Annotated in this window: 46 protein-coding genes, 1 tRNA gene and 1 riboswitch (1 of these 48 running past the window's edge); of the genes, 22 read left to right on the top strand and 25 right to left on the bottom strand. The window is 55.3% G+C overall.

Features of this window, described 5'->3' with window-relative positions; genetic code table 11:
- Window positions 1–156 precede the first annotated feature (156 nt).
- Window positions 157–270, top strand: a riboswitch (SAM riboswitch).
- Between the two features lie 416 nt (window positions 271–686).
- Both VF639_RS22255 and VF639_RS22250 read left to right on the top strand, forming a co-directional pair.
- Window positions 687–1,688, top strand: a complete 1,002-nt coding sequence (locus VF639_RS22255) for an ATP-grasp domain-containing protein (protein WP_331148151.1) — start codon at window positions 687–689, stop codon at window positions 1,686–1,688.
- Window positions 1,685–2,710, top strand: a complete 1,026-nt coding sequence (locus VF639_RS22250) for an LLM class flavin-dependent oxidoreductase (RefSeq protein WP_331148150.1) — start codon at window positions 1,685–1,687, stop codon at window positions 2,708–2,710. The genes VF639_RS22255 and VF639_RS22250 overlap by 4 nt, the downstream gene beginning before the upstream one ends.
- Before the next feature lie 262 nt (window positions 2,711–2,972).
- Here VF639_RS22250 and VF639_RS22245 read toward each other — a convergent pair whose 3' ends face one another.
- The 8 genes from VF639_RS22245 to VF639_RS22210 all read right to left on the bottom strand — a co-directional run bounded on the left by VF639_RS22245 (window position 2,973) and on the right by VF639_RS22210 (window position 16,975).
- Window positions 2,973–4,058, bottom strand: coding sequence for a PAS domain-containing sensor histidine kinase (locus VF639_RS22245; protein ID WP_331148149.1), 1,086 nt, complete (start codon window positions 4,056–4,058; stop codon window positions 2,973–2,975).
- Window positions 4,059–4,242: 184 nt separating this feature from the next.
- Window positions 4,243–4,315: transfer RNA gene (locus VF639_RS22240), tRNA-Thr, on the bottom strand.
- A 123-nt stretch (window positions 4,316–4,438) separates the two neighbouring features.
- A complete protein-coding gene (locus VF639_RS22235) occupies window positions 4,439–5,500 on the bottom strand; it encodes a LacI family DNA-binding transcriptional regulator (RefSeq protein ID WP_331148148.1) in 1,062 nt (353 codons plus the stop codon).
- 129 nt (window positions 5,501–5,629) lie between these two features.
- Window positions 5,630–6,910, bottom strand: a complete 1,281-nt coding sequence (locus tag VF639_RS22230; protein ID WP_331148147.1) for a sugar MFS transporter — start codon at window positions 6,908–6,910, stop codon at window positions 5,630–5,632.
- A gap of 113 nt (window positions 6,911–7,023) precedes the next feature.
- Window positions 7,024–8,658 (bottom strand): RagB/SusD family nutrient uptake outer membrane protein, encoded by a 1,635-nt coding sequence (locus VF639_RS22225; protein WP_331148146.1) that lies wholly within the window; start codon window positions 8,656–8,658, stop codon window positions 7,024–7,026.
- 25 nt (window positions 8,659–8,683) lie between these two features.
- The gene (locus VF639_RS22220; RefSeq protein WP_331148145.1) at window positions 8,684–11,833 is read right to left on the bottom strand and encodes a SusC/RagA family TonB-linked outer membrane protein; all 3,150 of its coding nucleotides are present in this window, start codon (window positions 11,831–11,833) and stop codon (window positions 8,684–8,686) included.
- Window positions 11,834–11,977: 144 nt separating this feature from the next.
- Entirely contained in the window at window positions 11,978–14,458 is a 2,481-nt protein-coding gene (locus VF639_RS22215) for a beta-glucosidase (RefSeq protein ID WP_331148144.1), read from the bottom strand.
- 513 nt (window positions 14,459–14,971) lie between these two features.
- A complete protein-coding gene (locus VF639_RS22210; protein ID WP_331148143.1) occupies window positions 14,972–16,975 on the bottom strand; it encodes a glycoside hydrolase family 97 protein in 2,004 nt (667 codons plus the stop codon).
- A 472-nt stretch (window positions 16,976–17,447) separates the two neighbouring features.
- Here VF639_RS22210 and VF639_RS22205 point away from each other — a divergent pair, with 472 nt between their 5' ends.
- The 5 genes from VF639_RS22205 (at window position 17,448) to VF639_RS22185 (ending at window position 22,119) form a co-directional block, all read left to right on the top strand.
- Complete coding sequence (locus VF639_RS22205) at window positions 17,448–18,926, top strand: sialate O-acetylesterase (protein WP_331148142.1); 1,479 nt, start codon at window positions 17,448–17,450, stop codon at window positions 18,924–18,926.
- A 294-nt stretch (window positions 18,927–19,220) separates the two neighbouring features.
- Complete coding sequence (locus tag VF639_RS22200; RefSeq protein WP_331148141.1) at window positions 19,221–20,255, top strand: LacI family DNA-binding transcriptional regulator; 1,035 nt, start codon at window positions 19,221–19,223, stop codon at window positions 20,253–20,255.
- Window positions 20,256–20,430: 175 nt separating this feature from the next.
- Window positions 20,431–20,904, top strand: a complete 474-nt coding sequence (locus VF639_RS22195; RefSeq protein ID WP_331148140.1) for a hypothetical protein — start codon at window positions 20,431–20,433, stop codon at window positions 20,902–20,904.
- Between the two features lie 157 nt (window positions 20,905–21,061).
- Window positions 21,062–21,835, top strand: coding sequence for an FkbM family methyltransferase (locus VF639_RS22190; RefSeq protein WP_331148139.1), 774 nt, complete (start codon window positions 21,062–21,064; stop codon window positions 21,833–21,835).
- Window positions 21,835–22,119, top strand: coding sequence for a DUF4834 family protein (locus tag VF639_RS22185; RefSeq protein WP_331148138.1), 285 nt, complete (start codon window positions 21,835–21,837; stop codon window positions 22,117–22,119). The genes VF639_RS22190 and VF639_RS22185 overlap by 1 nt, the downstream gene beginning before the upstream one ends.
- Window positions 22,120–22,305: 186 nt before the next feature.
- Here VF639_RS22185 and VF639_RS22180 read toward each other — a convergent pair whose 3' ends face one another.
- Window positions 22,306–24,939 (bottom strand): DUF5686 and carboxypeptidase regulatory-like domain-containing protein, encoded by a 2,634-nt coding sequence (locus tag VF639_RS22180; protein WP_331148137.1) that lies wholly within the window; start codon window positions 24,937–24,939, stop codon window positions 22,306–22,308.
- Between the two features lie 244 nt (window positions 24,940–25,183).
- Between VF639_RS22180 and VF639_RS22175 the strand changes: the two genes are divergently transcribed.
- Window positions 25,184–25,693: a regulatory protein RecX gene (locus VF639_RS22175; RefSeq protein WP_331148136.1), complete on the top strand. Its 510-nt coding sequence runs from the start codon at window positions 25,184–25,186 to the stop codon at window positions 25,691–25,693.
- A 41-nt stretch (window positions 25,694–25,734) separates the two neighbouring features.
- Here the strand turns inward: VF639_RS22175 and VF639_RS22170 are convergent, their stop codons facing one another.
- Window positions 25,735–26,139, bottom strand: coding sequence for a hypothetical protein (locus VF639_RS22170; RefSeq protein ID WP_331148135.1), 405 nt, complete (start codon window positions 26,137–26,139; stop codon window positions 25,735–25,737).
- Between the two features lie 12 nt (window positions 26,140–26,151).
- The gene (locus VF639_RS22165) at window positions 26,152–26,787 is read right to left on the bottom strand and encodes a DUF4230 domain-containing protein (RefSeq protein ID WP_331148134.1); all 636 of its coding nucleotides are present in this window, start codon (window positions 26,785–26,787) and stop codon (window positions 26,152–26,154) included.
- A 178-nt stretch (window positions 26,788–26,965) separates the two neighbouring features.
- On the opposite strand from VF639_RS22165, the gene VF639_RS22160 reads away from it, so the two are divergent.
- Window positions 26,966–28,180, top strand: coding sequence for a hypothetical protein (locus VF639_RS22160; protein ID WP_331148133.1), 1,215 nt, complete (start codon window positions 26,966–26,968; stop codon window positions 28,178–28,180).
- Here VF639_RS22160 and VF639_RS22155 read toward each other — a convergent pair.
- From VF639_RS22155 to VF639_RS22140, 4 genes are all read right to left on the bottom strand, one after another.
- Window positions 28,167–29,087, bottom strand: coding sequence for a 1-aminocyclopropane-1-carboxylate deaminase/D-cysteine desulfhydrase (locus VF639_RS22155; RefSeq protein WP_331148132.1), 921 nt, complete (start codon window positions 29,085–29,087; stop codon window positions 28,167–28,169). The genes VF639_RS22160 and VF639_RS22155 overlap by 14 nt on opposite strands.
- 74 nt (window positions 29,088–29,161) lie before the next feature.
- Window positions 29,162–31,765: a YfhO family protein gene (locus tag VF639_RS22150; protein WP_331148131.1), complete on the bottom strand. Its 2,604-nt coding sequence runs from the start codon at window positions 31,763–31,765 to the stop codon at window positions 29,162–29,164.
- A 94-nt stretch (window positions 31,766–31,859) separates the two neighbouring features.
- A complete protein-coding gene (locus VF639_RS22145; protein ID WP_331148130.1) occupies window positions 31,860–32,810 on the bottom strand; it encodes an EamA family transporter in 951 nt (316 codons plus the stop codon).
- A gap of 76 nt (window positions 32,811–32,886) precedes the next feature.
- Window positions 32,887–33,336 carry a hypothetical protein gene (locus VF639_RS22140; RefSeq protein ID WP_331148129.1) on the bottom strand — a complete coding sequence of 150 codons (450 nt, stop codon included), beginning with the start codon at window positions 33,334–33,336 and terminating at the stop codon, window positions 32,887–32,889.
- Window positions 33,337–33,546: 210 nt separating this feature from the next.
- Between VF639_RS22140 and VF639_RS22135 the strand changes: the two genes are divergently transcribed.
- From VF639_RS22135 to VF639_RS22125, 3 genes are all read left to right on the top strand, one after another.
- Window positions 33,547–36,042, top strand: coding sequence for a bifunctional UDP-N-acetylmuramoyl-tripeptide:D-alanyl-D-alanine ligase/alanine racemase (locus VF639_RS22135; RefSeq protein WP_331148128.1), 2,496 nt, complete (start codon window positions 33,547–33,549; stop codon window positions 36,040–36,042).
- Window positions 36,043–36,208: 166 nt separating this feature from the next.
- Window positions 36,209–37,603, top strand: coding sequence for an alpha/beta hydrolase family protein (locus tag VF639_RS22130; RefSeq protein ID WP_331148127.1), 1,395 nt, complete (start codon window positions 36,209–36,211; stop codon window positions 37,601–37,603).
- A 164-nt stretch (window positions 37,604–37,767) separates the two neighbouring features.
- The gene (locus VF639_RS22125; RefSeq protein WP_331148126.1) at window positions 37,768–38,400 is read left to right on the top strand and encodes an OmpA family protein; all 633 of its coding nucleotides are present in this window, start codon (window positions 37,768–37,770) and stop codon (window positions 38,398–38,400) included.
- A 180-nt stretch (window positions 38,401–38,580) separates the two neighbouring features.
- Here VF639_RS22125 and VF639_RS22120 read toward each other — a convergent pair whose 3' ends face one another.
- Window positions 38,581–39,483, bottom strand: a complete 903-nt coding sequence (locus VF639_RS22120; RefSeq protein ID WP_331148125.1) for a carboxypeptidase-like regulatory domain-containing protein — start codon at window positions 39,481–39,483, stop codon at window positions 38,581–38,583.
- A 205-nt stretch (window positions 39,484–39,688) separates the two neighbouring features.
- Here VF639_RS22120 and VF639_RS22115 point away from each other — a divergent pair, with 205 nt between their 5' ends.
- Window positions 39,689–39,958, top strand: a complete 270-nt coding sequence (locus tag VF639_RS22115; RefSeq protein WP_331148124.1) for a FeoA family protein — start codon at window positions 39,689–39,691, stop codon at window positions 39,956–39,958.
- A 6-nt stretch (window positions 39,959–39,964) separates the two neighbouring features.
- On the top strand, window positions 39,965–42,151 hold the full coding sequence (gene feoB / locus VF639_RS22110; RefSeq protein ID WP_331148123.1) for a ferrous iron transport protein B: 2,187 nt from the start codon (window positions 39,965–39,967) through the stop codon (window positions 42,149–42,151).
- A 102-nt stretch (window positions 42,152–42,253) separates the two neighbouring features.
- Here the strand turns inward: feoB and VF639_RS22105 are convergent, their stop codons facing one another.
- From VF639_RS22105 to VF639_RS22065, 9 genes are all read right to left on the bottom strand, one after another.
- Window positions 42,254–42,964 (bottom strand): SAM-dependent methyltransferase, encoded by a 711-nt coding sequence (locus VF639_RS22105; protein WP_331148122.1) that lies wholly within the window; start codon window positions 42,962–42,964, stop codon window positions 42,254–42,256.
- A 108-nt stretch (window positions 42,965–43,072) separates the two neighbouring features.
- Entirely contained in the window at window positions 43,073–43,849 is a 777-nt protein-coding gene (locus VF639_RS22100; protein WP_331148121.1) for an alpha/beta fold hydrolase, read from the bottom strand.
- 62 nt (window positions 43,850–43,911) lie between these two features.
- Entirely contained in the window at window positions 43,912–45,738 is a 1,827-nt protein-coding gene (locus tag VF639_RS22095; protein ID WP_331148120.1) for an ATP-binding protein, read from the bottom strand.
- A 286-nt stretch (window positions 45,739–46,024) separates the two neighbouring features.
- Window positions 46,025–46,624 (bottom strand): PH domain-containing protein, encoded by a 600-nt coding sequence (locus VF639_RS22090; RefSeq protein ID WP_331148119.1) that lies wholly within the window; start codon window positions 46,622–46,624, stop codon window positions 46,025–46,027.
- Between the two features lie 3 nt (window positions 46,625–46,627).
- Window positions 46,628–47,695 carry a selenide, water dikinase SelD gene (gene selD, locus VF639_RS22085; protein ID WP_331148118.1) on the bottom strand — a complete coding sequence of 356 codons (1,068 nt, stop codon included), beginning with the start codon at window positions 47,693–47,695 and terminating at the stop codon, window positions 46,628–46,630.
- Between the two features lie 55 nt (window positions 47,696–47,750).
- Window positions 47,751–48,254, bottom strand: coding sequence for a hypothetical protein (locus VF639_RS22080; RefSeq protein WP_331148117.1), 504 nt, complete (start codon window positions 48,252–48,254; stop codon window positions 47,751–47,753).
- A 37-nt stretch (window positions 48,255–48,291) separates the two neighbouring features.
- Window positions 48,292–48,681: a VOC family protein gene (locus VF639_RS22075; RefSeq protein ID WP_331148116.1), complete on the bottom strand. Its 390-nt coding sequence runs from the start codon at window positions 48,679–48,681 to the stop codon at window positions 48,292–48,294.
- Window positions 48,681–49,727, bottom strand: a complete 1,047-nt coding sequence (gene mnmH / locus VF639_RS22070; protein WP_331148115.1) for a tRNA 2-selenouridine(34) synthase MnmH — start codon at window positions 49,725–49,727, stop codon at window positions 48,681–48,683. The genes VF639_RS22075 and mnmH overlap by 1 nt, the downstream gene beginning before the upstream one ends.
- Window positions 49,728–49,890: 163 nt before the next feature.
- Window positions 49,891–50,613, bottom strand: a complete 723-nt coding sequence (locus VF639_RS22065; protein ID WP_331148114.1) for a pyridoxine 5'-phosphate synthase — start codon at window positions 50,611–50,613, stop codon at window positions 49,891–49,893.
- 89 nt (window positions 50,614–50,702) lie between these two features.
- Here VF639_RS22065 and VF639_RS22060 point away from each other — a divergent pair, with 89 nt between their 5' ends.
- The 8 genes from VF639_RS22060 to VF639_RS22025 all read left to right on the top strand — a co-directional run.
- On the top strand, window positions 50,703–51,749 hold the full coding sequence (locus tag VF639_RS22060; RefSeq protein WP_331148113.1) for a hypothetical protein: 1,047 nt from the start codon (window positions 50,703–50,705) through the stop codon (window positions 51,747–51,749).
- 26 nt (window positions 51,750–51,775) lie between these two features.
- Window positions 51,776–52,240 (top strand): GatB/YqeY domain-containing protein, encoded by a 465-nt coding sequence (locus VF639_RS22055; RefSeq protein WP_331148112.1) that lies wholly within the window; start codon window positions 51,776–51,778, stop codon window positions 52,238–52,240.
- An 81-nt stretch (window positions 52,241–52,321) separates the two neighbouring features.
- Window positions 52,322–52,846: a CvpA family protein gene (locus VF639_RS22050; RefSeq protein WP_331148111.1), complete on the top strand. Its 525-nt coding sequence runs from the start codon at window positions 52,322–52,324 to the stop codon at window positions 52,844–52,846.
- 93 nt (window positions 52,847–52,939) lie between these two features.
- Entirely contained in the window at window positions 52,940–53,557 is a 618-nt protein-coding gene (locus tag VF639_RS22045) for an anthranilate synthase component II (protein ID WP_331148110.1), read from the top strand.
- Window positions 53,558–53,561: 4 nt separating this feature from the next.
- Window positions 53,562–54,344, top strand: a complete 783-nt coding sequence (locus VF639_RS22040) for an alpha/beta fold hydrolase (protein WP_331148109.1) — start codon at window positions 53,562–53,564, stop codon at window positions 54,342–54,344.
- Between the two features lie 277 nt (window positions 54,345–54,621).
- Complete coding sequence (locus VF639_RS22035; protein WP_331148108.1) at window positions 54,622–55,299, top strand: CBS domain-containing protein; 678 nt, start codon at window positions 54,622–54,624, stop codon at window positions 55,297–55,299.
- A gap of 62 nt (window positions 55,300–55,361) precedes the next feature.
- Window positions 55,362–56,750, top strand: a complete 1,389-nt coding sequence (locus VF639_RS22030; protein WP_331148107.1) for a POTRA domain-containing protein — start codon at window positions 55,362–55,364, stop codon at window positions 56,748–56,750.
- Window positions 56,751–56,785: 35 nt separating this feature from the next.
- Window positions 56,786–57,066, top strand: the 5' end (the start) of a protein-coding gene (locus VF639_RS22025; protein ID WP_331148106.1) for an NAD kinase. The gene runs 613 nt beyond the window's last position; the window shows 281 of its 894 coding nt (coding positions 1–281); the start codon lies at window positions 56,786–56,788; the stop codon falls past the right edge of the window.

Below are 57,066 nucleotides of genomic sequence, written 5' to 3'. Positions count from 1 at the left end.
AATAGCCATAATAAGGTAGGGCAGGCCAGGTTGCAGGAGCCGCCTTGGTCGACGGTAAGCGCCGCGGGTAACCGCACCCTGAGGCATAGCTTAGTTTGCATTTTCAGTGAGTGCCGCTGTACCTTTGCGGCACCAATTCTTGACCCCAAAGGATTGTTTTTATACAGAGGCGTGGAGAGACAGGCTCGACGAAACGCCGGCAACCTCTAGCAAGTAGCTGGAACGGTGCCAACCGAAGGTCAGCGCAGCTAAGTCCTGACCATATAAAAACAAGTTGCCGTGAAACGCTTCACTACTGCCGCCTCTTCCGCCACCTTCTCTGCTCTACAGCATGGGTGTTGTTGCGGCAGTTGTTGTTGAGCTACCGCTGAGTTGGTAGCTGGCTAGCGTAAGCCGCTAGAAGTTGCGTGGCTTCTTTCCTGCAGCCAGCCCCTAACCGTCCCATTTCGAAGTAGTGAGTCTTGCCCTCCGACGGCTCTGATGCCGTACAGTGGCTCCTCTCTTCACTCACCGCAAACGTACCTGCTATTTCGACCTGCAATGCAGTTGCATGAGGTGTTTGGCATCAGCCGATAGCACGAGGCCCTTCCTGGTGCAACCCTCCACTTAGTAGTGCTGTTGTTGGCGAAGCTTTATCGCCTCACGCTATTTCTCTCGACTTTCATTTCTCAACCCCTCTCTTTCTCATGTCTGCCTCAACCAAGCCCATAGGCATCTATTATGAACACCCCGAATGGTTTAAGCCGCTGTTTGCAGAGCTGGACCGCCGGGGCCTGCCCTACGAAAAAATTGACGCCGCGCATCACCTCTTCAACCCCTCCGAAACCGAAAGCCGCTACGCCCTGGTAGTAAACCGCATGAGTTCCTCGGCCTACCTGCGCGGGCACGGTCAGGGTATTTTCCACACGGCTGGCTTTGCTACGCACTTAGAGCGCCTCGGCGTCCGCATTATCAACGGTACGGTGGCCACCAGCATCGAAACCAACAAAGCCCGCCAACTTTCGCTGTTTGCTTCGTTGGGCTTGAAATACCCCAAGTCGTTTGTGGTGAACCACACCTCGCGCATTGCGGATGCTGCACAGCAGCTGCAGTTTCCGATTGTGGTGAAAGTGAACATTGGCGGCAGCGGAGCAGGCATCATCCGCTTTGATACACTGGAAGGTGTGCAGGCGGCCGTAGAAGCCGGCCAAATCGACCTCGGCATCGACCAGACGGCGCTAGTGCAGGAGTACGTGACGCCCCGCGGCGGCAACATTCATCGGGTGGAAACGCTGAACGGTAAGTTCCTGTACGCGATGAAAGTGTACACCACCGGCGAAAGCTTCAACCTCTGCCCCGCCGAAATCTGTCAGATTCCGGAAGAACAGTCGGCCGAGTTCTGCCTGACCGAAGCGCCCAAGAAAGGCATTCAAGTAGAAGCCTTTACGCCCCCGGCCGCCGTAATTGAAGCCGTAGAGCGCATAGTAGCCGCTGCGAAAATCGACGTGGGCGGCATCGAGTATTTGATTGATGACCGCAACGGCGACGTGCTGTTTTATGATATCAACGCCTTGTCGAACTTCGTGGCCGATGCCATAAACGTAGTGGGCTTCGACCCTTATGCTCGCTTTGTAGACTATTTGGAAACGCAACTGCCCGCTGGTTCGGCTGCCACTTCCGTTCACGCTGAAACTGCCGCTGCCGTATGAGATATGGATATTGGATGCCCGTCTTTGGCGGGTGGTTGCGCAATGTAGAAGACGAAAACATGCGCGCCGATTGGGACTACGTGAAAACGCTGGCCCAACGCAGCGAAGACCTCGGCTACGACCTTTCGCTTATTGCCGAACTCAACCTCAACGACATCAAAGGTGAGGAAGCGCCTTCGCTGGATGCTTGGAGCACGGCGGCAGCCCTGGCAGCCGTCACTAAAAAGATCGAGTTGATGGTCGCCGTGCGGCCCACGTTTCACTCGCCGGCACTGCTGGCCAAGCAAGCTGCCAACATCGACCACATCAGCGGCGGCCGGCTGTCGTTGAATGTGGTGTCGTCGTGGTGGCAGGACGAGGCCAAGAAGTACGGGGTGCACTTCGAGTTGCACGACGACCGGTACGCCCGCACCGCCGAATGGCTGCACGTGGTCGACAACCTCTGGAAGCAAGACCATTTCACCTTCGAAGGCAAGTTCTACCAGGTGACCGATTCAATATTACAGCCCAAGCCCGTGTCGCGCCCACGGCCGTTTATTTATGCCGGGGGCGAGTCGGAAGCGGCTAAAAACCTGATTGCTGCTCAGTGCGACGGCTACGTGATGCACGGCGACGAGCCGGAAGCCATCGGCCGCCGCATCCAGGACCTGAGTGAGCGGCGCGAAAAGCTAGGTTTGCCGCGCATGAAGTTCGGCGTAGCGGCTTACTCCATCGTGCGCAACACCGAGCAGGAAGTGAAAAAGGAGCTGGACCGCATCACCAATGTGCAAGGTTCAGCTGCGGGCTACAAAAACTACCAGCAGTGGCTGGCCGGGACGCAGCTCGAAAACCAGGTTTCCCTCCAGGATTATTCGGTATCAAACCGCGGTCTGCGTTCCGGCCTCACCGGCACCCCCGACCAGGTAGCCGAGCGCATCGCGGCCTTCGAAGCCGTGGGCGTGGATCTGTTCCTGCTGCAATGCAGCCCGCAACTCGAAGAGATGGAGCGTTTTTCGGAAGCTGTAATTCAGGTGCTGGCCTAAGCGCAGCCTGCGGGAGTTATTGAAGCAGAAGAAGAACGTAGCCGTTCGTTTTTGATTTCTTGATGATTAGTTCAGCAGCCCCCGGAGCCTCTTTTATAAGGAAGGTTTCGGGGGTTAGTTGTGAGAAGCCTAGTAGGCTGTAATAAGTACAACGCTGCGTTGAAAAGGCCTTTTTGGCTTGTTTTCCTAGATGACCATCATGTTGAGCTTGCCGAAGCATGGCGGTCTAGAGGCACAGCCTAGTGCTCGTAGTACTGCCCACTTACGTCAGCGCGGGTATCTCTATTGTGAAGGTAGTACCCTGGCCCTCGGTGCTTGTAAAACCGATTGTTCCTTGGTGCAGCTCCACTATAGTTTGCATAACGGACATGCCCAAGCCGGTGGTTTTCTCGCCGCGTAGGCCGGGGCGGCGAGCCTTCGTGAACTTGTCGAACAGCACGGGCTGTAGGTGCTCGGGTATGCCTACGCCTGTGTCTGTCACCTGCATCACTGCCCGATCCTGTTGTTGCGCTACTTTCACTGTTATGTGTCCGCCGTCGGGCGTAAATTTCATGGCATTGGAAATCAGATTATTGATAACCTGTTCGAACTTGTTCACATCCAAGGTCACGTAAACCGGCTGTTGCAGCGCCACAAAATCAAAGCGCAGGGTCATATGCTGTTCCGAGCGTTGGTACTCTTCCAGAATAGTGGCCACCCACCCCACCAAGTCGGTGCGCTCGAGCTTGAGCTGTATACTGGATGACTCCAGAAACTCCTGGTTCACAAAGTCCCGAATCAGGTTCAGCCCGTCCGTGCAGACGCGCTCTATCAGCTTGATCAGGTGCTGGTTTGCCTCGTCCGTCTTCGTGAATTGCGACTTCAGGTGCTGCGTTATTTGTTGCGTCAGCACGAGAGGAGAAGCCAGATCGTGCGAGAGTATTTCCAGCGTTGCGTTCTTTTTGGCATTGAACTTCTGCGCGTTCAAGCTGTCTGCTTTCGAGCGGCTTATGTCCACTATGGTCCCGCTCAGGTAAAGTGCCCCGTCGGGAAGTTGCTCCCGGCATGCCGACAAACTCAGCCACTGTGTGGTCTGCCCGTTGGGCTCCAAAACCCGCACCTCCACATCCTGTACCAGCTCATTGTCGAGAACCAGCGCCAGTTGTCGGCGCAACATCAGAAGGTCGTCGGGGTGCAAGCGTTCCAGCAAAGCTGGTAAGTCTTCGTTTACTTGTGCAGCGGCCCTCCCCATTATTTGCGCGTACGCTTCACTCACGTAAACGACCCGGCGAGCGGCTAGATCGTAGGCGAAGTACAGCGTTTTGCTACGGTCGAGCCAGGAACGAAACAAAAGCGGGTAGTCTGGCATACGACTATAAAGTATTGGAAAGTATGCTTATGCGAGAGTTGCGGGAGGAACAGACGAGCTAGCTCGTTGGCACCTTACCAGGTGGAGGTGCCACTGACTAGCCGCTAACTTGAAGGCAGTAAACGTAAAAACCCGGAAAACTTCTTCTATTAGCGAAGCGGCTTTCCGGGTTTCTATATTCTTGAGCCTCTTATTGGACTCGAACCAACGACCTGCTCATTACGAATGAGCTGCTCTACCAACTGAGCTAAAGAGGCATTTCCCCGCGGGTCTTTCCGTTAGGGGAAGCAAAGATAGGCAGGATTTGAAAAACGGCTATATCCAGCAAGCAAAAATTTGGAGGGAGTTTAGCCGATCGTCCTATCTACTTTGCAAAGAGGCTACGCAACCTTCGATACAAACACCTCCCGCGGTAAGTGCAGTGAGGAGCTGCGAATCTGTAGTTCTGGCTTCAACACAATGTGCGGCGGAGTGTACTCCGGACCCCGTTCAATCAACTGCAAGAGCAGCCGAACCGCCGTTTCGCCCATGTGCTCGGCCCGCTGATCTACGGCCGTTAGGTGGGGGTGCGTCATGGTGGTGAAGGGCTCGTTGCTGAAGCAAGCCAGGGCCAAGTCCTGCGGCACGCGGATACCCCGTTCCTGCAGCACTTCCAGCGCCCCGGCGGCTGGAAAGGCATAAGAAGCAAACACCGCATCGGGGGCAGTACCTAAGTTTAGCAGATACTGCATACCAACGCGCCCGGCTTCTAAGCTGGAGGCGGGCAAGGCATACACCCACCGCTCGTCGGTGGGCAAGCCGTGGGAACGAAGCGCCTGCAGATACCCTAAATAGCGGTTGCGGCTGGTGTTGAGGTGTTGCGGCCCGGCTAAGTGGGCAATACGCGTGCAGCCTTGTTCGATCAGATGCGTAACGGCTTGGTAGGCACCTTGAAAATCGTCGAGCACTACGGCCGTACTTTGAGCCATTTCTGGCACCCGGTCGAAAAATACCAGCGGCGTACCCTGCCGCCGGACCTGCTCTAAGTGCTGCTCTTCTGTGTGGGTACTGGCCGATACGGAAAGCAAGATGCCTTCCACCTGCGCCGCCAGCAGCGTATCAATGTTCTGCTGCTCACGGCGCAGGTCCTCATTCGACTGGCACATCATCACGTTGAAACCGGCTTCACTGGCCACTTTCTCGATGCCGTTCATCACGGCTGGAAAGAAGTAGCCATTGATGTGCGGTACAATCACGCCGAGGATATTGCTACGCCCCTTGCGCAACGACGCGGCCAAGTGGTTGGGCATGTAGTGAAGCTCCTGCGCTAGCTGCCGCACCCGCGCCTTGGTCGCCTCACTAATACCTGCCTGATCGGCTAAGGCGCGCGACACCGTGGAAGTAGCCAAACCCAGCTGCTGGGCGATGTCGATGATGGAAGTTTTTTTGAGCGGAGTAGCCATAGGTCAACTTCGATTTGGCTAGGAGGGAATAGGTGGCTTACTGCCGAGTAGCCCCCTTTAGCTAGTTATATTTCATAGTTGCTTGGTTGGAGCCTTTTGGTTTCTCCTGCGGAGAGTATAGAGACCAATCTAAGCCGTAGCCGAGCGGCTGCTGCCACGCAAGCCGTACCACATCACGTACAGGTAGCATACGATAGGAAGCAGCAAAGCAATGCGCAAGCCACTGTTATCGGCAATAAAGCCAAACAGCATCGGCACCAGCGCCCCACCTACAATGGCGGTGCACAGCAAGCCAGAAGCTTGTTCCGTATGGCGGCCCAGGCCGGCCACGGCCAGCGTGAAGATGGTAGGGTACATAAGCGAGTTCATTAGGCCCACCGCCAATAAGCTCCACATAGCCACAGCGCCCGAGGTGTTGATGGAAATCAGCACCAGTATTACTGCACCAATAGCATTGAAGGCAAGCAGCTTGGTTGGCGCAAACTTGTTGAGCAGATAAGCGCCTGCAAACCGCCCAACCATTGCCGCGCCCCAGTAATAAGTTACTTGATCACCAGCCGTTTTAGGATCGAGCCCTAGTACGTCGGGTAGTGCCACATAACTCACAATGTGCGAGCCAATAGCTACCTCGGCCCCTACGTAGGCGAAAATGCCTACTACGCCTAGCATCAAGTGACGGTACTGCCAGGCACTGCTGTGTTGCTCCTCGGTCGCTTCCGCCTCATTTGCTGCGTACTCAATCACGGGAAGGTTGATCCGGCTCAGAATGAGACTGATAAAGAGCAGTGAAGCCCCAATAATCAGATACGGTATCTGCACGGCGCTGATGTCGATACCGGCAGCAGTGGTTGCGTTGTCGAGGGCCGGCAGCCGGCTCAGGATCAGGGCGCTTCCTAGCAGAGGCGCAAGAGTAGTACCAAGAGAGTTGAAAGCCTGGGTGAGCGTGAGGCGTGAAGAAGCCGACTCTGGCGGCCCCAGAATAGCCACGTACGGATTGGCCGCTACCTGCAAAATGGTTATACCTGAAGCCAGTACGAACAAAGCCCCCAGAAATAGCCCGTATACCCGCTGCGCCGCTGCCGGATAAAACAGGAACGCCCCAATGGCAGCCACTACAAAGCCGATTAACATGCCCTTTTTATAACCCACCCGCGAAACCAACTTGCCGGCCGGAATACTCATCAGGAAGTACGCCCCGAAAAAGCACAGATTAATCAGGTTGGCCTGCGCAAACGAGAGCTGGAAAATGGCCTTCAGATACGGAATCAGAATGTCGTTGAGGCAGGTGATAAAGCCCCACAAGAAGAACAGGGTAGTGACGGCACTCAGCGCGGACGTGTAGCGCTGCGAGGTGCCAGAGGAGGTGCCAGCGGCTGGCCGGTTGCTAAGAGTTGGGGTTGGAGCTGCCATGAACAGGAAAGGAGGTGGAAAGAGGATTGAACTTACTCCCGCAGAGAAAAGAAAAGCCGCGTCCAGCGGGTGGTACACGGCTTTTCTTTTTCTTCAAGGAGCGGAATATACAATTAGTTGTAGCCCGGATTCTGGGGTACTTTCCATACCTGCGCGTCGTTTATTGGTATTGGCAACAGCGGAATAGGATTCACTACGCCCGTCGTGATGCTGTGGCGCAAGGCATTTGCACGCACGTCAACCGGATTAGATGGGGTAAGTGGAGCAGTTGGCAATACATTGAAGTAACGACCAGTGCGAACCAAGTCCCAGAAGCGCAATGACTCCCCGCCAAACTCTACGCGGCGCTCGTGCCAGATGGCAGTGAGCAGCGCCGGACCCGACAAGGCAGCTATGTCGGGCAGGGTACCAGCCGGCGTGTTAGCCGGCGCATAAGTAGCCGCTGCGCCCACCGTAGTGCCCGGAGGCCGGGTTGACATACGAGCGCGCTGACGTACTTGGTTCACTAAAGTCACCGCTTCACCGCTCCGGTTAAGTTGAGCAGCGGCTTCGGCCTTCATGAGCAGAATATCAGCATAGCGCAGCTTGCGGAGGTTCTGGCCAGCCGACTGTGGAGCAGCAGGCGGCGCAATAGCCACTTTGCGGTTGAGGTAGCCCGTCGCGCTGAAAGCGGGATCTACGGGGTTTACCACACCCAGCACCACGTCGTTGTTCCTGATGAAAGTTACTTCCCGGCGCGGGTCATTTGGCTCAAACTCGTTGTACAGGCTCTGGGTTGGGTTATTGAAGCCGTAACCGAAGGTTGCCCGGTTGTTTTGAAATACGTTGCTGGTAGTACCCGTCGAGATGGGGCCGTAGCTGTCGTTGGAGGCAGCGAACTGAATCTCGAACAACGACTCGCTGCTGTTTTCGCCAATAACTTGGTGAATAGCGGCGTAGTTGGGTTGCAGGCTGTACTGGTTCGACGTGATAACCGTGTTCGTCAGGTCGTATACTTCCTGCCAGGTGTGGTTATTGGTGTTGTCAGTACCGAGCTGGTACATGATAACGCGAGCCAGGTAACCATTGGCAGCTCCCTTGGTAGCGCGGCCGGCATCGGTCGCGGCATAAGTTCCTTTTTCTGGCAGCGCTGCGGCAGCGGCTTTCAGATCTTTCTCGATGAAAGCATAGGTTTCGGCGATGGTGCTACGCGTTACATTGGCTGCATCAGTAGGCAGCACGGCCTTCTCAAACAGCGGCACACCACCAAAGATCTTCACGAGATTGAAATAAAAATACGCCCGCAAAAACAGCGCCTCCCCTTTCAGGCGCTCTTTCAACGCGGCATCGATGGTGCCCGCGTCGATGTTGTTAATCACGATATTGGCCCGTGCGATACCCGTGAAGTTGTTGACCCACCAGCTAGAAACAATTGCGTTAGTGGGTGGCGTCGACCAGGTTTTAAGTTCGGTTATTGCGCCGAAGTCACTGTCGCTGCTGCCCTTTTCTGCGTCGTCGCTCAGGACGTCGCCAAACATCCAATCGAAGCTGACCGACACGTTTTCTGCTACGCCGAACTTAGGGCCTTGGTCCCAGCCGGCCACGTCGTAAACGGCATTCACGGCCTGCGTCGCATTGGTAGCGTCGTTGAAGAGGTTAAGTTGGGTAACAGTGCCTAGAGGATCTTTATCTAGAAAACTATCGCAGCCGGCGGCCAGGCCCAGTAGGGCCGCGAAGGCCAGCATACGGGCGGTAGAAAAGGTTTTCATTTGTTATGAATGAGTGGGATTAGCGTTAAAACTGTACGTTGAAGCCCAAACGGTAGGTCCGGGGCTGGGGATAGTTGCCATAGTCTACCCCGTAGGCCAGCGGATCACCAAAGGAGCCAGTGGTCGAAATCTCAGGGTCCAGGCCGCGGTACTTGGTAACGGTAAATACGTTGTCGACCGAAGCAAACACCCGGAGGCCGTTGATCCGGAAGCGGCTCAGCGCAGCCTGCGGCAGCGAGTAGCCCAGTTCCATGTTGCGCGCCCGCAAGTAGCTGGCGTTTTCCACATGGCGGCTGCTAAAAAGGTCGTTATCAGTGCGGACTGACGTCATGCGGGGCTGGTCGCTGTTGGTGTTGTCAGGAGTCCAGCGGTTCATGCGGTCAGCATAAAAGTTGGTCCAGATGTTTGCAATGGCACTCGACTTATCCAGGTTTATAGAGGCGGCATTAACAGCTTCCGCTCCCTGTACTCCGTAAAGCAGAATCTTGAAATCAAAGTTGCCGTACCCTAGATTTAGCGAAGCGCCGTAGGTGAAGTTCGGCGTAGCGCTGCCTATGTACGTATTGTCGGTATTGTCAATTTTGCCGTCGCCGTTTGTATCCTGGTATTTCACGTCGCCGGCTTTGGCGTTGGGCTGAATGGGGGTTCCAGCGGAGTTTACATACCCACTGGCTTCGTCCTGTGTATTGAAAATGTCTAACGCCTTCAAGCCGTAGAAGTAAGCTAGTTCGTAGCCTACGTCAGTACGGGTTGTAAAGCCTACCTGCGTATTAGCCCGGGAGATAGGGTTAGCACCACCCAGGCTGGTGATAACGTTATTGATTTTAGTGAAGTTCACTCCTGCGTCGTATCGGAGCTTACCTATTTCATTGCGGTAGTTCAGGGCTAGCTCCAGGCCGCGGTTGCGAAGCGTACCCACGTTGGCGCTAGCGGGCGCCTGGCCTAAGTAGTCAGGTACGGGTAGCAAGGCAATCATGTCCTCGGTAGTCCGCTGAAAGTAATCGCCGGTAAAGGTCAGCTTGTTGTCGAGGAAGGAGGCGTCGATACCAATATCGCCCGTTACAGCTGTTTCCCACTTCAGAGCCGGGTTACTAAGCGTGGCAACGGCTAGGCCTGGTGCCCGCGACTGGTCCGTACCGAACACGTAGTTCTGGTTGTTGATGGCGGTGGAGGCATAGCCGTAGTTGGGCGCGGCGTTCTGGTTGCCCACCGAGCCGTAGCTGGCGCGCAGCTTCACCTGCGACACGGCGGTTACATCCTTGAGGAAATTCTCGTTGGAGATGTTCCAGGCGGCGCCTACCGACGGGAATATGCCCGTACGATTTGAGCCCAGGAAGCGCGATGTCTGGTCGAAGCGCAGCGTACCCGTCACGAGGTAACGGTCGCGGAAGTTGTAGTTGGCACGGCCGAAATACGAGAGCAGCGAGCCATCATATTGCGAGCTGCGGATGGCATTGTTAGCGGCGCGGGCGGCCGAGATGTACTGTAGGGTTGCATCGGCAGGCACGTCGTAGCCGGTTACCGAAATACCGCTGCCATAGCCGCGCTGCGCTTCCTGGCCCAAGGTAAAGGAGAGGTTGCTATTGTCAGCAAAGGTCTTGTTGTAGTTGAAGTAGTTCGACCACACCCAGCTTATATTCTCGAGGCGCGACTGAATCAGGGCGCTTTGTGCGCGCTGGTCGTTGGGCCCTATGAAGTACTGCGGCAGGTACGCCTTGGGGCGCACGTTGTTGTAGTTGATGCCGAAGGTGGAGCGGAAGCTCAAGTTCTTCATCAGCGCCACGTCGGCATAGGCGCTGGTAAAGAGCGTGCTGTTGGACGTGTTGTTGAACGCCTGCTCGGTGAGGAAGCGCGCCAGGTTGGGCGTGAAGCTCGTAATATTATTATACGCGTAGCTACCGTCGGCATTGAAGGGCGAGGTGATGGGGTTAGCCAGAATAGCGTTCTGTAGCACTGTACTGTAGGTGGCATTACCTGTGCCATCTCCTCCTCCGGTCTGCTTCGAGTTGGTGAAGGTGGCCGACACGCCCGCTTTCAGAAACTTGGCCAGCGTGATGTCGTCGTTTAGGCGCACCACATACTTCTTCAGGCCTGACTGCTGCACAATGCCATCCTGCTGGAAGTAGTTGCCGCTGATGAGGTAGCGGTTTTGCTCGGTGCCCCCCGAGGCCGACAGGCTGTAGTTGGTAATCAGGCCTTTCTGCAGCACTAGTTTCTGGTAGTCGGTGCCCGTGGCCCCATCTTGCAGGGCACTGTTCAGTATGGCCGTATAGTCAGTGGGAATGGGAGCATTCTCGTTTCTGTAGGCCTCCGTCACGAGCGTAGCGTACTCCTGGGCATTAGTCAGGGGTAGGGTACGCCGAATCTCCTGGAAGCCGGTGTAGCCAAACAGGTTGAACTGCGTTTTGCCGGCCTTGCCGTGCTTGGTGGTGATAAGCACTACCCCGTTGGCCCCGCGCGAGCCGTAGATGGCGGTAGCCGAAGCGTCTTTCAGTATTTCCGTTGACTCGATGTCAGTGGGCAACAGGAAGCTGATGTCACCGGTCTGCACGCCGTCAACCACGAACAGGGGGTTACTATTGTTGATGGTACCAACCCCGCGCACCCGAATGCGAGTGCCTGCGCCTGGCTGACCGCTGTTAGCCGTTATGTCTACGCCGGCCGCGCGGCCTTGCAGGGCCTGCACAGGGTCGGAAGTAGCTACTTGCTGAAGCTGAGTGCCTGATACGGAAGTCACTGCACCAGTAAGGTCGCTGCGGCGCTGAGTGCCATAGCCCACTACCACCACCTCATTAAGATTCTGAGTGTCTTCGGCCATCGTAACCGTGAGGCCGGTTGTGGTGCCAGTGAGTGGCAACTCCACCCGCTTAAAGCCAATGTTGCTGAATACCAGCGTGCTTCCTTCTGGCGCAGTCAGCGAAAAATTGCCATTGACGTCAGTGCTGGCGCCAACGGTGGTACCTTTTACTACCACCGTCACACCGGGTAAACCTTCGCCGTTGGCCTGCGTTACGCGACCCGAGACGGGTACATCGGCAGTAAGAAGATCAGCTGTCGGCATTGTCAGCGGCAAGCTGGCTCCCGCGGCAGGTAGCGTCGCCACGGCTGGAAGCCCGCAAGCTGCCAGTAGCACTGCCCGTCGAGAGAGCGAATGCAGAGAAGAATTCTGGTTCATGGAAAAGCAATTAGTAAGTGTGAGAATAGAAGGGTGCTTTGCCACGCAATCGGCCGTGGAAGGAAGCAGTAAATGCCCGAAGCCGTGGGGCAGACAGCCTGTAGTAGTCAGCAACTTGTACTACCAGCGGGCTACAGAGGAGCGTTATTTGGCGTTTGAAGAGCCGCCAGTAGTCGATTGGGTGGAAGCACCCGAGGCGGTGGCCCCGGCATAGCGGAAGCGCTTCATTTGGTCGCCCACGCGCAGGGTGAAGTAGCCGTCTTCCAGCACGCGGTGGCCTTTGTCATCAGGGTAGCTCAGGTCGCGGTTGGGCTGAATTTCGAACGTCAGCTCGCGGCCTTCACCAGCCTTGAACTCCTGCTTCTCGAAGTGCTTGAGCAAACGGACGGGCCGGGTGATGCGCCCTACCTCGTCGGTCAAAAACCAAAGCACTGCTTCTTTGCCGACCTTGGTTCCCGCATTGGTCACGCGCACCGTAGCCCGAATGGAGCCGGCTCCGGTAAGCACCGTGTCGCTGAGCTGCAAGTTGGCGTAGCGGAAAGTGGTGTAGCTGAGGCCCTGGCCATACTCGGTGAGCATAGTGCTCTTGTACTTTGGGCCGCGATTCTCGAAGCCCGCCCCAAAGTCACTTAGCTCCAAGCTGTTCTCGTTGTTGTCGTGGTGGTAGTTAGAGATGTGGCCAGCAAACTGCGGATACGTGAACGACAATCGGCCGCTCGGATTCACCCTACCGCTGATGATTTCGGCAATGGCCTGACCGCCCCCAAAACCGGGGAGCCCGCCCCAGATAACTGCCTGCGAGCGGTCGACCACCGTCCGGATGATGTTGGGGCGGCCCCCAATCATTACCAATATCGTGGGCTTGCCTGCGCTCTGGGTGGTACGCACCAACTGTTGCTGGTCTTCAGGCAAAGTCAGGTCGCTGGTGTTGCCGAGGCCCTCGGCGTAGGGCCGCTCACCTAGCGCCAGTACTACGGCATCGGCTTTGCGAGCAGCTGCCAGTACGGCGTTAAGCTGCGGCTGGCCCTTGGCATCCTGATACGGCACGGTTTCCACCTGCGCATTTGGGTATTCGCGTTTCAGAGCAGTATAGATGGTCAACACTTCTTTAGGATACTGCGCTTCCTGGCGGCCCTGCCAGGCCAGCGTCCAGCCTCCCGAAAGATTGGCACGCGAGTCGGCCGAAGGACCAATTACCAACAGCCGGCGCACCTTGTTGGCGGCTAAGGGCAGCGTATTCTGCTCGTTCTTGAGCAATACAATCGACTCACGGGCGGCTTCCAGGGCCTGCTGCTTCAGTGTAGGGTCACCGATGCGGTTGAGCCGGTCGGCACGAGGCATGGGGTTCTCGAACATGCCTAGCTCGTCCTTCATTTGCAGCACCCGGCCCGCCGATAAATTGATGCGCTCCTCGGTCAGGCGGCCTTCCTGCACCAGCTCCTTCACGTAGCGGCAGAAGTCGGTGGTGTAGGGTGTCATGGCCATATCTACACCGGCATCAATACAGCGGAAAGTTGCTTCTTTTTCGTTGGGTGCGGTTTTTTGTACCGTTACCAGTCGGATAATATCTTGCCAGTCGGTCACGGCCACGCCTTTGAAGCCCATTTCCGTGCGCAGCAAATCCGTAAGGATCGCCTTCGAGGAGTGTACTGGCTCGCCGTTGATTTCCCCGCTGTTAATCATCACCGACTTGATTCCGGCATCAATAGCAGCCTGGAAGGAAGGGCGGAAAAATTCCTGAAGCCGCTGATCAGGAATCAGCGCGTTCGTCCGGTCCCAGCCGTTACGCGGGTCTGAATAACCGAGGAAGTGCTTGGCGCAAGCCGCCACTTTGTAGGGCAGAATATCCTTGTTGTTCTGTAGCTCCTTCACGTAGGCCGCGCCGAGCGTAGCGGCTACTAACGGGTCTTCGCCGTAGGTTTCGTACAGGCGCGGCCAGTACACGTTCACACCCAGGTCCAGCACCGGCGCAAATACCCAGGCATGTCCTAGGTCTGCCGACTCCATCACCGTAGCGCGAGCCTCTTGCCGTGCAAATTCTGGATTGAAGGTGGCGCCCAGGTTGAGGTTGTGCGGAAAAATAGCGGCCCCCGAGACATAACTAGCCCCGTGCATATGGTCGATGCCGTAGATAACCGGGATGTGCAGCCGCGATTCACGCATCGCAATCCTTTGCAAAGCCGACAAATATTTTATCCACTGCGTTGGTGGAACTGCTTCCCCGTTCAGAAACGAGCCTACCCCATACATTTTGATAAACGGGACCAGCTTCGCCGAGTCAAGGGTGATATCCTTTTGCTCGCCGGTGTGGTTGATGGCCGCATTGGCAATCTGGGTCATCTGTCCGATTTTCTCTTCCAGCGTCATCTGCTTGAGCAGTGCCGCCACCCGTGGGCTCCACTGTGGAGCAGCAGGTAGGGTAGAACTCTTCGTGGCGGGGGCAGTAGCCTGAGCGGCCGCCGCGGTAGAAGTTGCAGCCGGAGCAGTTGTAACACCAGTGCGCTGACAACCCCCTGCCAACAGCACGGCCGCACCTAACACAAGCGGCGCAGCTTTGCTACTGAAAGGATTTAGCTTTGCAGCTAAACCGTAGGGAGCAGCGAGAGTAGATGATTTTTCAGGCATAGCCAATGAAGTCGAAAAAAGTAACAGCAATTAAAAAGCGTCCGTGAGCACCACCGAGTGCTGCTTTGCATCTTCCAGGGTATGCTTACTATGCGCCTTCTGCGGCAACAGAGATGCTAAAGGCCCGATGAGCAAATAAAAAGGACAATAAGAGTGGTGCACGGGTGGGGGTGACTAGAGAGGCCTTGGTACTGCTAATGAATTAAGCTAAAAGGTTTTAGCAAAATCTAAAGGAACAAATGAGCAAGGTGTAAGCCTTTAAATTTTGGTGACTGTCAAGCTAAAAAGAGGCTAGTAAGTTATTCGGCCTAGGCGTCCTAAATGGGGGGTACAAGCCAGGCAACTATCGATCGGGGCGCTAAAATAGCAAACGTTTGCGTAATTCAAACAGGGTATCAAACTTAAAGCAAAAATTTGTACTAGCCGAATAGATAGTTCATATAGTACTATTTGCTCTAAGCTTGATACCGACTTAGCTGTTGTTTGTCAAGTTGTTTGTTACTCGCTGCTTTTCTACCGCGTCGGATAAATGCGGGCAGCCCAGCCACCGCCGTTGCTCAAGTTAATCTTGATCTTGTCCTGTGCGGTTACTTTCCGTACTTCCCGCTTGTAGTCTGTAGCATCACGGTCGGCGTTGAGGCCATCTTGGAAAATAACGGCTTCATAGGAACCAGTGCCTAGGAAGGAAAGGTCCAGCGTCATTTCACGAGGATCCCAATTACTCATGGCGCCTACGTACCAGGTATCGCCTTTCTGACGAGCTAGCGCTACGTACTCCCCTACTTTGCCATCCAGCGCTACTGTTTGGTCGAAAGTGGTGGGTACTTTGGCAATGAAATCGGTGCTTTCCGGCTCCTTCAGATAAGCCGTTGGGTTATCGGCCATCATTTGCAGCGGCGCTTCAAACACTACGTACATGGCCAGCTGATGACAACGAGTGCCTTGGCTCATGGGCTTGGAATTGTTGGGGCGAAACTCGGATTTAATGGCATTGCGCATGGCTCCCGGCGTATAATCCATAGGGCCAGCCATCATCCGGATGAAAGGCAACGTTACGTCGTAGCGCGGCACGTCGTCGTTGGGCGTCCACTTGTTGTTCTCTAGGCCTTTCACGCCTTCGTAGTTCAGCACGTTGGGGTAAGTGCGCGACAGGCCGTCGGGCTTGTGCATGCCGTGGAAATCAACGAGGAGCTTGTAGTCAGCGGCTTTTTGGGCCAGCGTGTACGAGGAAACCACCATTTTCTGGTCGTCGCGGTCCAGGAAGTCTATTTTGAAGCCTTTCACGCCCAATTTGGCGTATTGCGCGTAGGCCGCATCCATCTTCTCGTTGATGGAGCGCCAGTTGGCCCACAGAATGATGCCCACGTTTTTTTGCTTGCCATAGGCAAGCAATTCCGCCAGATCAACGTTGGGGGAAATCTTGAGAATGTCGGTTTCCTCCGACCAGCCTTCGTCCAGAATTATATATTCAATCTTATTGGCCGCCGCGAAGTCGATATAGTATTTGTAAGTAGGCGTGTTGATGCCCGCTTTAAAGTCGACGTGAGAAATGTTCCAGTCGTTCCACCAGTCCCAGGCCACTTTGCCCGGCTTAATCCACGACACGTCTTTTATGCGCGAAGGGGCTGCCAGCTTGAAAACCATATCGTTGTTGGCCAAATCTTTATCGTTGGCACCAACCACTACAATGCGCCATGGGAAAGAGCGGGTACCGCTGGTTTTGGCGATGTAGCTTTCACGCTTGGGTACCACGAGTTGCATGTTGTGGAAGCCGCCCGCTTTTTCCTCGGCCGGATACCGGGCAAATTCGCTGTGCAAGCTTGGAGTGGCTTGCGTGGCGCCCTTCAGCATCATGCCTGGGTAGTCTTCAACATCTGCTTCCAGAAATACCGCCTTCTTGTTGTCGCCTATGGTTACCAAAGCCGGCAAGAAGGCGAGCGTATCCTTCTTCACCTTGTTTACTTCCGAGAGTTTCAAAGGAGTGTACAAGCTTTCGAATGAAGAGATGTACATGTCGGTTGGCACCCGGAGGTCACGCACGAAAGGAATAAGCGCAGCGTGGTCGGCAGTGAAGTTAAAGGCAACGTCTTCGTTCACGACAGTAATTTGACCTTTCCTTTTAGTGAAAAAGCGGTAAGCCGCACCCTCGTTGTAGGCCCGCACTATCAGGCCGTATTTGCCTTTCAAGTCAAGCGTCAGCTGATTATAATTGTCGGTGACTTTGCTTTTCTTGTAAATCGGTGCTGCAATGGTGGTGTTGACACTGGCCGTTTTCGAATTTTCGACCACTGCATTTTTGCCAAGTACTTCCCCTCCTGACAAAGTCAGTGAAATAGGGGAGGGAGCCAGCACGGGCGTCGCCTCGTGCTGAACAGACCAACTCAGGACGGCACCAGTTTGCACTGTTAAGTCAAGCTTTCCGTCCGGAGATTTTACGTGATAAACCGAACTGGACTGCGCCCAAGTGAGCGAACTAGTTGAAAAAAGGCAGAATAGAAGGAAGAGCTTCTGTTTCATTACACTAAATGGCTATTCGATGAGGTAAATTGATAGCAATCCTTGGCAAGATGCAACTGATCAGTAGTACTGGTATCGGCTTGTAGTGGTGGTATTTGCAGCGCCCTTGCGAAAGCCAGAAGCAAAAAGGTTGTTGCGGTGGTCACAGGTAAAGTAGTTTTATCAATCATAAACCACATATTTACCAGCTAATACGTTTTAGCAAAAAAGACAAGAAGTGAGTGCAACTGAACGTAGCTGAAACCAGGCATTCGGTAGTAGAACGGTAACGGAGTGAGGCAGTAGATACCTGCTAGAAGTAAGCAAAAGCCTATACTGACGGTAAAAGCTGGCCTACCAGGCAACAAGATAGTAGGTCTGCATCAGTTGCGCAATCGTTTTCCGTAGCCCGATAGCAAGTTAAAGCAAAATCAATCTTCGTATAGTGCATGTTATCTGTAGCTTACTTTCCAATGTACGCTCCCCCTTTTGTATGAAATTTAAAGTCTTCACCTTTTCCTTGCTGATGCTACAAAGCAACCTTGCTGTGCAGGCTGGCATTCGATTACCTGCTTTGGTAGGCGACCACATGGTATTGCAGCGCGACGTAAAAGTGCCCATCTGGGGCTGGGCAGACCCTGGCGAGAAGGTTGCGCTGACCTTCCAAGGAAAAACCTACGCAGCTACCCCAGCTACCACGGGCAAATGGCAGATTATGCTGCCTGCTATACCCGCCGGAGGCCCCTACACCATGACGATTAAGGGCCAGAACACGCTCACTATTCAGGATATTCTGGTGGGAGATGTATGGCTGGCTTCTGGCCAATCGAACATGGAACTGCCATTGCGCGATCCAAACGCTCCCTCGCCCAATTCTTATCCTTTGATTGTGAATGCCGAGCAGGAGGTAGCTGCAGCTAATTTCCCTCGGATTCGGCAGTTCACAGTCAAGAAAGTAACTGCCTATCAGCCGCAAACAGAAAACCAAGGCTATAACTGGAAAGTGTGTAGCCCAAGCACCGCCGGGCAGTTTTCGGCCGTGGCTTACTTTTTCGCCCGCGACTTATATAAGCGCTATAACGTGCCCATTGGCATAATAAGCAGCCCTTGGGGCGGCACGCCAGCCGAGGCGTGGGTAAGTGGCGCGGCCTTGAAAACACTACCCGATTTTCAGGCTCCGGTGACTGAGCTAGAACAACTGGCCGCCACAGTTCCTGCTACAGATAACAATGCTCAGAACAAACCCACCACGCTCTACAATGGCATGATTGCCCCTCTAATTCCTTACGCATTGAAGGGCGTCATCTGGTATCAGGGCGAAAGCAATGCCAACCGCGGCGAGCAGTATCGCACGTTGTTTCCGGCCCTGATCAAGGATTGGCGCGGCCGTTGGGGCTACGAGATGCCGTTCCTGTTCGTGCAACTGGCCAACTTCAACGAGTCGCCGACCGAACCAACCGAATCGGATTGGGCCGAACTGCGCGAAGCGCAGGCGCAGGCGCTGGTGCTCCCCCGGACTGGTATGGCCGTTGCGCTTGATATTGGAGATGCCAAAGACATTCATCCGGCCAACAAGCAGGATGTAGGGCACCGGTTAGCTTTAGTAGCCCGCAAAGTAGCCTACGGCGATAAGCAGGTGGTAGCAAGTGGTCCTACTTTTCAATCGATGAGCGTGAGCGGGAACACAGCGAAACTGCGCTTCACCGGGGTAGGCTCTGGTTTGGTAGTGAAAGGTGGCAACGGCGCTTTGAAAGGATTTGCCGTGGCAGGAGCCGACAAGAAGTTTTATTGGGCAACGGCCACCGTGCAAGGCCAGGACGTGGTGTTGTCGAGCAGCGCGGTACCTACGCCGGTAGCTGTGCGCTATGCCTGGGCCAACAACCCCGAGGCCAATCTGTATAACCGGGAAGGGTTGCCGGCTGCTCCTTTCCGCACCGACCAATGGGAGGGAATTACCCACGGGAAAAAATAAACGAGAGCAGCTTTACACCAAGCAATCCACCTTGTTTCTGCCTCTTGGGGGTGCTCTTAGATGGTTTTACTTACGTGAAAAGCAAAGAAGTGCTTTCAAATATCGACCTTGCGTTTTGTTGATAATAACCACTCTCAACTTAAGGTTAAACTATTTTTAAGAATTTCTAATTCTCACTTAGTTGCGGCCAGTTACTTATCAGCAGCGTAATACAGTGATTATGATGGTATAGCTTTGTAGTAACAGTTAGGGATATATTCAATATTATTTTCAGGAAAAAGTAAAGCCGCCAAGTTGAAAAAACGAACCTTAATTCATGATGTTGCAAAGCACTTGAATGTTTCTATTGCCACTGTATCATTGGTGTTGAACGGCAAGGCAAAAGAGCAGCGCATTAGTGACGCGCTAACGGAAAGGGTATTACAGTACGTTGAGGAAATTGGATATAAACCCAATCAACTGGCTAAAAGCCTGCGCACCGGGAAAACGCACGTTATTGGGTTGATAATAGAAAATATATCAAACCCATTTTTTGCTACGGTTGCCTGGATGATAGAAAAGAATGCCTTTGCGCGAGGCTACCGGATTATTTATTGCAGCACCGAAAATGATACCCTGAAAACCAAGGATTTGATTGCCATGTTTCAGGAGCGGCATATTGACGGATATATAATTGCGCCCCCGGAAGGAATAGAGAAGGAAGTGAATTCCTTGCTTAAAAGTGGTATTCCTACTGTAATGTTTGACCGTTATTTGCCGGAGTTAACGACGGATTATATAGTAGTTGATGGCGCCGCTGGTATTTATGAAGCTACGCGCCATTTGCTGGAGCAAGGCTTCTCGAACATTGCCTTTATCACGAGTGATTCCAAGCAGACGCAAATGGAAGCCCGATTAGATGGCTATAGGAGAGCTTTAGCGGAGCGAGACTTACCGGAAAAAGTAAAAAGCGTTGTGCTTAATTTCGGTAAGGACATAGAAGATATGATTGTAGACATATACAACTTTATAGGGCAGAGCCGAGAATTTGATGCGGTGATATTCGCTAATAACTCACTTTGTATTTATGGTTTGGAAGCTATTTCGCGTCTTGGAATTAAAATTCCCAACGAATTGGCTATAGTCTCCTTCGATGACCATGATTTATTCAGGTTGCATTCCCCAACAATAACTGCAATTGCACAGCCCGTTGAAAAAATAGCGGAAAGCTCGATAAACGTGTTGCTAACTAAATTACAAGCAAGTACTACCAAAGAAGAGGAATTGAAGGCAATAGTCTTACCTCCTTCCCTAATAGTTCGGGAGTCGTCTATGCGAGTAGCCAAGTAGCAACTCTCTTTCCTCTTTGACGGAACCAAGCCCTCCGAACTTTCCCTCTGCCAGAGTCTGGAAAGTGAAGGCAATAGATGTTGTAACTCTTCGTGAGTATGCTAATCCTATAGCATAACCATTAGGCCGGCGTCAACGAATAGTAGACAAACCTTTGTCACTTGGCCCGATACCTATGAAACGCGCTAAACCTTCTGTTGTACCCCAAGCCTTAGCCAGCGGCTTGGCGGGTGCTGTTGCCCTGACGTTACTCCACGAAACCGTCCGCCATCTGCGGCCCCACGATGCGCCGCGCATGGATGTGCTTGGCATGCGCGCTTTGCGCAAGATGCTCGGCAAAGCCGAGGCACCCCAACCCGACGAGCCCACGCTCTTCGACCTCACTATGGCCGGCGACCTGCTTTCCAACGGACTCTATTTTAGCTTGGTAGGCCGGGGCAAGAATGTCTGGTGGCGTGGGGCCGCGCTTGGAGTGGCTGCCGGCGTGGGTGGGGTAATACTGCCGGGGCCGCTTGGCTTGGGCGAAGCACCAAGCAACAGCACCCCCGAAACCAAGCTCATGACGGTAGCTTGGTATACTGTGGGCGGCTTAGTAGCCGCCGGCGCCTCGCGCCTATGGAGCAAAGCCCGAAAAGCGAGGATATCGTAGGGGGAAAACCAACGACGTAGCGCGGAAGCTATAGGAAGCCACAGGAAGCCATAGATTTCCTGTGGCTTCCTATAGCTTCCGCGCTACTATGAGCGTAGCAACACTGTTGAAGTGGACCGTCTGAATTTCCCGGCTTTCCGGCATCTTTGCGGCTATCATGGTGAAACAACTCCGCAAACTTTTGGTCCAGACGCTTGGCTTCAAGCAGTACATTCGTTTTGTGAGTGGCGTGTATCTGCGGCTGGTAGGTGCGGGATGGGGCAAGCGACAGTATCCGGAGCTGTTTTTCCTGGAAAAGCTTATCAAGCCCGGCTTTGTCTGCCTTGATATTGGCGCGAACCTCGGCTACTACTCCGTGGCTTTGTCGCGCTTGGCGGGGCCGGAGGGGCAGGTGCTGGCCGTGGAGCCGATTCCGGATTTTCAGGCTATCTGGCAAGACAACGTGAAGCGCAGCGGGGTCCGCAACCTCACGCTGCTACCCTACGCCCTCGGCGGCCAGAACACCACCGTGCAAATGGGCACGCCCGAGCGCGACGGCCTGCTGCACCACGGCATGACCAAAGTAGCCGCCAGCAACCCCCACGAGCACTACGCCCGCACCTACGACGTGCCCATGCGCGTCCCCGACGACCTACTGGCCCACCTGCCGCGCCTCGATTTTGTGAAGTGCGACGTAGAGGGCTTCGAGTTCGAGGTGTTCCGGCATATGCAGGCTACGTTGCGCCGTTTTCAGCCGCTTATCCAAACCGAACTGAACGGGCTGGAAAACCGTCTAGCCGTAGTAAACTTGCTGGCAGAACTCGGCTACAAACCATTTCTGCTTTCCGAGCGTTCTGAACTTGTACCCTGCACTGAAGGGCAGCTGCAAGGTGCCGTAAGTGCTGATTTTTACTTTCAACCTCTCAACCCGGCCGCTGGAGCGGCTTCCTGATGGTTAAGTTCCTGCTTATATTCTTTCTGATTTCTTTGGTTCTCCGCTTCGTATTGCCGGTGCTGATGCGTTGGCTGGTCGTTGGATTTCTGAAAAAGCAAACTCGCCGCTACGGCCAACAAGTTGGGGCCAACCCCTTCGAGGCTCCTCGCCCCGAACCTACCCGCAACCACGCTACCAGCGCCGGCCAGGTTCACGTGGATTATGTGCCGCCTAAGGCGCAAGCCAAGCCAGCCCGACATTTTGAGGGCGGCGAGTACGTGGATTTCGAGGAAGTGAAGTAAGCCACTGCCTTCCTGTTCTCGCAGGAGAATACGCAAGCATCTTTCTGCAAGCCCAAAGCTTCTCTTACTAAACAAGCCCTTGACGCTCCAGTAGTCGTCAAGGGCTTGTTGCATATCAGGGCTTCCGCTCTAGTAGGTCTGCCGTTGAAAAACAGAGCATCGGAGGCTAGCTTAATTGAAACCTTGCTAGAACCCAATGCCTACCCGCAAGCCGGTGCCTACGCGACGGCCGGATTGCAGACCGGTGTAGAAGTCCAGGCGCATGACTTTGAAGATGTGCTCTAGGCCCACACCTACTTCCACGTAGTGCCCCACTTCTCGGGTGGTGAGGTAGTTGAGCGAGGCTACTTCCTGCCACTTCAGCTTGCGTAGCAACGGGATTTTGTTGAGGAAGAAACCGTTGAAATGGTGGTTGTAGTGGGCCTCCAAAAACTTGGCGCGGGTGCTGTAGCGGTAGTAGTCGAGGAGCTGGAACTGGCTGAAGTCCGCTGCTAGGTAGGTACGGTTGCCGCTGAAATGGCGGTAATCCATAAAAGAGAGCTGCGGGTTGCCCAGGAAGCCGCCCGCTGCCACCTTGTAAGCGCTGGTGCCTATTAGCCCCATGCCTATCGTCTGGCGGATGCCTAGCTCCAGCAGCGTGTAGCGCGTGTCAGACCCCAAAACACCACCTACGCCCTGCCGCCAGATGCCCATGAAAGTTGGAGATTTCGAGCCCAAATTGATTTTGCCATCGGGGCGACTAATGAAGCGCTGACCGGGCCGAAAAGAAGCTACCATTTCAAAGGCCAACGACTGGTTGCGGCCGAAACCGGTGCCCGTCGGTGACTCCTCGTTTACGGGCTCATTCGGAGTGAAAGCCCGGCCTGGTTTATCGACCAGCAGGTCGATGGTGCTGTTGGTTAGCTCATGCCGGTCGTAGTAGCTCAGGGTGCCTTGCAGGGTGAGGCCGTTGGTGGCTTCTACCTGGTAGCCAAGCTGCGCGCCGTCGCGGCGGTAGAGCTTGGCGTAATTGCGGTTCTCGAACAGCGTGTAGTAGCTGTTGATGAAGGGCGTGAGCTGCGTGTTAGGGTCGAAATTCTCGATGAAGCGGCCGGCCCGGAAGCTCACTCTGGCCAGTTTGGCTGGCTCGTATTGCCAGGTAGCCGCCAAGCTCGGGCTGACGAGCTTGTAACTGAAGCCGTAGCGCAACGCGGGCGTGATGGAGTAGAAGCGCCGGTCGTCGGTGCGCTGCGTGAACGTGAATTCGGGGTTGATAACCGCGCCTTCCACGGTGTTGTAGTTAAGAATATTGAACACCGGCGCCACGTACCACTGCCGCTTCCGGAACGTGTTGGAATAGCTATAGCCCCCGAGCAGCAGCGAAGTGGGCTGGAGCTTGTTGCGCACCCGGTCCAACGAATCCTGGTAGGGGCGCGAGTTGCGCACTACTTCGGTACTGTCCTTAACCTGGTAGTCTTTCTGCTCTTCCTCGGTGAGCGGAATCGGGCGGATGTTGTCCCAATAGCTGGAATCTCGCTCGTTCACGCCTTTTTCCACCAGCATCACCTCGCCCCGACGCAGCTTGCCGATGCTTAGGCCAGATGTGTCGCCCTCGGCTTTCTTGGCCTGGCGGCGTACGTCCCGGTTGAGGCCTGCCAGCTTGGGTTTCTGCTTACGAATATCGGCGGCGGTTTCGCGGGTGACGGGTGCTTCGGCGGGCTCGTTGGCGGCAACCGGCGGCGCGACGGTAGGAGCGGGGCGGTTGGGGTAGGTGGGCGTCACCTTGTAGTTGGACAGTATGGCCGTGAGGTAGCCGTTGCCCTTGAACCCGAAGGCCGTAAAGCCCACCGTAATCTTCTGCGACTGTATCACCCACACATCGGAAGGGCCGGGTGCGGGCGCGAAAAGCTGCTCGATGTGGAAGCTCTCCACGTAATCGAGTTGCGCGTTTTTGTCGAGGTTGAGCGACACCGAATGAATACGCCAGGTGCCATCGACGATGTAAATGTGGCCGCTGGAAAACACCGGGTCGGTGCGGCGGCGCGGCGTCACCCGGATTTTATGCACTGTCACGCCGCCTTGCTGCGAGGTGCCTTCCAGCTCGTACTTGTAAAAGAGCATGGCTCCATCGGCAATCGGCGACACGAAACCACGCTCGGAAAAGCCGCTTTTCAGCACGTTGTCGTAGAAGTTGAGGCCGGCGCCGCGGCCGGCCCGGTTGAAGCTGATGCCCTTGGTATCGCCGCTCACGCGGGAGGAAATCATGCGCTCCTGTATCACATTGGGCTGACGGAAGGTCATATCCGACACCGATTCGGAGAGGTAGAAAATGCCGGGCTTGAAATCCGGACCTACTTTCACCAGGCCTAAGATTTTGCCGGGCACTTCCAGAAACCGGGCCAGGGCTTTGATATAAGCGCGGGCCCGGAAGGCGGCCACCTCGCGGCGGTGGTAGCGCCGCCACTGTTGCGCCTGCTGAATGATGGCATAGGCAGGGTCCCGGTCGGTGGAGCGTACCACTACTTCGCGCAGCTTGTAGGTTTCCGAAGTTAGCGTCACGTCCAGCACGGTAGCGGTGTCGCCGCCGGCCACGCGCACCTGCTCGATGCGGGGCTTGTAGCCAACATACTGGAAAACCAGCTCGTATTGGCCTGCCGGGAGGCGCAGCTGGTAGTTGCCTTGCTCGTTGGTGGCGGTGCTAGTGGTGGTGTTGCGCACGGCCACATTGGCAAAGGCCAGCGCGGCTCCGCCTTGCGTATCGGTCACGCGGCCCCGCACCACGCCGGCCGAGGCCGTAAGCGTGGCTAAAAACAAAGTAAGCAAGAGAAGGTAACGCGGCATTAGATAACGGAAACGGATGTTGCTAAGACAGATACAATAGAAAGTCAAAGGGTTGACTTCTGTTGAAAACCAAAGGAAACCAAAATAGGTGACGGACCCCTTAAATTATGTGGCGCAAAGTTGCACTTCGCGACGTGCTGAATGATAGGCGCGAAGGAAATCTTACTGTTCTAGGTATGGTTGAGGGAGCAGCATCGTTCAATGCCTTGCGAAGTACAACTTCGGGTTACTGTTATCTTTCCCTATGAATCAGTTTGAAAAAAAGAAGAAGACCTACACGCCCGGCGAGGCGATGCACAAAATAGCAGCTTTCTGTGCCTACCAAGAGCGCAACCAGAAAGAAGTGGAAAGCAAGCTGCGCGAGTATGGCCTTGATGAGGACGAAGCTGGCGAAATCATCATCCGGCTGAGCCGGGAAAAGCTGCTCGATGAGGAGCGCTTCGCCAAGGCTTTTGTGCGCGGGCACTACCGCAACAAGAAGTGGGGCCGCCGCCGTATTACACAGGAACTGAAGCAGAAAGGCATTTCCGAGTACTGTATCAAGGCGGGCCTCAAGGAAATCGACGGTGACGAATACTACCAGAATCTGGTGGACGTGCTGGAAAAGAAGGACCGCCAGGAAAAAGAGCGTAATCCCCGCATCCGCCGCCAGAAAATTCAGGTTTACCTCACCGGCAAAGGCTACGAGTCAGACCTGATAAAAATAGCCCTGGACGAGCTAGGCAAGGCGCCGGAGGAAGACGAGGACAGCTGATTTGTTCCAGGCTGTGTGGCTTGCGCGCTATTGGCTACCGTCTAGATGATACGCACCTGATAAGATTCTCCTTGATCGTAGATGACGCAGGCACCGTCCAGCACCACCATGTTTGGGTTTTGCAAGTGCTTGACCGGGTCATTAATCAAGGGTATCTCGTGGTGACACCAGCTGTATTTGGGGCCGACGGTGGGCGTGAACTGGCCGCCGCACGGGCAGGCTGGTAAGGTTGCGCTCACCTGAGCCAACAGCTCCGGAGTGGCTTCGTAGTACACCAGTTCTTTGGCTTTCCCTTGCAGAATAACATTGGAGCATAGCGAGCAATAGAAGTGCGGAAAAGCTTCGCTCATGCCGCTGGAGCGCCAGCCTACGTTGTCCTTGTTGCAGGTCGGGCAGTGTAAATACCCAACCCATTGCAGGCTACGCTCATATTCAACGATTTTCATAACGAAAGAAGACTAGCGTTGGGCAGGAAGCTGGGGCGGAGCGGTTTGGCGAGTAAGCACCACGCGGCGGCCGGTCATGGTTTCGAGCATGGGTTTGAGGATTTGTTGGGCATTTTGTTCTGTCTGGGTTAGAATGCCCGATTGCAAGGCAGCGCGGCGTACGTTGGCTTCGGCGTATTTGTAGCCCGCATCAACCAACTCCGCGTCCTGCAGAAAGCCGTTTTCTACGCTGTAAACCCGGCTGGCACTGTGGTCGATTTGCCAGGTGCAGAGCTCGGCGGGCGGCAGGGCCACCCGCACCACTGAGTCGCCCTCAAACACCACATCCTGAGCGCGCACTTTGCGCAAGTCCAGGCAGCCGATGGCGTTGCCGGCTACAATGAGGGCCACTTTGGCATCGGGCAGGAAGCGGTAGGTGCTTTTCTTGTACTCCACTACGTCCTTGAAATGGTAGCGCACCAGCTCTAAGCGGCCGAGGCTTTCCACTTTTTCCAGCACCGTATTGTGCGTGACGGTGACGCGGGGCGCCGGGTCCAGCGGATTCTCCAGCCCGTCCAGCGCGGGGCGCACTTTCGTCCAGAGAAACCAGCCCAAGCCTACTAAAAACAAAAGTGGCAACAGGCGCCGCAGCAAAAGGGAAAATGACATAAGCGGGATAGGGCAGAAAACTCCGCTATAGTACGGCAATACCAGAAGATTTGCTGGAGCAGCTAACGTCGGTTCCCGCAGAGGGCGCAGAGAGTTGCGCAGAAGGCACAGTGTTCTGGTGGGCAGCCAAGGCAGTGCTTCCATTGTACTGCTGTAGCTTTGCCGGATTCCGGTTCTTATGGCCCACATTCTACTTCCTATTCACTCCCGATACGCCACTGCGGCCTGGTATTGGCTGCAGCGCTGGCACGGCTGGTTGCTGGCGGGGCTATGGTTGTTGGTGCAAGCGTGGTGCTGGCAGCTGTACCAAGGCCCGCACATCACTACCGATAGTCGACAATACCTGAAATACGCGGAACAGGTGGCTGCTACTGGCACCTTGGCCGAGGGACATTATCTGCGCTACGTGGGGTATCCGTTGTTTCTAAGCTTTTTTCTGAAGCTGGAGTTAGGCTGGCGCAGCATGGGGTTAGTGCAGGTTGTGTTGTCAGGGCTGGCGGCACGGGCACTGTATAGTACTGCCTGGCGTCTAAGTGGCGGCCATTGGGCTACGGCGGCGCTGGCGGCGTTGCTGTTTGTTGGCTGGACGGACATCCAGCGCTTCAACGCGTTTCTGCTGACCGAATCGTTGTTTACCAGCATGCTCGTGTTTTCGCTATGGCTGGCAACATCCACGCGGACCGTGGGTGGGGCAGCACTGGCTGTCGTAGTGCTGTTGGCTACCGCAACTATTCGCCCCAATGGGTTTGTAGCGGCAGGCGCAGCCGGAGTGGCAGTGTTGGTATGGCTACGCGAACAAAGGCCGCGCTGGCGCAACACGTTGTTGCTGGGGGCTATTCTGGCGGCGCTGCCGCTGGTATGGGTAGGCCTCAACGGACTGCTGCGGACCTTCACGCTCATCGAAACCTACGAGCAAGGTGTCATTATCTATGGCTGCCCCGAAGCCAATATTCACCCGGCTGCGCCTCTACAGCTACCCGATCTGGCTGCGGCGCCGCTTTGGCGGCTTGGCTATTTCATCGCACACAACCCGCAGTACTTCGCGCAGCTAGCCAGTTTGAAGCTTGCTTATTTTATGGGCTTCCCGAAGCCTTACTATTCCTTCTTACACTGTTTGCTGGTGGTCCTCACCTTGCCGCTGCTCTACTGGTTGGCGGTGCGCGGGGTAGGCCGCCAATCGGTGCCCCGTACTATGCGAATGTATGCCGCCACCGTGGTTTTGCTGCAGGCGTTGGTGGTGATGCTGACGGTGGAAGATTGGGATGTCCGGTTTTCCGGGCCGGTACTGTCGCACTGGTTTCTGTTAGCTGCTCTAGGAGCCCAACCGTTTCTGCGGCGGCTGGAAAAAACGCTGATGGAGCCGGCAGTAGCGCATACTGCTAAATCGCGCTAGGCCACCAAGCACTGCGGTGCGCAAACCGCTGCTGGAAACCCGTCCAGCCTTGCAGGCCGCCGGTATGCACGGCTACCACCGTAGAACCCGCCGCGAAGTAGTTGTGCTGCAGCAAATCCAGGACGCCATACAGTAGCTTCCCTGTGTAAATGGGGTCGAGCAGAACTCCATGACGGCTTTCAAAATCCTGGATGAAGTGCAGCAGCTCCGCTGAAAAATTCGCGTAGCCTCCGAAATGGTAGTCGGTGCGCAACTCGTAGTTGGGGTAGGTGCGGCCGGTGGCCGTCTGCGTTAGGGTATCGATATCAGCCCGCAGAAACTCGCCCCCTTTCAGGGCAACTACTCCTACTATTTGGGTTTGCCCGCTGAGGCCGGTAAGCAAACCCGCCAGAGTTCCGCCCGTACCGCAGGCCACGCACAGATAATCGAAATGCGTTTCCGCCGTTAATTCCGCTACCAACTCCGCGCAGCCAGGCAGAGCCAGGGTGTTAGAGCCGCCTTCGGGGATGACGTAGGCCGGGCCGGTTTCGTGCAGTAGCTCGGCCAAAAATGCGGGCTCTTGCTTGCGGCGGTAGGTGCTCCGGTCGAGGTAGCGCAGGTGCATGCCGTTGGCAACGGCGCGAGCAAGCGTAGGATTGAGTGGTAAGGTTTCTTCGCCGCGAATAAGACCGATGGTGCGTAGGTTATGCAAGCGGCCAGCCGCGGCCACGGCGGCAACATGGTTGGAAAAGGCCCCGCCAAAAGTCAGCAGCGTGTCGTGGCCTAGCCGTTGTGCTTCGGCCAGATTGTACTTCAGCTTGCGCCACTTGTTGCCGGGTAGCTCCGGATGAGCCAGGTCGTCGCGCAGCAGTAGCAACCGGATGTTGCGGCGGCTTGCTTCAAGTTCTTCGAGCTGTTGAATAATCATGTGCTGACATTTTTAGCCCGCAGAGGGCGCAGAAGCAGCGCAGAGGGCGCAGAACGTTCTGCGCCCTCTGCGGGCTAAAAGGCACTCGGGCCATATGCCGGCTTCTGCCGCACCGCATATACCACCGCACCCACCAAGGCCAGTATCAGCAGCACCGACGACACCAAAGAAACCGTGTTGCCAATAGCATACTCCGTCGGCTCGAACTTGAACTCGATGGTGTGCGTGCCGGCCGGCAGCGGCATGGCGCGCAGCACATAGTTGGCCCGCACGTACGGCACCTTCTTGCCATCGAGGTAGGCATTCCAGCCGTCGGCGTAATAGATTTCCGAAAACACCACGAAGGCGTCGGCCGTGGCCGTGGCGCGGTAGGTTAGTGCGTCGGGTTCGTATTTGGTGAGGGCAATAGTGGAGCCTGGCGCGTTGTAGTTGGTTTTAGGCAGGGGGAATTTCGAGGCATCTACTACGGCGGTGGTGGCCGCGTTGAGGTTCGTTAGGGCATTGATTTCCTGGTCGGGGTTCTGCACTTTCTGCACCTCATTCACGAACCACGCATTGCCAAGGGCGCCCGGGTTGCGCTGCACCTGCTCCGGGGTGCCCGGCTGTCCTTCCTGCTGAGGCGCTTGCGCGGGCTGGATGATGTAGCGCGTATTCAGCATGTTGAGCACCTGCGTGTTGTTGCGCGAAATCTGCCGTTCAATCAGTTCTTGGTAGCGGCGCAGCTTGGCCCCGTGGTAGCCCCCAATGCTCTTGTGGAAGTACGAGGTTTGCGCTTCGTTGAACGGATTTGCCAGGTTTAGCACCCGGTAGCTTAAATCTTTATCCTGCAAAATCTGCTGGTCGGCGGCCGAAGGAACGAATTGCTGCGCTACGGTTTCGTTCTGAAAGTTGGCTTCGTTGAGGTAGCGCTTATCTACTCCCCACAAATCCACGAGCGTTAAAACCGCTACCAGGGCCGCCGCTGTTCCGGCCGCTAATTTCCGTTGCAAGTAAAACCAGAGCGTACCCGCTGCCAACAAGATGAACACGATGGAACGCAGCACATCGGTGCGCATCAGCGAGGCGCGGTCCTGGCGAATGGCATCTAGCGGAAACCCTTGCTGCTGGAGCTGCGCATCAATCGGTGCTGCAAAGTCGGCCCCTAAACCAGCCAGGAAAGCCAATACGCAAATACCTACCGTGATACCAAGCGCCAACAATACCTTCCGCTTAAGGTCGGCAGTTTCGGGCGCATCAGTGGTTTTGGCACTCAAAGCGGCCAAGCTTGGATGAGTACTGGCTCCTGCCACCGTGGCCCCTACTACCCGACCTTGCAGCACACGAGCCAGCGCCAGCACAGCCAACAACGGCATTGCCAACTGCGCAATCACAAGGGCCATACTTACCGCTCGAAACTTGTTGTAGCCGGGGAAGTAATCGAACATCAGATAGTTGAATGTCTCGAAATTCTTGCCCCAGGCCAGTACCAGCGACAATAGCGTGCCAGCGGCCAGCCAGGTGCGGGTACGGCGGTCGGCCACCAACAAGCCCAGCACGAATAGAAAGCACACAATAGCGCCCACGTACACGGGGCCGCTGGTAATGGGCTGATTTCCCCAGTAAGTAGGCATGTGGGCCAGGTAGTCGCTGAGCTGCACGGGCGGTACCCCCATGCCACTAAGTGCCTTGCCAGTCGCCGAGTTGTCGCTCAGCTTCATCTGCGAAGCCCCTCCGTAAAAGTTTGGAATCAGCAGCGTAATGGTTTCTCCGATGCCGTAGCTGTAGCTAAAGGCATATTCCCGGTCGAGGCCCGAGCCCCCGGTGCCATCGGCGTCGGCGGGCGCGGCTAACTCACCGGGCGCGGCAGGAGCGGGCGTTTTCAATTCCGAGCGGCCCCGAATGCTGTATTTGCCATATTCGGCGGTGGTGTAGAGGCGGCCGAAGCTCACTCCAACGGCCAGCAGTGCGGCCACACCCAACAATACCGAACGGCCCAGAAAATCAGTTAAACGCTTCTCCCGCAGAGCGTAAATCAGTTCCACTATCCCGAACACCACTACCAGCAGCAGCAGGTAATAGGTGATTTGCAAGTGATTGGAGCGCACGTTCATGGCCAAGCCAAGCGCAAATAGCGCAGTACCCAGCCATTTGTTGCGCCGAAACGCCACCAGCAAACCCGCCAGCACCAGCGGCGCATACGCCAGCGCCAGACTCTTGGTATTATGACCCGCGGCCAGAATCACAATGTTGTAACTCGTGAAGCCAAATGCCACGGCCCCCACGCTGCTCACGGCCGGCGACAAACCGAGCGCCACGAACAGGATGTAGCCGCATAGCAGCGCCAAAAACAGGTTGGCTACCACCGCCGGCATGCCCAGCGTGAAAATAGTATGCAGGTAGGTGCTTAAGTCGCCGGGGAAGCGGGTGCTGATGAGGTAGGTCGGCATCCCCGAAAACATGGAATTGGTCCACAAAACTTCCCGGCCGGCCGCGCGGGCCAACTGTAGCTCGTGAGCACCCCCGTTGAACTGCACGATGTCGTGCTGGCTCAGGGTTTTGCCCTCGAACACGATAGGCGAGAAGTAGAGCACAGCCAGCCCCATGAAAATCAGCACGGCCAGCACATGGGGTAGTGCCCGCTGCCACAGCGGCGCGGCAACCGGCACAACGGCCGTTGGTGCAGAAAAAACGGTAGTCATTAGCAGGAGATTATAAACTCTAAAAGCGTCCGAAGGTAATAACGATTACACTTCACCCTCTAGCGCCCTTCTCAAAATAGCTGTTAGCTATCAGCTAATAGCTCTTAGCTTTTTCTAGTTCCTCCTCTCTTTCAGGAAGGGGGCTAGGGGGTGAGGTCGACGGTTGCCGCAAATTCAGATTGTAGAGGGCCACCGACAGCAAAATCATACCGTAAGCCACCGCCTGCGTAAGCGAGGCCGCTTCGCCGAAGTACAGGAAAGCCAGCGCAAAGCTTACAATCGGGTTTACGTACATCAGAATACCCACGGTACCGGAAGGCAGCATATTGAGCGCATACAGGTTCAAGAACAGCGGCAGCACCGTGAAGCCAGCGCTAAGAATAGCCGCGTACAGCAGTAAATGCGCATCGGCAAAGCCAGCTAGCGGCTTGGCTCCCAACAGCGGCGCTAAGGGCAGGACCACCAAAGCCGCCAGCCCTAACTGCACCGTGAGTAGTACCAGCCGGTCGTAGCCTTGCAAGCGGCGTTGCGTGATAAGGTAAAAGGCGTAGGTGAAGGCTACTACCAGGCTCATCAGCAGGGTGCGCAGCTCGCCCGCGCCCAGCAGCGCACAACTTAGCGCACTCAAGGCTATAGCCACCCACTGGTTGGGACGCAGCTTTTCGCCGAGTAAGGCAAAACCGAGGAGCGCCGTCAGGATGGGGCAAATGAGGTAGGCAAACGAGCCCGCCTGTACGCTCACTTCGTTTACTACATAAATAAAGAGCAGCCAGTTAGCCGTCAGCAGCAAGCCGCCGGTCAGGGTGCTGCCCGCTACTTGCCGCCGCTCGGTTGCCGGGGCCGCCCGCCATTGCCGCACCACGGCTTGCACCGCCTCGCGCCGGCCCAGGCCATGAACAAGCAGTAACAGAACCAGGGAAAGCAGAATGCGGAAAAATAGAATTTGGCCGCTGGCGTAGCCATGCAGCATCCGCAGGGGAATTGGGAAAAAACCCCAGACGAGGAAAGCCGCCAGCGCGGCCAGATGGTGACGAGAAAGTTTCAAAAGCAATAAGCTAAAGCAAAAAGGAAGGCAAAGGTAACGGCTTCCGCCGCCTAATACCTTATGTCGGCCGGAGTTACTACCTCCGGCCGACGACACGGGTAGAGTCCAGAAAGAAGGTGTCGCGTACCATAGCTAGGCGCGGCTCCTTTCCGAAGGCAAGTGGTTGATAAGTCATGATCAGGAGCTGGCGGCCGGCTTCCATATGAAACCATAACTCTGGAACGTGGTGCTCGGATATGCCAAAAACGTGCAGAAAATCACCCGTTGCGTATCCCGTGTAAGCTTCTGCACGGCCAAGGTCGTGGCATACTACCTCGTTGATATCGTAGCGGCTAAGCGTGTCGTGGCCAATACTCAGCCTGACAAGGCAGGGGTCGGAGTTACTGCGCCGATACCATTCTCCACTGAAGCGGGCCTCCGAATACCTGACCGCCGCCGGAGCGCCATACACCGCTTCGGGTAGCGTCGGCGGGGAGCTGCAACGTGCCGCGAGTAGCAGGATAACTTGTATCAGCAGGGTTTTCATGCGCTGAAATTACATATTCCAGCTGTTTAGTTTGCGTGAGCCATTGACAGGCTCCGGCACAGCTGAGGTAGCAGTTGCACATATGTTTCGCAACACAACCTAGGGTAGCTAGGCCAAGCCTTACCGAAAGCAAACAACTTCTTGGCTGGGTTTCCAATCCTGTAGCTGCTGCCTACACCCTCCAAAGTCCTGCTGTACCTTTGCCGCACCATGCTCGACTTCGCCGACCTTCCTGCCCTCACCCACGGCACCTTGCTTTCCGCGCCCGCTGGCCCTGCACCCGTACACCGTCTGCTCCTAGACAGCCGCCGCGTGGAGCAGGCTGCGGGTAGCGTATTTTTTGCCTTGCGCGGCCCGCAGCACAACGGCCATCTCTATGTGCCCGAACTGTATCAACGCGGTGTGCGGCTGTATGTAGTAGATAGAGAGGAAGAAATTCCAGACGGTTTAGTGGCCTATCCAGAAGCCAGCTTTTTGCTGGTGACCGACGCGCTAACCGCGCTCCAAGCTGTGGCCGCCGAGCATCGGCGCCGGTTCCGCCTGCCAGTATTCGGCATTACGGGCTCCAACGGCAAAACCATCGTAAAAGAGTGGCTAGCGCAGCTGTTGGCCCCCGACGAGCTGATTTGCAAGAGTCCGCGCTCCTACAATTCGCAGGTGGGGGTGCCGCTGAGCGTATGGGAACTGAACGCCACCCACACGCTCGGCATCTTCGAGGCCGGCATTTCCGAGCGGGGCGAAATGGCCCGTCTGTCCCGCGTTATCCAGCCTACCTTAGGCTTGTTCACCAACATTGGCACCGCCCACGATGCCGGCTTCTCCGACCACTTAGAGAAGGTTGAGGAGAAGATGCAGCTATTTCTAACAGTAGACACGCTCTTCTACTGCCTCGACCACGAGCTAATTCACGATGCTGTTCGGCGCCACCTGCTCGAGCATCGCACCTTTACCTGGAGTCGCCAACAGCCGCACCTGGCGCACGTGGCCGTCACGGTAGCCGAAGCCTCTGCCGACCGCACCGTGGTGCGCGTGAACCTGACCCGCCCCTTACCGCAGGAGCACACCTTCACGCTACCGTTTGCCGACGAGCCGTCGGTGGAAAACGCGCTACACGCCTTGTCGGTGCTGCTTTGGCGCCAGGTACCCGCCGCCGAAATCCAGCACCGCCTCGACCGGTTGCACCCCGTGGCCATGCGGCTGGAAATGAAGCAGGCCCTCAACGACTGCTACGTCCTCGATGACACTTATAACAACGACTTAGCCGGCCTCAACCTCGCCCTCGATGCCCTGGCCCGCCAGCCCCGTCGCGGCCGCCGCACCCTCATCTTGAGCGACGTGCTGGAATCGGGGCTCGCCGGGGCCGACCTCTACGCCCGCGTAGCCGCGCAGCTAGCCACCCACGGCGTAGAAAAGCTGGTAGGAGTAGGGCCAGAAATACAGCAGCATCAAGTGGCTTTCCAAGCAGTGGAAGGCGCTTTCTACGATACTACCGACGACTTCCTGCGTCAATTTCAGCCCGAGCTGTTTCGGCAGGAAACTATCCTGGTAAAAGGTGCCCGCCGGTTTGGTTTCGAGCGAATTGTAACGGCTTTCCAGCAGAAAATCCACGGCACGGTGCTGGAAGTGAATTTGGAGGCGCTGGTTCAGAACCTCAATTTCTACCGCAGCCGCATCCAACCGGGCACCAAACTTATGGTGATGGTGAAGGCCTTTGCCTACGGCAGCGGCTCCTACGAAGTAGCTAACCTGCTGCAGTTCCACCGCGCCGACTACCTCGCCGTAGCCTACACCGACGAAGGCGTGGACCTGCGCCAGAACGGCATTAGCCTGCCCGTTATGGTGATGAATCCTTCGCCCGATGCCTTCCAGGTGCTGCGCCAGTACCATCTAGAGCCCGAAATCTATTCTTTCGAACGGCTTCACGACTACCTCAGCGCTGCCCGGCAGCAACCTCTCCCCGCCATCCACCTCAAGCTTGATACCGGCATGCGCCGCCTCGGCTTCGCCGAATCCGACATACCAGAACTCTGCCGCGTGCTGCGCGACAATGCCGCTTATCTGCGCGTTGCCAGTGCCCTTACCCACCTGGCCGGCGCCGACGAAGAGCAGCACAACAGCTTCTCCCACCAGCAGTTGGCAGCCTTCCAGCGCATGACGCCGCAGGTAGAAGAAGCCTTGGGCTACTCCATCCTCAAGCATGCCCTCAACTCAGCGGGTATCCTGCGCTTCCCCGAAGCCCAGCTGGATATGGTGCGCCTCGGTATTGGCCTCTACGGTGTGGAAGCCACCGGCCGCGAGCAAGAGGCCTTACAGCCCGTAAGCACTCTGCGCACCACTATTTCGCAGGTGAAAACGCTGCCGCCCGGCGAAACTGTGGGCTACGGCCGCCGCGGCCAAGCCGTTGACTACGAGCGGCGTATTGCCACCCTCGCCATTGGCTACGCCGATGGCTACGACCGGCGCTTCGGCAACGGCGCCGGCGCGGTGGTCGTGCGAGGACAGCGGGCGCCCATCATCGGCAATGTGTGCATGGATATGTGCATGGCCGACGTAACCCACATTGCCGACGCGCAGGCTGGCGACACCGCCGAAATATTTGGTTCGCAATTGCCTTTGCCCGAACTGGCCGAGCGCATTGGTACTATTCCGTACGAACTGCTAACTAATGTTAGTGAGCGAGTAAAGCGTGTGTTTTTTGCAGAATAACAAGAGCGCTAAAATGAAGGTCGACAGTCAATTTTGATTGGTTGCTGTGTATAGAACGATAGGAACTACTTATCTTGCGTGAAAATGAGGTTTAGGCGTGGGGAAGGGTGAAGGCTGATTTTCACCTTATCAAGATTATTTGGTTGTATTTCGCTACTCAGCTCTTATGAAGAAGATTGTACATGCGTGTGTATTACGCTTGTGGCTACCCGTGCTGTTGTGGGCTTTGAGTGCATCGACTGCCATGTCTGCCCCGGCCCTTGATGGCTTGTGGAAAGGACCATTAAAAATGCCAGGTGGTGAACTGGAAGTTATTTTCCGACTGGTCAGCCTCACCGGCGGGGAATACTTTGCCACTTTGGATGTGCCCATGCAGCGCGTTAGCCGCATGGCTGTCCAGGTAGAAGTGCGAGGCGACACGGTGGTGTTTGCGGCCGAAGAAGCTGGCAGCCGCTTTATCGGTCGCCTTACTTCAGATGGTAAACATGTCGCGGGCAAGTGGCGTCAACCCGGCTTTGAGTCCCCACTGACCCTTACTTTCTCTCCGGCCGCCATCAATACCGCGCCTAAAGCGCGTCTCACCCCGCCTTATCGGGAGGAAGAAGTAGTCTACACCAATCTGCCCGTGAATCTGCGGCTTGGGGGCACCCTGACAGTGCCCGCTGGCCCTGGCCCTTTCCCAGCAGTAGTGCTGGTGTCCGACACTGGCCCGCACGACCGCAATGGCACTGCGGGTGAATACCAGCCCATGGGAGTGTTAGCCGACCATCTAACCCGGCGAGGGGTAGCCGTCCTGCGCTTCGACGACCGTGGGGTAGGTGCCTCCGCCGGCGACGTAACAAATAGTACCCTCTCCGACCTAGTAACCGACGTGCAGGCTGGAATGAATTTTCTGCGCGCCCGCCCCGAAATCGACGTGACGCGTATCGGGGTAATTGGGCATGGAGAGGGTGGCAATGTAGCTTTGCTGACCGCTACCCAGCCATTGCCCCCTAGCTTCGTGGTGACGCTTGCTGCTTATGGTCTGCCGGGCAACACCGTCATCTTAGAACAGCAAAGGGCACTACTTCGGGCCATTGGAGTGCAGGACCCCGCTATATATGCGTTTAGCAAACAGCAAGAGGCTATGCAGGAGGTAGTTCGGCAAACTCCCGATTCCAAGAAGGCGCGCGAAGTCTTGGTGAAAATGATGCGGCAAAACGATGCCACTCTGGATACGGTCACGGCGAAAAATCGCGCCGCCGAACTAACCTCGTTTCGGTATCGCTCCTTCCTGAGCTTCAACCCCGCTCTCCTCCTTAACGAGATAAAGTGTCCAGTTCTGCTGCTCAACGGCACCGCCGACCAGATTGTAGGTGCCGATGGCAATCTGAGTGCTCTCGCAAAAGCCTTGAGCAACAGCCGCGACGTAACCAGCAAAAAGCTACCAGGCGTAAATCATCAGTTTCACGCTGACCCGGCCGATTGGGCACTTGTCAACGGTCAACCGCACGAAACTTTTTCGCCGGCTGCGCTAGAGCTGATCCGTAGTTGGATTGCCAACCGAGCGCAGGTTAAATAATTTCCTTAATCACCCAAAACAGCCGTCAGGTCCGGCAAACGCAATTGGTTGCGTTTGCCGGACCTGACGGCTGTTTGTTTTCTATATAGCCAACCTCTACTGCTTACCTGCGTAAGCGCTTCAAAATCTTCCTTTCCCACTTAACCATTTAAACACCTCTTGTTATGAAAAAGACACTTCTTCCTGCCCTGGCCCTGATGGCCATGTTCACTTCGTCTTGCAACGACTTAAAGAAACCCCAAGAAAAAGACGAGCCTCAGGAAGCCACCGCAGACACCGCAGTAGTATACCGCAAAGGAGCTTCAGTGGCTGATGCTGCTTCTGGTGCCGCCGCCGGGGCAGCCAATGCCGTGGATGGTGCCTGGGATATGACCAAAGCTAAGCTGGCGGACGTGAAATACGAAGAAATCGATCTGCCCGAAATTTCGGTACGCGGCGATGATCGTTACAGCGTCTATGGCTTGGAAGAAACCGTGCTCTTCGACACCAACAAAGCTACGATCAAGCCCACTGCCACGCGTGCCCTATCTGAAATTGGTGGCTCCATTGGTCGCCGCTACGGCAAAGGTCAAGTACGCGTAATGGGATTTGCCGACTCGCGTGGTGACAAGGATTACAACAAAGAGCTAAGCGCTCAGCGTGCGGAAGCCGTGAAGAACTGGCTCACTTCCAACGCCAGCATCAGCGCCGACCGTATCAGCCTAGAGCCTATGGGCGAAACGGCTCCAATCGCCAGCAATGCTACTCCTGAAGGACGTCAGCAAAACCGTCGTGTAGAAATTGCGGTGATCAAATAGTATTCACAGGCTCTCCGGGTTAAACGGATAAGCTAGAGTTTGTAACTACTTCTCTCGCGACTTTAGCTTAGTTCAACGCAAAAGGGCCTGCTTACTTAGCAGGCCCTTTTTGCTTTAAATAAAGTACTTACGAAGAGGTCGCAGAATCCGCCCCATCCGTCTAATCTAGAGAATCCGTGATTAGTCTTTAATCTGGTCTACTTCGGCTTTAATCATGGCGTTGTAGCGCTGACCGTTGCTGGCTAGCGTGAGCAGACTCCAGCCTTTACCCATGGTGTAACTCCAGGTCCGGCTTTCCTTGAACTCGAAAGTCGGGCGCATGATCTGGCCGTAGGGCGTATAGGTGTCCATGAAATTGGTGGTGTAAAACTTGTCGCCGCTTACAATCCATTCCATGGCTACGAAGAAGCCTTCGGTAGGCGCTTCGATGTTGTAAGGAGTTAGGTCGATAGTGTACCACTCGCCGCCTTTTGGAGCCGAAACCACCACGTTCTCCGTGAGGATATCCGTATTAGGCGAATTATAGTTGCCATCGGCTTTGTAAAGACGCACCCGAAAAGGCTCGCGGGGGAAGCCGTTTTCTCCGATGTAGAACGAAACCGAACGCACGTTGCCGAGCTTCTTATTTTTATCGTTCTTCACGAAGAAGGCATATTGGCTACCCGGCATTCCCTGAATCATGCCCTCACCTGGAGTAGCAGATTTCGAGCCGAGCGACAAGTCCTTTATTTTGCCACCCTTTACCGTTACGTTAGCGAGTTCAACAACGCGCTTCGGTACTTCGATAATAAGGTCAGCTAGGTTAGCATTGCCGCGCTTAACTAATACTGCCACGCGCTTGTAACCAAGAGCGAGCACAATAAGAGAGTCTTGCGCATTTTTCTCGGGCATGGACATCTGGAAGAAGCCATACTCGTTGGTGAGTGCCCCAGTCTGTTCCTCCTTCAAGCCTATCGAGGCGAAGGGGATGGGCTCTTTGGTTTTCTGGTCGACAATGCGACCGGACAGACGATTCTCTTGGGCCATGCCCAAGGCTGGAAGCAGCAGAAGAAAGGTGACGAAAGCAAGTACGCGTTGGAGCATAAGTAATCAGGCTAGTGTTATATCCCAAAATTAAAATGATAATGTTGATTTCCGATGCGTTTTCTTAAAATATTTATAAAAATGCAATTGTGAAAGAGAATATTTATAAGGCACTTACAGCTGGACATTGGATAAGTAGTTGAGTTGGGCGAAACCTAAATGGGTTGTACCTTTGTTTAAAGTAAGTCTAAATAAACCCGCCGCTGTGTCTGCTCGTCTCGCCTCCGCCCAAACTGTTGTTGCTCCTCGAAGCGTAAAAGATCTGCGTTTAGGTGAGAGCGGCACCATCTGCTGCTTGAAGGATCCCGAAATGGCCCTCAAGCTGTTGGAAATGGGGTGCATTCCAGGTACGCGGGTACGGCTCAACAGCCGAGCGCCTCTCGGCTGCCCTATTACTTTGGTGGTAGGCGAGGCCGCCGATTACACCCTGTCGCTGCGGGTGAGTGAAGCAGCTACTATACTACTGAAGGAGTAACCGCGCATGAGCAGTGCCGGAGTTCGTACCGTTTCCGCTAACGCAGTTTTGTTTGCCACGCTGGAAGCCACTGGTACCGCAACAGCGGCACCGCGCGGCCTCACGCGCATAGCCCTGATTGGTAATCCTAATTCAGGCAAAACCTCGCTTTTCAACCAGCTGACGGGGCTAAATCAGAAAGTCGGCAACTTTCCGGGGGTAACGGTAGACCGCAAAACGGGTATTAGCCAACTGACCCCGCAGCACCGCGCCGAAATCATCGACTTGCCGGGTACGTACTCGCTCTATCCTAAGAGTCTCGACGAGAAGGTAATAACTGACTTGCTCTACGACCGGACCTCAGCGCAGTATCCGGATTTTGTAGTCGTGACGGCCGATGCCAGTAATCTGCGCCGCAACTTGCTGCTCTTCACTCAACTTGCCGATTTGGGGTTGCCTTTGGTGCTAGCCCTGAACATGATGGACGTGGCGGCGCAGCACGGTATTAATATTGATTTAGAAGCTCTCCAGCAAGAACTTGGAGTGCCTATCATTCCCATGAATGCCCGCAAAGGCATTGGCGTAGCAGCCCTCAAGATTGTGATGGCGCAGCAACTCGATGCCGGCACCAATCGATTTTATGAGCCCGATGAAACGCTGCTACCCATGCTGCGGCAGATTCGGTACTATTTCAATTTACACAATGATTATCTGGCGTTACACTACGCACACCAGTTTCGTCATATTAGCTTCCTTACGCCCGATGACAAGGCGTACATAGCTGAATTAGTAGCCAAGTACAATTTCGAGCCTACCCCCCGGCAGGCGCAGGAAACCATTGACCGATACAACCGCATCAACGAGCTGTTGCTGGATGCAGTATCCGTAACGCGCACGGAGAAAGCAGAGCCTTACAGCAACCGCCTCGACCGGGTGCTGACTCATCGGATTTGGGGCTACCTGATTTTTCTAGCGGTCCTGTTTCTTTTATTTCAAGCGGTATTCTCCTGGACTAGCTACCCAATGGAGTTGATTGACCAAGGCGTTGCCTGGATCAACGGCCTTGTTCAATCTAATTTCGACGGACCACTTATCAGTCTGCTGACCGAGGGGGTACTGGCCGGGCTAGGGGGAGTATTGATGTTCATTCCCCAGATTGCCTTGCTGTTCGCCTTTATTGCAGTGCTCGAAGAAACCGGCTATATGGCTCGGGTCACGTTCATGATGGACCGCATCATGCGCAAGTTCGGGATGAGCGGCAAGAGCGTGGTGCCGCTGATTTCAGGTATGGGGTGCGCTGTGCCGGCCATCATGAGTGCCCGCACCATCGAGAACCGTAAGGACCGGATGATTACCATCTTCGTGACGCCGCTGATGAGCTGTTCGGCCCGAATTCCGGTGTACACGGTCCTTATTGGGTTGGTAGTGCCCGATCAGCCGGTGCTTGGTATCTTCAATTTGCGTGGCGTCGCCTTAATGGGGCTGTACTTGCTCGGTTTTGTATCGGCAGTAGGGTCGGCTTGGGTGCTAAAGCTGTTTATGAAAACCAAGGAGCGGAGTTACTTCATCATGGAGTTTCCGGTGTACCGCTGGCCTCGGTGGAAAAACGTAGGCTTGACCATCTTGGAAAAGGTGAAAGCCTTTGTATTTCAGGCCGGTAAGGTAATTGTGGCTATATCGGTGATATTGTGGGTGCTGGCTTCGTACGGGCCTGGTAATGCTCTGGAGCAAGCCGAAAAACGAGCCCGGACTACCGCCACTGCTCAAGCGCTGAGCCAGCCCGAAACAGAGTCGCGTATAGCATCTGAAAAGCTGGAATCGTCTTACGCGGGCCAGTTCGGCCACCTGATTGAGCCGGCTATCCGCCCGCTAGGCTTCGACTGGAAAATCGGAATTTCGCTGCTGACCTCGTTTGCCGCCCGGGAAGTATTTGTTGGCACCATGTCGACTATCTACAGTGTGGGACAAGATGCCAATGAGCTGACCGTGCAGCAAAAGCTGGCAGCCGAGAAAGATTTGAACGGGCAGCCCTTCTTCACACCAGCTCGTGCGGGCTCCTTGTTGGTGTTCTATGTGTTTGCCATGCAATGCATGAGCACTTTGGCTACCACCTACCGCGAAACCAAAGGCTGGACGTGGCCGCTACTTCAGCTTTTCTATATGACGGGGCTGGCCTATTTCGCTTCGTTGCTGGTCTATCAGGTGTTGAAATAGCGTAAGCTCCGGTTTGGCAAAGTGAGTGTATAGTATCACGTCACTTATGCCAATGTGGGATACTAGCGCTACTCATGCGCCAAGCCAAGTCGGAGCTTAGCGTTACTTTCCGACCAAGAATACGGCGGGCTGCTTATGAATTTCGGGCAGGCCTGCTTTTTTCCAGCCAGCAATGGTATTGGTACGCACGAACTCGTTAGGAGCAGTCAGGCTGGCTGCAATACATAGCCGGGTAGCGGAATGCAGCAGGCTTACCAAGTCTTCTAACAGCTGCATATTGCGGTAAGGCGTTTCGATGAAGAGCTGCGTCTGGTGCTGAGCCAGGGCCAGCTTTTCCAGCTGTTTGATAGCCGCCGCCCGCCGACTGCGGTCGATGGGCAAGTAACCATGAAAGGTGAAGCTCTGCCCATTCATACCGGAAGCCATAAGGGCTAACAGTAGGCTGCTAGGCCCTACCAGCGGCACCACCCGAATGCCATGGGTATGGGCGGCCCGCGCCAACTCTGCGCCCGGATCAGCAATACCTGGGCAGCCCGCCTCTGAAATCACGCCTGCATCCTGACCAGCCAGCACCGTCTTCAGGGCCGCCTGGATTTGAGCTTCCGTGCTGTCTTTATCGATAACGCTGATACGTAGCTCCTCGATTACCTGAGCAGGAGCTACGCTTTTAATGAAACGCCGCGCTGTACGGGCGTTTTCCACCAGAAAGTAGGACAAATCAGCTACTTGCGCCGCAATCTGCGGGGGCAGCACCTGCGGAGCTGTCTCATCGGCCAGGATGGTCGGGATTAGGTAAAGAGTACCGGGCTTCACTTAGAAAGCAGGAATTAGGGTTGAAAAATTGCCAGCCTACGCAAAGACCTTTCCTCTATCAGAAAAATCTTTTCTGTGATGCCTGAAAGGCAAGAAGTTGCACAGCAGCTAGCTTTTTGCAAAGGCGTGCACCAGTTCAAAAATTTCGTCTGGTTTTTCGGCGTGTACCCAATGGCCGGCGTCTACTATGGTTTCCACCTGGCAGTTAGGAAACAAAGCGGGAATGCCGTAGAGCTTGTCTTCGGTCGTAACATAGTCAGACTTCCCACCGCGAATGAAGAGCGCAGGCTTTAAAAAAGGCGCAGGAGCACTGATTTCGGCTCCAATGCCAACTATGTTGTCGGTGAGGGCACTCAGGTTCTGGCGCCAGGCAAAGGAATTGTCTTCCTGACGGTAAAGATTCTTCAGCAGAAACTGCCGCACGCCAGGCTGCGGGATATGGATAGCTAGCGCCTCATCGGCTTCCTGACGGCTGTTGAGCGTACTAAGATCTACCGCGTTTAGGCCCGCCAGAATATCGTCTTGGTGGGCCATGTCGGAGAGGCGAGGGGCAATGTCGACCACCACGAGGCGGGCGAGCCGGTCGGGGTGGTCGAGGGCGAAGCGCATGGCTACTTTGCCGCCCATGCTATGGCCGAGCAGCGTGACATGGGCGTCGAGCTGCAAGCTCTCGAATAGGGCCAGCAAATCGGCGCTCATTAGCTCGTAGGTGTGCTCGGGCGTATGAAAAGAGCGGCCGTGGTTGCGCAGGTCAACCGTGATAACCCGGTGGCTGGCCTCGGCCCAGCGGCGGGCCAGGGTTTGCCAGTTGTCGAGGGTGCCGAAGAGGCCGTGCAGAACTACCAGAGGAGTGCCCTGGCCTATTTCGCGGTAATGAAGCTGCATAGTAGAAGCGGGAAGAGCGAGCAAAGGTCGGGAGTAGCCGGCACATCTGCTCGCAACCGCCTCTAGTTTGCCATATGGCTCGGCAATACTACGCGCACTACGGTTCCGGTACCGGGCGTGCTATCAATAACCAATCTGCCCCCTAACCGCTCGGTAAACGCTCGGCACAAGGGGAGGCCAAGTCCCGTGCCGAAGCTTGGTCCGTTGGGGCGCGCGGCCGCAGGCCGCTTCGGGTTAGCTGTAAGCAAGGCTGTTACCTGCTCGGGCGCCATGCCGCGGCCGGTGTCGGTGACACTCAGCGTAAGGGTATCGCCTTGCTGGCTCGGGGTGGCTTGTAATAGGATGGCACCACCGCCAGGTGTGAATTTGAGCGCATTGCCTACCAAATTACGCAAGATGGTGCGGGTCATGTTGCGGTCGGCCCAAACTGTCAAATCCAGTGAGCTGCTTGCCGTGAGCTGAACCTGTTTGGCCTCGGCCGTGGTACGGTACAACTCCTCTATCTCGGTAAACAAATCGTCGATGGTAAGCTGCTCGGGCTGGCTCACCAATTCCCCGGTTTGGCTCACGGCCCAGCTCAACAAGTTGTCGAGCAACCCATTCAAGCCTTTTGCCGATTGCCTCACTAGCGCCGGCAAGCGTTGCAAACCGTCTTCATCACCGGTTTTCAAGTAGAAGTCGATTAGCTCTGTGACTCCAACAAATGCGGTAACGGGGCCGCGTAAATCGTGGGCCACAATGGTGTAAAGCCGGTCTTTGGAAGCTGCCAACTCGCGAAGCTCATTTGTGGCCACGTGCAAAGCAGCATGGTTGGCAGCCAAAGCGGCCCGGCTGCGCTTCAATTTCCAGTACAGCACCCCAATGCCACTCAAACCAAGCACCAAAGCGCCGATCATAACCCATAGCTCACGATTATGATGCTGCTGAAGCTCCGTGCGGTGCGTAAGTTGCCGAATCTGGCTTTCCTTCGCCGATACGTCGTAGCGCGTTTGCAAGGCGGCCATAGCTTGCAGGCGTGAGCTGCTATTAATGGAGTCGTTGAGGGCTCGGAACCTACCCTGCCATCGGAAGGCCTCTTCGTAGTTTTGGCGCCCGGCGTTAATTTCCGCCAGTAGGTTATAAGCGTCTAGAATACGTGTTTTGAAATCAACTTGCCGGCCAAGACGGAGCGCCCGGCGAGTTAGAGTTTCTGCTTCGTCGAGCTCTTTTTCTAGTAATAAGATCGTAGCTAACAGTTCTAAATGACCGGCTTCAAACCGGTAGTTGTGCAGAGGCTCTACTAAGGTTAGGGCCTTGCGGGCCAAACCTTCAGCAGTATTCAGCTTGCCTTGCTGGAGATAAAACAAGCCCAGATTAGCCGTGTACAAAGATTCCCCAGGCTTGTCGCCGCTTTTGCGGGCTAGTTCAAGCGCTGCCCGGGTGTAATACAAGGCCAGAGGATAGTTGCGCAAGTACGAGTACAGGTTGCCCATGTTGCCGTACAGCATGACTTGCGTGCTTCCTCTGACCCCAGGACTATGAATTGAAGCTATGGCCCGGTGGTAGTTGTGAAGCGCTCTAGCGGTATCGTTGCGCTCGTGGTACATGCCGCCTATGCTCGTGTAAGCCCGTGCCAGACCGTCGTTGTCGTGCAGTTGCTGGGCCAGCATAGCAGCTTTTTGCTGAAGCTTAATGGCATGTATACCATCCGCCATGTTACCATAACAGCAACCTAAATCGAGCAAAACGCGCAGTAAAGTACGTTTGTCGTTGAGGCGGGTGGCTAAGCGAATGGCTTGTTCGCCGTAAAAAATAGCACGCTTCGGTTGGGGTCCGTGTAGCTCGTAGCACAAGGCCGCCAGTGTACGCAAACGGCTGGTATCAGCTGTACAGGTAGGCAACTGACGCACAAGGCTAGCTACAGTGGAGTCTGAGTTGGGAACAGCGGCTAGCGCAGGCTCAGAAAGATAAATACAGAGGGATAGGAGGAGCGAAAAAGATAGATGCCTGTTCACGGCTAAATACAAGAGTTATATAGTCAAAGATACGCTTAATATATTATAAATATCAATGTTACTATAGTTGTGAAATGAGCTATAAATGCCGTTAAAATCTACTGAGTTCAATAATAGATTTGTAACTATTTATGGTTAAATAAAGGATAATGACGATTTGCATGTATATACGGACGATAAGTTATAGCCGGATTGTGCAAAAGAAAAATTGTTGAGCTTCAAGGTGAGTATTACGCAAAAATTCGGCCAAAGGCGCAAGCTTCAGCAGCAAAGAAGTAATAGTAATAACTTGGCCATTGTGCAGTTGTAACTGCACGTACTCGTAGTTACTCCAGAACAGGCGCCGGGAGCTACAGCGGGCATATATCACCCGCCGTATGTCGGCCCGGTTGAAGGCTAGGCGCTGACCGTCTTGGTAGACTTCCAGCACATTTTGTTTGGGCTCAAAGAGCACCTCTGTGTCGTGGTTGTGCAAGTAATAGTGCAGATGCAGCAGCAAAGCAGGCGCGGCAAAGCCCAAAATTAGCGCTGACAGCAACACCAGTAGCACCAACTCATAAGTAGATAAGGTGCCCGCAAACAGAAACGACACCAGGAAGGGTAGCCCTACACTCAGGCAGAGCACCGGCCAGAACAGCAAAGCCACCTGCCGCTGAAACGTGACCCGGTACATCTTGCGACGGCTCCCAAACAAGCCTGTAACAAGCCGGAGCCCCACAATCAAAGCCACAATTACGGCGCCAAACTCCAGCAGAGGCCGCAACAGCGAAACTGTCTTCACAGCTTATCGAACTTGAATCCAGGCTTCATCCGGGCGGTGCGTACGCAGCACTCCGAACGGTTCCAGCGCTAGACCATGCTCCCTGAAAACGGCTTGCACCTCAGCCCGGCCAACTGGCTCGACACACACGAGCAGGCCCCCGGAAGTTTGCGGGTCGCAAAGCCAGGCTCGCTGCTCGTCTGTGATGGCGCCAATCTTATGGCCGTAGGAGTCCCAGTTGCGCACGGTGCCGCCCGGAATAGCTTGCTGAGTTCGATACAGTTCGGCTTCGGGGATGAGTGGTACGGCGCTGAAATCCACTTCGGCCGTTAGACTACTGCCTTCGCACACTTCTGAAAGATGACCTAGCAAGCCAAAGCCTGTTACGTCGGTCATGGCACGCACTGCCGCTAGCTTGCCGAGGTCGGCGCCTATCTTGTTGAGCTGCATCATGCTGCGCGGGGCAATGGCTTCGTCTTCAGGACGTAGGATGCCGCGTTTTTGGGCGGTAGTCAGCATGCCCACACCCAGGGGTTTCGTTAAGTACAACTCGCAGCCGGCAGTGGCTGTGTCGTTTTGCTTGAGGTTTTCAATGGCGAGCATGCCCGTTACGGCCAGCCCGAAAATAGGCTCCGGCGAGTCGATGCTATGGCCGCCGGCCAGCGGAATACCCGCTTCCAGGCAGATACTGCGGCTGCCTTCAATTACCCGACGGGCCACTTCGGGTGCTAGCTTATCAATTGGCCACCCCAGCACGGCAATGGCCATAACAGGCCGCCCGCCCATGGCATACACGTCGGAAATGGCGTTGGCGGAAGCAATACGGCCAAAGTCATAAGCATCATCGACGATGGGCATAAAGAAATCGGTGGTGCTAATGAGGGCTTGGCCGCCCCCAATGTCGTACACAGCCGCGTCGTCGCGCGAGGAATTGCCAACCAGAAGCTTGTCGTCGTGGGGCTGCGGAATGCTGGTGTGCAGAATCTGGTCGAGCACCTTGGGCGCGATTTTGCAGCCGCAGCCCGCCCCGTGGCTGTATTGTGTGAGGCGAATCTGGTCGGTGGTTTCGGGTAATACTGAGGAAGCAGGCATGGCTACAAAAGGGGCTCAACTATTGTAAGCTGGCGAAAACTGGAAGTGATTGAAATTATAATAAGCTGGATACGACATGGTATTGGGCATGGTCAGGATTGTCAACCAAATATGTAAGTTGATCCACACGATGGGAGGTGCAAACTTCATCTGATACCAAGTTGTAATGTAAGTAAATGGTATCGTGGCTAATAGAAACGTTGCCGTCGTATTGTCCGCAGGCATTAACAATCAGAGGGAGAGAGATGTACAGTATGTCGTTAACCCGCTTTACCTCTACAGCTTTAGTGCGTAGCTTGCTGTAGAGGCCGAGTTTACGGTGGACTTTATCGTCTATTTCTTCTGTTATGAATCTAGCTTTAAAGCCCAGCAGGCGGCTGTGCCGGGGCGGAAGCGTTTGTTTGTTGTGACCATTACAACTGTAAAGCAATCCTAGGCTAAGTAGCCCAACTGTTGGAAGTAAGAACAATTTACTACGCATCAGTCCTGACTGGCAGTAAGCTGCTACTGTAGAGCTGTATTGAGTTAACCGAGTCTGGTTGGTGGTTTCAGTGGTCATTGGTAGTGCAATAGAAAGCACTAAATACGTGAAGCAGCTACAACTCCCATGTTGCCCGCTGCAACACGATGCGGTAGCCGTCGGGGTCCTCGAATGTAGTACCGAGCTGGTCCCAGTACGGGTTGTACGCAGGTACCGGCGCAAAGCCTGCCGCTTTCATGCGCTGAATAGCCGCTTGCCAGTCGGGCTCGTGAGGGAGGTAGAACACCAACAGGTGGTCGGCAGTGGGCGCCCGCCCCACTAGGTGGCCTGCCTGATGCGTGAATTCAAGGTGGTAGGGTGCCTGCGAATGGCCGAGCATCACTCCATCAAACCCATGGTGAGCCGAGAAAGAACTTAGCTCCACCAAGCCCAGCCCGTCGCGGTAGAAGCTCAGTATTTCCGGTAGCTGATCGGTGGGGCGGGCAATGCGCAGCTCAGGTACCACTAGACGACGTTGTTGGAAGGCACCGAGGATACAATTGTCTGCCGCGTAGCTTCGCGCACCAATTCCGCATTTACGGCCGCTTCGCAGGTAGAAGAAACTACCCGGACAGCTTTGCGTCCCTCGAGGCCATGGTTATACGTCTTGTCGTAGTAATCCAGCACCAAACTCACCATTTTCTCCATATCGTCTTCGGCAATGGCCGATAGCGCTTCTTTGGTGGCAAGGCCGCCCAAGCGCTTACGGATGCGCAGGATGGAGGTGGCCAGGGCGCCGGGGTCTTCGCGCCCATACTCTTCCGCGAGTTTGCGCACCCGTACCATCCGGGGTATTTCCAGCACGACCAGCGGCGCCTCGCTCATCTGCCGAAACAACGGCGGTGGCACATGAATACCACCTATAGTACGGCTTTCGTCTTCCACCCAAACTGGCGCCTCAACGGAAAGCTGCGCCAGAGTGGCGGCTAAGTCGTTCTCGAATTGCTCTTGCGTAGGCTGCGGTGGCAAGCCTATGCTACCAAATGCCGAACCCTTATGGCTAGCCAAGCCTTCGAGGTCGGCTACAGGTTCATGCAGGCGAGCCAATTCGTGCAAGACGTCGGTTTTGCCGGAGCCAGTAAGGCCGCCCAACACCAGCAACGGCCGGGGCGTAGTGAATTGAGTTAGTACCCACTGCCGATATTCTTTGTAGCCTTTGTTGAGCAGATGCACCTTGAAGCCGGCCAACTCGAGCAGCCATTGCACGGCGCCGCTCCGCATTCCTCCGCGCCAGCAATGCACCCGCACCTCCTTGGCCGGGGCCAGCTTACTGGCCACTTTCACCATCTGGCTCATCTTAGGCCCGAATAGGTCCAAGCCGAGCAGCACGGCCTTTTCTTGGCTAGTTTGCTTGTACGTAGTGCCGATACGAGCTCGTTCCTCGTCGGAAAACAAGGGAAAGCTCAACGCACCAGGGATGTGGCCCTGGTTGTATTCGATGGGAGCACGTACGTCAAGGACCGGGGTGTTTTCGGGACCTTGCAGAAATTCAGGAAGGGGCGAGCGGGGCATAAAGACAATTAACAGTTAACAATTATCATTTAACAAGCGGGTAGAACAGCACTTGAAACAAGCTTGTCATTGTTCTGGCGGCTTACCCCTGCACCGTTTCTACTTCGTTGAGCTTGGCCGGATTCTGACTCATGGTTGTTAGTATACTGTTAACTGATAAATGTTAATTGATAAATGTCAACTGGCGCCGGTAGAGCTGAATCGTGTTTTCGAGGCCTAGGTAGAGCGCGTCGCAAACAAGAGCGTGCCCAATACTTACCTCGGCCAGCCCCGGCAGGTTATGGTGCAGATAGGCCAGGTTGTCGAGGTCGAGGTCGTGGCCGGCATTGACGCCTAGGCCAAGCTGGTGAGCCAAGTCGGCGGCGGTCCGATAGGGGAGAAGGGCCGCCTCCCGGTCGTGGGGGTAGTGGCGGGCATAATCTTCTGTGTACAGCTCAATTCGGTCGGTGCCAGTGCCAACGGCCGCCTTCACCATTTCCAGACTTGGGTCCAGGAAAATGCTGACCCGGCAGCCGAGCGCCTTCAACTCCTGCACAATGCCCATCAAATAAATCTGGTGCTTTACCGTGTTCCAGCCGGCGTTGGAAGTAATAGCGTCGGGCGCATCGGGTACCAGGGTTACCTGTTCGGGGCGCACTTCGTGCACCAGGTTCAGAAAATCGGGGGTAGGGTTGCCTTCTATGTTTAGCTCGGTGGTCACAATAGCCTTTAGGTCGCGCACGTCCTGGTAGCGGATGTGACGCTCGTCGGGCCTTGGGTGCACCGTGATACCCTGCGCTCCAAACCGCTCACAGTCGCGCGCTACCTGAAGCAAGTCGGGACGGTTATGGCCGCGGGCATTCCGCAGGGTAGCTATTTTATTTATGTTTACGCTAAGCTTGGTCATAGTAGAAATTGTTTCTGGCAAAGTGCCCTTGCCTGGGAACAGGTCAAAGATACAACTCCGAGTTACGCGCCCTGTTTCATAACTGCCTTATGATGCTCTCTGTTACTACCCGCTTGCGGCCCGCCTTGCTTTTCAGTGGTCTGCTGCTGCTCGTGCTGGCAATCGAGTATCTGGTTATCCAGCGGCCCGATTTTGCGGTTCGTCCGGCGCTGCCCGCGGCTGTCACCTTCGACTTGCTGGTCTGGCCGCCGCTGCTGTTCTACCTACTGGTTGTGCGCCGCTACCGGCTACCAGTTTCGTTGGTAGGGGCCGTGTTTGCTGCTATGCTGGCGCTAAGTCAGCAAATGCTGCCGGTTGGTCAGCAAGCGTACTTGCACGGGGCCAAGTATCTGCTTCCAATAATTGAAGTGGCCACCGGGGCGCTGTTGTTGCTGAAGATACGCGGGCTGCGACAGGCTTACCAGCAGGCCCGCGCCAGCACGCCCGATGTTACGGCCAACCTGGCTGCGGCCTGCACGGCAGTGTTTCATCGTCCTTTTGAGGCGCTGGTTTTCGAAGCTGCGTTGTGGTATCACGCGCTACTGAGTTGGCGAGCCGTGCCACGGTACATGGCTGGCGGGCAAAGTTTCAGTGGCCACCAGCAATCGGGCTTCTCGGCCCTGCTGCTCACCTTGGCAGTGTTGACGGTTGTTGAGGGCGCTGTCGCGCATTTGCTGCTTGTGCGTTGGAGCACGCAGGTGGCCCTGGTAGCGTTGCTGCTGAATGCCTACACGCTGATAGGAGCTATCGGGCACCTGCGAGCCGTACAACTAGGGGCTTCCGTACAACTCCTAGCTTCTGGCGAACTGCTGCTGCGGGCCGGGCTGGTGTGGCGCGTGGCTGTTCCACTTATTCAGTTAAGGAGTGTTATCCGTATCACAGATGCTCCAGCTCCCAAAGCCAACCTCCTGAACATGGCTAAGCCCTTGCTGGCGCCGGCTAATCTGCTTCTGACTTTTAATGGGCCTGTAACTATAGCAGGACCGTACGGACTGCGGCGCACAGTGCAGCAAATAACTGTTTATGTAGATGACCCTACTGCCTGTTGTGCTGCCCTGCTATCCGTAGTTTCCGCCGCATCACCCAAAAACCTGTAATCTTGCATCTTCATTTCTCCTGAATTATGGCTTTAAAAGAAATCATCGACGCCGATATCAAGAAGGCCATGCTGGCTAAAGACAAAACGCGTCTTACGACCTTGCGCAGCATTAAGTCTCAAATTATGCTGGCCGAAACGGCCGAAGGCCAGCACGGCGCCGCCCTCACCTCCGATGCCGAAATCAAGCTCCTAACCAAAGCGGCCAAGCAGCGCCGCGAAGCCGCCGAAACCTACCAAAAGCAGTTCCGCTCCGACCTCGAAGAAGTGGAGTTGTCCGAGCTGGCTATCATTGAGGAGTACTTACCTCAGCAATTGAGCGAAGCCGATCTGGTAGAGCATCTGGTTGGCATCATCCAGCGCGTAGGTGCTACCGGCCCCTCCGACCTCGGCAAAGTAATGGGCGTGGCCGCCCGCGAGCTGTCCGGCAAAGCCGATGGCCGCTTAATCTCGCAAGTGGTCAACAACCTGCTCAACAACACCAATGTATAGCTGTATGAGGAGCTAGGGGTTAGGAGGAATCAGTAGTGCTCCTAGCTCCTGCCTCCTAACCACTGTCTCCTAACTCCTTGTATGATGTCCGCTTTTGATATTCTGCTGCTGATTCCGTTGGGCGTAGGAGCTGTGAAAGGTTTTCAGCGCGGGCTTGTGCTGGAGGTGGCGTCGTTGGTGGCGTTTGTGCTAGGCGCAGTGGGCGGATTGGCTCTTTTGAACGACGCTATTCCGCTGGTGCGTCATTACGTAGGCGAGGCATTTGGCTTGTTGCCGCTGGTGGCCTTTCTACTGGTATTCGTGGCCATCGTGTGGGGCGTGCACCTGCTCGGCAGCTTCGTGAAAAAAGCAGTGCACCTCACACCACTAGGCGTCCTCGATAACGTAGGAGGTGGCGCAGTGGGCGTGCTGAAATGGGTGTTGGGGCTGAGCCTGCTGTTGCACGGTATTGGCTTATCGGGGCTGCAGCTCATTGCGCCGAACTTGGCAGCTAATTCGCAGGTGCTGCCTCTTGTACGGGAGGCAACTCCCGTCGCTCTACAAATAGTTGGTTTCGTCATGCCCTTCGCCAGTACTTTGCTGGTCAAATTGCGGAGCGTTTTTTAGGTCTAAGTGCTTAAATGGCTGCATAGCTAGATGGTAAGCTGTTCTACAAGCCGTCAGAACAATCAACTATTTAACAACCCAACCTTTCCAAAGATGCGCCTGCTGCTGCTCGACAACTTCGACTCTTTCACCTATAACCTGCTGGACTACTTCCGGCAGCTGGGCTGTGAGGTGCAGGTAGTGCGCAACGACGTGCCACTGGCGCAGCTGGAAGAGCTGGCGTTCGATGCTCTGGTTTTGTCGCCGGGGCCCGGCACTCCAGCCGCGGCCGGCAACCTGATGGCGGTTATCGACGCTTGGCATCAGCGCGTACCCATGCTCGGCGTGTGTTTGGGGCATCAGGCCTTGGCTCAATACTTTGGCGCTACCCTCACCCGTGCTGCACGCCCTATGCACGGTAAAGTGTCGGAAATGGAAGTGGTAGTTGAAGACGAGCTGTTTCAGGAACTGCCCCGGCAACTGCCCGTTACGCGCTACCATTCTTTGGTAGTAACCAACTTGCCCTCCGTGTTACGTCCCCTGGCGCTTACCGCCGATCCAACTCGCGAAATCATGGCGCTGCGCCATACCAACTTACCGCTGGTGGGCGTTCAGTTCCACCCCGAAGCGCTGCTCACCACCCACGGGCTGGCAATGCTGCGCAATTGGGTTCGGTATTGTATCATTGTAGAAGAGGGCTCGGTGGCGACTACCACACCGGTTGCCCGCTAAGAAGATGGAATTGCAAATCAAAGAACGCAACGAGTTTCAGTACGTCGACGAGGGCGCCGGGCCAGTGCTGTTGCTGCTGCACGGCCTTTTCGGTGCCCTCAGCAACTGGCACGACGTAGTATCGCACTTTCGTCCCGATTATCGCGTTATTATTCCGCTGCTGCCCATCTACGAGATGCCGCTTACGCAAGCGGGCGTGCCGGGCCTGGTGAAGTACGTGGAAGAATTTGTAGCTGCCATCAAGCTAGCAGAGCCTTGCACCGTATTAGGCAATTCGTTAGGCGGACATGTAGGATTGGAATACACCCTACAGAATCCGGCGCGGGTTAACCGATTGGTACTTACTGGCAGCAGTGGCTTGTTTGAAGACAGTATGGGTGGCTCCTTCCCCAAGCGCGGCAATTATGCCTATGTGCAGGAAAGGGTGGCGTATACCTTTTACGATCCGGCCGTAGCAACCAAAGAACTAGTAGATGAAGTGTTCGACGTTACAAATTCCAATGCCAAGTGCCTGCGCATTATTAGCATTGCCCGGTCGGCTCAGCGGCACAATCTTGGCAAAGAGTTAAGTGGAATCCGGGTGCCTACGTTGCTGGTTTGGGGCCTCAATGACACCATCACCCCGCCCGTAGTAGCGCACGAGTTTCATCATCTGATTCGCAACTCCGAGTTGCGTTTTCTCGACCACTGCGGCCACGCGCCCATGATGGAGCGCCCTCAGGAGTTTAACCTGCTGCTTCGCCAGTTTCTGCATCGTACGGAGCAAGAAGCGGTGGCAGTAAAGTAGAGTAAAGCGATACAGCACAACGAGTTGCAGAAGCTGCTGATGTAGAAGCAACTTCTACGGTTCAAGGCGTCTCTTTACTTTGCGGTTTCCACGGATGTAAGCCGTTGAAAACTTTTTCGTATATCTGTGGCTTCTCAAACTCCAAGTTTGTCGCCGCTTCGTATTTGTTGCTATTGTAGCCAACAGGCTACAAGTAGGTGTTCTGTCCTTTCGTACCCCTAACCCGCCCGCTTTCACCTTTAGTTGTTTAATTCCTCATATCCTGCCGATGCACTCGATGATTGCTGAAGACTTGCTCAACCAGATGATTCCGCCCTTGAAGGTGTCGGATACCGTCGGGAAAGCGGCCAAATGGCTGGAGGAATTCCACGTTGGCCAGCTGCCCGTAATTGACAACCGGGCGTACCGAGGCTTAGTCACGGGTGCCGACTTAGGTGATATGGAGCAGACCGATAAAACGGATCAGCTCTTAAGTGACCTACCGCTAAGCTTTGCCGATGTGCACGTGCAGCACGATCAGCATTTTTATAGCGTCATGGAAGTAGCTATCCAAAACAAGATTCAACTCGTTCCGGTACTCGACGATCAGCGCGAGTATATGGGCGTGGTGACCGTGAGCGACACGCTGGCTGCCTTTGGGCAACCTCCCATCGCCCCCGGGCAAGGAGCCGTGATTGTGCTTTCCATGGAGGAGCGCGATTATTCGTTGGGTACAATCAGCCGGTACATAGAAGAGAACAACGCAAAAGTACTGAGTGCCCACGTCGCGCAGGATGAGCACGACCCGTACCGTATTCGCCTCACATTGAAGGTGAACACACCTTCGCTTACCCGTATTGCAGCCACTTTAGAGCGGTTTGGCTACGCCATTACCGCCCAGTTCAACGGAGTGGCCGAACTTGGTGAAAACGAGCAGGACCGGTACGATGCGCTGTTGAAGTACCTAAGCCTGTAAGCGGCGACGGGGTGTATACACGAGCTTCTGTTGTTTGGGTAGTACTCTTCTTTGCAACTGCTATGGCTCGTGCTGTTCCTGCGTTAGCACAATCTGCCCCCGATACCACGCAACGGGTACTACCGAACTGCCCTGGCTACACTACCCTCCGCGTAGCAACCTTGGTTTTTGTGGGAAATCAAGTAACCAAAGAGCGCACTCTTCGTGCTGAGCTTGATTTTAGCGAAGGGGATACCTTATCGGCTACTGTGCTGGCAACTCGTATTGAAGCAAACCGCCGCCGCCTCTTCAATCTGCAGTTGTTCCATCAGGTGCTGAGCGAAGTAGTTTGTCAAGACGGTAGGCTTACTATTCTTTTCAGCGTGCAGGAGCGTTGGTATACCTTTCCGGTGCCCATCCTCTCCATTGCCGACCGCAATTTCCGCGCTTGGGCCGACCGTTCCGACCGTTGGCGCCGGGTTGATTACGGCCTGCACCTGACACGCAAAAATTTTCGGGGTCGCAACGAAGATCTGTTAGCCAATCTACAGCTAGGCTTCAACCGCAAATACGAGTTGTTCTACGAAGCTCCCGGTTATGGCCGTCGGCGCCGGGTAGGCGTAGGGATAGGCGCCTCCTACTACCGCGCCCGCGCCCTCGACTACGCCACCGTACAAGACCGGCTTGTCACCTTTCGTCCCGACGACGGGTTCCCAATCGAACGACGATACTTTACGGCTGGCGTGCGTTGGCGTCGAACGGTCCGTTTGCTAGCCGCCTTCGACATAAGCTACCATCAAGAGTCGATCACGGATTCCGTGAATCAGCTCAACCCCAACTATTACCTCGGCCGTGCCCGGCGGGAATACCTGGACTTCAATTTGAGCGGCGTCCTGAACCAGCGCAACACTTTTGCCTATCCGCTTACCGGCCGCTATGCTCAAGTCCAATTGGTATACCGGCGTTTTCTTGCAACAGCTCCCCCCCAATTGTTGGCCCGAGTTCGATATGCCCACTATGTGCCGCTTGGCGGGCAGTTCTACTACAGTGCTGCCGTGCGCGGACAGATGCGCTTCAGCCGCCGCCTTTCCTACGCCGACAACCGAGCCCTTGGCTACGATGTGCTTGTACGTGGTTACGACGAATACGTGGTAGACGGTCGTCATTATGCCTTGCTGCAACAGGGCGTCTCGTACCGGCTCTTCGATGCTGGCCGGGTGCAATTAGAGGGCCTAGCTAATCCTAAAGTCAATGCCATCCCGCTTGCGCTGTATTTAAATACCTTTACCGACGCAGGTTACGTAAGCACGCCTTCGGCCATGGCTGGCAACCGGCTGCCAGGCCGTTTGCTTGCCTCCGCTGGAGTCGCTATGCATTTGGTAACGTACTACGACCGAGTTTTTACTTTGGAATACACGCGCACACTACGCGGCCAAGGAGGCTTCTTTTTCCGCTCTGAATTTCCCATTTGATGTTTTGCCTGCCCCGCGTAGGCTAAGGTTCTATTATGAAAATTGCCATTCTAGGGAAACCTTTTGATGATGCGAGCTTGCCCTTCGTGCAGAATCTGCTTGATGATCTAGCCGGTCGGCAAACCAGTATTCTTGTAGTAAAGTCTTTTCACGACTATCTAACCCAGCGGCTCAACCTGCCCGTCGGCGTCACAACCTTCACTCGAGACGACTCATTACGAGGTGTACAGTTCGTTCTTAGCATTGGCGGCGACGGCACTTTGCTAGATACTGTCACCTACGTAGGCAGTTTACAGATCCCAATTTTAGGTATTCA

The sequence above is a fragment of the Hymenobacter sp. genome, assembly GCF_036387835.1.
Taxonomy (GTDB): domain Bacteria; phylum Bacteroidota; class Bacteroidia; order Cytophagales; family Hymenobacteraceae; genus Hymenobacter.
Note: the sequence above shows the minus strand (reverse complement) of the source record. Positions and strands in the feature narration are given on the sequence as shown.

Coding starts and splice junctions, on each gene's coding strand:
- VF639_RS22055 (WP_331148112.1), top strand. CDS start 51,776: ATGGCTTTAAAAGAAATCATCGACGCCGATATCAAGAAGGCCATGCTG.
- VF639_RS22160 (WP_331148133.1), top strand. CDS start 26,966: ATGGCCCACATTCTACTTCCTATTCACTCCCGATACGCCACTGCGGCC.
- VF639_RS22155 (WP_331148132.1), bottom strand. CDS start 29,087: ATGATTATTCAACAGCTCGAAGAACTTGAAGCAAGCCGCCGCAACATC.
- VF639_RS22225 (WP_331148146.1), bottom strand. CDS start 8,658: ATGAAAACCTTTTCTACCGCCCGTATGCTGGCCTTCGCGGCCCTACTG.
- VF639_RS22210 (WP_331148143.1), bottom strand. CDS start 16,975: ATGAAACAGAAGCTCTTCCTTCTATTCTGCCTTTTTTCAACTAGTTCG.
- VF639_RS22040 (WP_331148109.1), top strand. CDS start 53,562: ATGGAATTGCAAATCAAAGAACGCAACGAGTTTCAGTACGTCGACGAG.
- VF639_RS22080 (WP_331148117.1), bottom strand. CDS start 48,254: ATGACCACTGAAACCACCAACCAGACTCGGTTAACTCAATACAGCTCT.
- VF639_RS22255 (WP_331148151.1), top strand. CDS start 687: ATGTCTGCCTCAACCAAGCCCATAGGCATCTATTATGAACACCCCGAA.
- VF639_RS22175 (WP_331148136.1), top strand. CDS start 25,184: ATGAATCAGTTTGAAAAAAAGAAGAAGACCTACACGCCCGGCGAGGCG.
- VF639_RS22045 (WP_331148110.1), top strand. CDS start 52,940: ATGCGCCTGCTGCTGCTCGACAACTTCGACTCTTTCACCTATAACCTG.
- VF639_RS22170 (WP_331148135.1), bottom strand. CDS start 26,139: ATGAAAATCGTTGAATATGAGCGTAGCCTGCAATGGGTTGGGTATTTA.
- VF639_RS22230 (WP_331148147.1), bottom strand. CDS start 6,910: ATGGCAGCTCCAACCCCAACTCTTAGCAACCGGCCAGCCGCTGGCACC.
- VF639_RS22250 (WP_331148150.1), top strand. CDS start 1,685: ATGAGATATGGATATTGGATGCCCGTCTTTGGCGGGTGGTTGCGCAAT.
- VF639_RS22030 (WP_331148107.1), top strand. CDS start 55,362: ATGGCTCGTGCTGTTCCTGCGTTAGCACAATCTGCCCCCGATACCACG.
- VF639_RS22195 (WP_331148140.1), top strand. CDS start 20,431: ATGAAACGCGCTAAACCTTCTGTTGTACCCCAAGCCTTAGCCAGCGGC.
- VF639_RS22245 (WP_331148149.1), bottom strand. CDS start 4,058: ATGCCAGACTACCCGCTTTTGTTTCGTTCCTGGCTCGACCGTAGCAAA.
- VF639_RS22235 (WP_331148148.1), bottom strand. CDS start 5,500: ATGGCTACTCCGCTCAAAAAAACTTCCATCATCGACATCGCCCAGCAG.
- selD (WP_331148118.1), bottom strand. CDS start 47,695: ATGCCTGCTTCCTCAGTATTACCCGAAACCACCGACCAGATTCGCCTC.
- VF639_RS22100 (WP_331148121.1), bottom strand. CDS start 43,849: ATGCAGCTTCATTACCGCGAAATAGGCCAGGGCACTCCTCTGGTAGTT.
- VF639_RS22165 (WP_331148134.1), bottom strand. CDS start 26,787: ATGTCATTTTCCCTTTTGCTGCGGCGCCTGTTGCCACTTTTGTTTTTA.
- VF639_RS22190 (WP_331148139.1), top strand. CDS start 21,062: ATGGTGAAACAACTCCGCAAACTTTTGGTCCAGACGCTTGGCTTCAAG.
- VF639_RS22050 (WP_331148111.1), top strand. CDS start 52,322: ATGATGTCCGCTTTTGATATTCTGCTGCTGATTCCGTTGGGCGTAGGA.
- VF639_RS22130 (WP_331148127.1), top strand. CDS start 36,209: ATGAAGAAGATTGTACATGCGTGTGTATTACGCTTGTGGCTACCCGTG.
- VF639_RS22120 (WP_331148125.1), bottom strand. CDS start 39,483: ATGCTCCAACGCGTACTTGCTTTCGTCACCTTTCTTCTGCTGCTTCCA.
- mnmH (WP_331148115.1), bottom strand. CDS start 49,727: ATGCCCCGCTCGCCCCTTCCTGAATTTCTGCAAGGTCCCGAAAACACC.
- feoB (WP_331148123.1), top strand. CDS start 39,965: ATGAGCAGTGCCGGAGTTCGTACCGTTTCCGCTAACGCAGTTTTGTTT.
- VF639_RS22150 (WP_331148131.1), bottom strand. CDS start 31,765: ATGACTACCGTTTTTTCTGCACCAACGGCCGTTGTGCCGGTTGCCGCG.
- VF639_RS22135 (WP_331148128.1), top strand. CDS start 33,547: ATGCTCGACTTCGCCGACCTTCCTGCCCTCACCCACGGCACCTTGCTT.
- VF639_RS22205 (WP_331148142.1), top strand. CDS start 17,448: ATGAAATTTAAAGTCTTCACCTTTTCCTTGCTGATGCTACAAAGCAAC.
- VF639_RS22065 (WP_331148114.1), bottom strand. CDS start 50,613: ATGACCAAGCTTAGCGTAAACATAAATAAAATAGCTACCCTGCGGAAT.
- VF639_RS22185 (WP_331148138.1), top strand. CDS start 21,835: ATGGTTAAGTTCCTGCTTATATTCTTTCTGATTTCTTTGGTTCTCCGC.
- VF639_RS22060 (WP_331148113.1), top strand. CDS start 50,703: ATGATGCTCTCTGTTACTACCCGCTTGCGGCCCGCCTTGCTTTTCAGT.
- VF639_RS22035 (WP_331148108.1), top strand. CDS start 54,622: ATGATTGCTGAAGACTTGCTCAACCAGATGATTCCGCCCTTGAAGGTG.
- VF639_RS22220 (WP_331148145.1), bottom strand. CDS start 11,833: ATGAACCAGAATTCTTCTCTGCATTCGCTCTCTCGACGGGCAGTGCTA.
- VF639_RS22180 (WP_331148137.1), bottom strand. CDS start 24,939: ATGCCGCGTTACCTTCTCTTGCTTACTTTGTTTTTAGCCACGCTTACG.
- VF639_RS22125 (WP_331148126.1), top strand. CDS start 37,768: ATGAAAAAGACACTTCTTCCTGCCCTGGCCCTGATGGCCATGTTCACT.
- VF639_RS22140 (WP_331148129.1), bottom strand. CDS start 33,336: ATGAAAACCCTGCTGATACAAGTTATCCTGCTACTCGCGGCACGTTGC.
- VF639_RS22215 (WP_331148144.1), bottom strand. CDS start 14,458: ATGCCTGAAAAATCATCTACTCTCGCTGCTCCCTACGGTTTAGCTGCA.